The 47,173-nt window shown below is 40.4% G+C and carries 37 protein-coding genes and 1 pseudogene (1 of these 38 running past the window's edge); 19 read left to right on the top strand and 19 right to left on the bottom strand.

Features of this window, described 5'->3' with window-relative positions; genetic code table 11:
- Positions 1 to 457: 457 nt before the first annotated feature.
- Positions 458 to 1,621 carry an iron-containing alcohol dehydrogenase gene (locus ACHUET_RS11545; RefSeq protein WP_394212962.1) on the top strand — a complete coding sequence of 388 codons (1,164 nt, stop codon included), beginning with the start codon at positions 458 to 460 and terminating at the stop codon, positions 1,619 to 1,621.
- A 49-nt stretch (positions 1,622 to 1,670) separates the two neighbouring features.
- Complete coding sequence (locus ACHUET_RS11540) at positions 1,671 to 2,570, top strand: SMP-30/gluconolactonase/LRE family protein (protein ID WP_394212960.1); 900 nt, start codon at positions 1,671 to 1,673, stop codon at positions 2,568 to 2,570.
- A 119-nt stretch (positions 2,571 to 2,689) separates the two neighbouring features.
- Here ACHUET_RS11540 and ACHUET_RS11535 read toward each other — a convergent pair whose 3' ends face one another.
- The 7 genes from ACHUET_RS11535 to ACHUET_RS11505 form a co-directional block, all read right to left on the bottom strand.
- On the bottom strand, positions 2,690 to 3,514 hold the full coding sequence (locus ACHUET_RS11535; protein ID WP_394212958.1) for a M48 family metallopeptidase: 825 nt from the start codon (positions 3,512 to 3,514) through the stop codon (positions 2,690 to 2,692).
- Positions 3,515 to 3,542: 28 nt separating this feature from the next.
- Positions 3,543 to 6,845, bottom strand: a complete 3,303-nt coding sequence (locus tag ACHUET_RS11530; protein ID WP_394212956.1) for a type I restriction endonuclease subunit R — start codon at positions 6,843 to 6,845, stop codon at positions 3,543 to 3,545.
- Between the two features lie 71 nt (positions 6,846 to 6,916).
- Entirely contained in the window at positions 6,917 to 7,909 is a 993-nt protein-coding gene (locus ACHUET_RS11525) for a restriction endonuclease (protein ID WP_394212954.1), read from the bottom strand.
- 191 nt (positions 7,910 to 8,100) lie between these two features.
- A complete protein-coding gene (locus ACHUET_RS11520; RefSeq protein ID WP_394212952.1) occupies positions 8,101 to 8,781 on the bottom strand; it encodes a hypothetical protein in 681 nt (226 codons plus the stop codon).
- A 350-nt stretch (positions 8,782 to 9,131) separates the two neighbouring features.
- Entirely contained in the window at positions 9,132 to 9,776 is a 645-nt protein-coding gene (locus tag ACHUET_RS11515) for a hypothetical protein (RefSeq protein ID WP_394212951.1), read from the bottom strand.
- A 120-nt stretch (positions 9,777 to 9,896) separates the two neighbouring features.
- Positions 9,897 to 11,183, bottom strand: a complete 1,287-nt coding sequence (locus tag ACHUET_RS11510) for a restriction endonuclease subunit S (RefSeq protein WP_394212949.1) — start codon at positions 11,181 to 11,183, stop codon at positions 9,897 to 9,899.
- On the bottom strand, positions 11,173 to 12,708 hold the full coding sequence (locus ACHUET_RS11505; protein WP_394212947.1) for a type I restriction-modification system subunit M: 1,536 nt from the start codon (positions 12,706 to 12,708) through the stop codon (positions 11,173 to 11,175). Before ACHUET_RS11505 ends, ACHUET_RS11510 begins: the two co-directional genes overlap by 11 nt.
- Positions 12,709 to 13,565: 857 nt before the next feature.
- Here ACHUET_RS11505 and ACHUET_RS11500 point away from each other — a divergent pair.
- The 4 genes from ACHUET_RS11500 (at position 13,566) to ACHUET_RS11485 (ending at position 21,741) form a co-directional block, all read left to right on the top strand.
- Positions 13,566 to 14,954 (top strand): GntP family permease, encoded by a 1,389-nt coding sequence (locus ACHUET_RS11500; RefSeq protein WP_394212945.1) that lies wholly within the window; start codon positions 13,566 to 13,568, stop codon positions 14,952 to 14,954.
- A gap of 460 nt (positions 14,955 to 15,414) precedes the next feature.
- The gene (locus tag ACHUET_RS11495; RefSeq protein WP_394212943.1) at positions 15,415 to 15,921 is read left to right on the top strand and encodes a hypothetical protein; all 507 of its coding nucleotides are present in this window, start codon (positions 15,415 to 15,417) and stop codon (positions 15,919 to 15,921) included.
- The gene (locus ACHUET_RS11490) at positions 15,918 to 18,404 is read left to right on the top strand and encodes a hypothetical protein (RefSeq protein ID WP_394212941.1); all 2,487 of its coding nucleotides are present in this window, start codon (positions 15,918 to 15,920) and stop codon (positions 18,402 to 18,404) included. The genes ACHUET_RS11495 and ACHUET_RS11490 overlap by 4 nt, the downstream gene beginning before the upstream one ends.
- Positions 18,391 to 21,741, top strand: a complete 3,351-nt coding sequence (locus ACHUET_RS11485; RefSeq protein WP_394212939.1) for a tyrosine-type recombinase/integrase — start codon at positions 18,391 to 18,393, stop codon at positions 21,739 to 21,741. The genes ACHUET_RS11490 and ACHUET_RS11485 overlap by 14 nt, the downstream gene beginning before the upstream one ends.
- A gap of 341 nt (positions 21,742 to 22,082) precedes the next feature.
- On the opposite strand, the gene ACHUET_RS11480 is transcribed toward ACHUET_RS11485, so the two are convergent.
- Both ACHUET_RS11480 and ACHUET_RS11475 read right to left on the bottom strand, forming a co-directional pair.
- Positions 22,083 to 22,265 carry a hypothetical protein gene (locus ACHUET_RS11480; protein WP_394212969.1) on the bottom strand — a complete coding sequence of 61 codons (183 nt, stop codon included), beginning with the start codon at positions 22,263 to 22,265 and terminating at the stop codon, positions 22,083 to 22,085.
- A gap of 199 nt (positions 22,266 to 22,464) precedes the next feature.
- Positions 22,465 to 23,817 (bottom strand): MBL fold metallo-hydrolase, encoded by a 1,353-nt coding sequence (locus ACHUET_RS11475; RefSeq protein WP_394212937.1) that lies wholly within the window; start codon positions 23,815 to 23,817, stop codon positions 22,465 to 22,467.
- Between the two features lie 606 nt (positions 23,818 to 24,423).
- Here ACHUET_RS11475 and ACHUET_RS11470 point away from each other — a divergent pair.
- A complete protein-coding gene (locus tag ACHUET_RS11470) occupies positions 24,424 to 25,497 on the top strand; it encodes a disulfide isomerase DsbC N-terminal domain-containing protein (protein ID WP_394212936.1) in 1,074 nt (357 codons plus the stop codon).
- A 38-nt stretch (positions 25,498 to 25,535) separates the two neighbouring features.
- Here ACHUET_RS11470 and ACHUET_RS11465 read toward each other — a convergent pair.
- From ACHUET_RS11465 to ACHUET_RS11450, 4 genes and pseudogenes are all read right to left on the bottom strand, one after another.
- Positions 25,536 to 26,029, bottom strand: a pseudogene (locus ACHUET_RS11465) (transposase); the annotation flags it as partial.
- Positions 26,030 to 26,390: 361 nt separating this feature from the next.
- On the bottom strand, positions 26,391 to 27,140 hold the full coding sequence (locus ACHUET_RS11460) for an MBL fold metallo-hydrolase (protein WP_394212934.1): 750 nt from the start codon (positions 27,138 to 27,140) through the stop codon (positions 26,391 to 26,393).
- Positions 27,141 to 27,238: 98 nt separating this feature from the next.
- Complete coding sequence (locus ACHUET_RS11455) at positions 27,239 to 27,784, bottom strand: rhodanese-like domain-containing protein (protein WP_394212932.1); 546 nt, start codon at positions 27,782 to 27,784, stop codon at positions 27,239 to 27,241.
- Positions 27,785 to 27,953: 169 nt separating this feature from the next.
- Complete coding sequence (locus tag ACHUET_RS11450) at positions 27,954 to 28,646, bottom strand: peroxiredoxin (protein WP_394212930.1); 693 nt, start codon at positions 28,644 to 28,646, stop codon at positions 27,954 to 27,956.
- Between the two features lie 244 nt (positions 28,647 to 28,890).
- On the opposite strand from ACHUET_RS11450, the gene ACHUET_RS11445 reads away from it, so the two are divergent.
- From ACHUET_RS11445 to ACHUET_RS11410, 8 genes are all read left to right on the top strand, one after another.
- The gene (locus tag ACHUET_RS11445) at positions 28,891 to 29,355 is read left to right on the top strand and encodes a DsrE family protein (protein WP_394212928.1); all 465 of its coding nucleotides are present in this window, start codon (positions 28,891 to 28,893) and stop codon (positions 29,353 to 29,355) included.
- Between the two features lie 312 nt (positions 29,356 to 29,667).
- Positions 29,668 to 30,906: an NAD(P)/FAD-dependent oxidoreductase gene (locus ACHUET_RS11440; protein ID WP_394212926.1), complete on the top strand. Its 1,239-nt coding sequence runs from the start codon at positions 29,668 to 29,670 to the stop codon at positions 30,904 to 30,906.
- 110 nt (positions 30,907 to 31,016) lie between these two features.
- Entirely contained in the window at positions 31,017 to 31,364 is a 348-nt protein-coding gene (locus ACHUET_RS11435; protein ID WP_394212925.1) for a hypothetical protein, read from the top strand.
- A 769-nt stretch (positions 31,365 to 32,133) separates the two neighbouring features.
- Positions 32,134 to 33,642: a cytochrome ubiquinol oxidase subunit I gene (locus ACHUET_RS11430; RefSeq protein ID WP_394212923.1), complete on the top strand. Its 1,509-nt coding sequence runs from the start codon at positions 32,134 to 32,136 to the stop codon at positions 33,640 to 33,642.
- The gene (gene cydB, locus ACHUET_RS11425) at positions 33,642 to 34,658 is read left to right on the top strand and encodes a cytochrome d ubiquinol oxidase subunit II (RefSeq protein WP_394212921.1); all 1,017 of its coding nucleotides are present in this window, start codon (positions 33,642 to 33,644) and stop codon (positions 34,656 to 34,658) included. Before ACHUET_RS11430 ends, cydB begins: the two co-directional genes overlap by 1 nt.
- Positions 34,659 to 34,756: 98 nt before the next feature.
- The gene (locus tag ACHUET_RS11420; protein WP_394212919.1) at positions 34,757 to 34,873 is read left to right on the top strand and encodes a DUF2474 domain-containing protein; all 117 of its coding nucleotides are present in this window, start codon (positions 34,757 to 34,759) and stop codon (positions 34,871 to 34,873) included.
- A gap of 45 nt (positions 34,874 to 34,918) precedes the next feature.
- Complete coding sequence (locus ACHUET_RS11415) at positions 34,919 to 35,302, top strand: rhodanese-like domain-containing protein (RefSeq protein WP_394212917.1); 384 nt, start codon at positions 34,919 to 34,921, stop codon at positions 35,300 to 35,302.
- Positions 35,303 to 36,047: 745 nt separating this feature from the next.
- Positions 36,048 to 36,995: a c-type cytochrome gene (locus ACHUET_RS11410; protein WP_394212915.1), complete on the top strand. Its 948-nt coding sequence runs from the start codon at positions 36,048 to 36,050 to the stop codon at positions 36,993 to 36,995.
- Positions 36,996 to 37,319: 324 nt separating this feature from the next.
- On the opposite strand, the gene ACHUET_RS11405 is transcribed toward ACHUET_RS11410, so the two are convergent.
- Positions 37,320 to 37,466: a hypothetical protein gene (locus tag ACHUET_RS11405; protein ID WP_394212914.1), complete on the bottom strand. Its 147-nt coding sequence runs from the start codon at positions 37,464 to 37,466 to the stop codon at positions 37,320 to 37,322.
- A gap of 280 nt (positions 37,467 to 37,746) precedes the next feature.
- Here ACHUET_RS11405 and ACHUET_RS11400 point away from each other — a divergent pair, with 280 nt between their 5' ends.
- The 3 genes from ACHUET_RS11400 to ACHUET_RS11390 all read left to right on the top strand — a co-directional run bounded on the left by ACHUET_RS11400 (position 37,747) and on the right by ACHUET_RS11390 (position 40,931).
- Entirely contained in the window at positions 37,747 to 38,352 is a 606-nt protein-coding gene (locus ACHUET_RS11400) for a hypothetical protein (protein ID WP_394212912.1), read from the top strand.
- Between the two features lie 245 nt (positions 38,353 to 38,597).
- The gene (locus ACHUET_RS11395; RefSeq protein ID WP_394212910.1) at positions 38,598 to 39,326 is read left to right on the top strand and encodes a sulfite exporter TauE/SafE family protein; all 729 of its coding nucleotides are present in this window, start codon (positions 38,598 to 38,600) and stop codon (positions 39,324 to 39,326) included.
- 120 nt (positions 39,327 to 39,446) lie between these two features.
- Positions 39,447 to 40,931 (top strand): PepSY-associated TM helix domain-containing protein, encoded by a 1,485-nt coding sequence (locus tag ACHUET_RS11390; protein ID WP_394212908.1) that lies wholly within the window; start codon positions 39,447 to 39,449, stop codon positions 40,929 to 40,931.
- Positions 40,932 to 41,321: 390 nt separating this feature from the next.
- Here ACHUET_RS11390 and ACHUET_RS11385 read toward each other — a convergent pair whose 3' ends face one another.
- Entirely contained in the window at positions 41,322 to 42,446 is a 1,125-nt protein-coding gene (locus ACHUET_RS11385; protein ID WP_394212906.1) for a Fic family protein, read from the bottom strand.
- A gap of 554 nt (positions 42,447 to 43,000) precedes the next feature.
- Between ACHUET_RS11385 and ACHUET_RS11380 the strand changes: the two genes are divergently transcribed.
- A complete protein-coding gene (locus tag ACHUET_RS11380) occupies positions 43,001 to 43,192 on the top strand; it encodes a hypothetical protein (RefSeq protein WP_394212905.1) in 192 nt (63 codons plus the stop codon).
- 60 nt (positions 43,193 to 43,252) lie between these two features.
- Here the strand turns inward: ACHUET_RS11380 and ACHUET_RS11375 are convergent, their stop codons facing one another.
- The 4 genes in view from ACHUET_RS11375 to ACHUET_RS11360 are tightly spaced (at most 59 nt apart) and all read right to left on the bottom strand, a layout consistent with a single transcriptional unit that may run on beyond the window.
- Positions 43,253 to 44,002, bottom strand: a complete 750-nt coding sequence (locus ACHUET_RS11375; protein WP_394212903.1) for a MauE/DoxX family redox-associated membrane protein — start codon at positions 44,000 to 44,002, stop codon at positions 43,253 to 43,255.
- 59 nt (positions 44,003 to 44,061) lie between these two features.
- On the bottom strand, positions 44,062 to 44,547 hold the full coding sequence (locus ACHUET_RS11370; RefSeq protein ID WP_394212901.1) for a DUF305 domain-containing protein: 486 nt from the start codon (positions 44,545 to 44,547) through the stop codon (positions 44,062 to 44,064).
- 27 nt (positions 44,548 to 44,574) lie between these two features.
- On the bottom strand, positions 44,575 to 45,717 hold the full coding sequence (locus tag ACHUET_RS11365) for a copper resistance protein B (RefSeq protein WP_394212899.1): 1,143 nt from the start codon (positions 45,715 to 45,717) through the stop codon (positions 44,575 to 44,577).
- A 25-nt stretch (positions 45,718 to 45,742) separates the two neighbouring features.
- Positions 45,743 to 47,173 carry the 3' portion of a copper resistance system multicopper oxidase gene (locus ACHUET_RS11360; protein ID WP_394212897.1) on the bottom strand. 276 nt of this gene lie beyond the right edge of the window, so 1,431 of the gene's 1,707 nt are visible here — the last part of the coding sequence; the start codon falls outside the window, past its right edge; the stop codon is at positions 45,743 to 45,745.

The following is a 47,173-nucleotide window of genomic DNA, read 5'->3' as shown; positions in this document are numbered from 1 at the left end:
TTAAAGTATTCGATCTGGTGTTCTTTTATGTCAATTATGGCTACGTCTGATGCCAGCATACTTTTTAGAACACCACCTAAATAATTAGGTCAATATATACTTAACGTACAACTGAAATTAGCAACTAAAGTGATAGCTGTCAAATCATTTAATGACTATTCTCTAATGTTTATGATAATGTAATACCTTACAAACATCGGCTAGTTAAGCATGCTGATAAATTCAGATATTGCTTGCTTTTATGGTACCTAGAATTTTTTAATACGTTTTTTTGCAGCTCACTGCACACTGCTCTTGTAAAAATGTATTGAAAGTAAAAATGTTAATAAGGTAAGTAGTTACCTAATACGCTTGAAAAGCATTGACGCCTTATAAGAGTCTAATCAATACAAAAGCACTCTTACTTTTGCATCGTTTGTTCTCAACAAGTGAGTATATATATACAAGGAAGAATAAAATGACAGGGATTGAACTTTATACTAATGGTCATATTGTCAGCGAAGCTGACAGCATGCGCCAAAAGCTAGGTGTTTTAGCAAAACAATATTCTGCAACATCAGCCATCATTATTACAGATGCTGGTATCTCCGAACTAGGCTATGTCGATATCGCCCAGCAATCCTTACAGGAAGCCGGTGTTAATGTCGTTGTGTTCGATAGTGTCGTTGCAGACCCGCCCATTGAAATTGTTGAAAGCGCTATTGATCGTGCAAGAGACAATCAATGTGACTTGATCATTGGCTTAGGTGGCGGAAGCTCTATTGATACAGCGAAGATTGTCGCTTTGTATCCAAATGACTTTCAGTCCGTTAACGATATTTTAGATAGAGATATTAGTGGTTTCAAAAAGCTGCCGCTATTTGCCATACCGACTACTGCTGGTACGGGCGCAGAGTCTACCTTTGTCTCCGTGATTACCTCAAAAGATGGCAGTAAAAAAGCCATTTATACTCCTAAAATCCTACCTGACGTCGCCATTTTAGATGCAACATTAACACTAAAATTACCCCGTCATATCACTGCAGCAACTGCGCTTGATGCCATGGTGCATTGTATTGAAGCCTATACCAGTCGCACTAAAAAGAATCCTATTTCAGATGCACTAGCCCTAAAAGGCTTACAGATGCTTTGGAATAATTTTGAAAAAGTGTTAAACCAAGGTGACGATATTGATGCTCGTGCCGATATGCTGTTAGGTTCCACACTGGCAGGCATCGCCTTCGTCAATGCCTCTGTAGCCGCTGTTCACGGGCTCTCCTACCCTCTTAGTATTAACTTCCACATTCCACATGGACATGCTAATGCACTCGTCATGTGTGGTGTTTTCACATTTAACTTATCAGAAGCTGCTCCTCTATACGCAGAGCTTGCTCGTGCTGTCATGCCTACTCAGACAGCTGGAATGACAGATTTAGACGCAGCGACTTCATTTATTAGTCAACTAAAAATGTTTTTGGAAAACAGTGGTCTTAAATACCGTTTGAGTGAATTGGATATTACAAAGAACGATATTCCTGCCTTAGCCGACATAGTTATCAATACCTATGCACGACTAATCGCGACCAATCCCAAAGATATGACTTTAGAGGAAGTCACTGCAATATATGAAGAAATAGCCTGATAAGAAATATTGTTTAAATAATTTTGTCTATCAATCAAGGAAGATGATTATGTCGAAATATAAAATAGAAGTTGCTGTTGATGGCTTTCACTATTTAGAAGGACCTCGCTGGTATCAAAATGCGCTATGGTTTGTCGATTTCTATACTCAAGGCGTTTATCGAGTTAACAATGAAGGAGTAACAGAGAAAATCATCCATGTTGAACAGCAACCTTCCGGTTTAGGATGGTTGCCTGATGGGCGCTTGCTGGTTGTGTCGATGAAAGACCGCAAAGTCTTACGACTAGAAAATGATGGTAACTTGGTCGTTCACGCTGATATTTGGGAGCATTGCGGTGGTCATGCAAATGACATGGTGGTTTCAGCCAATGGTAATGCTTATGTCGGCAACTTTGGTTTTGATTTGATGGGTGGCGCTGACCATGAAAACACAGGGCTTGTGTTGGTTAAGCCTGATGGAAGCTCACAGGTTGTCGCTGAAGGATTGGCATTTCCAAATGGGATGGTTATCTCTGCAGATCAGAAAACATTGATCGTTAACGAGCTATTTGGTAATAAAGTCACGCAGTTTGATATCAAGGAGGATGGTAGCCTCGGAGAAAAGCGTGACTTTGCTAATTTTGGAGAATTAGGTGATGAGCCAAATCTTGGTCTACGTATAGAAAATGCTAGCATATTACCTGATGGTTTGACCTTGGATGCCGAGGGTGCTGTGTGGATCGCAGATACCATAAATCAGCGAGCGGTACGCATAGCAGAGGGTGGTGAAATTTTAGAAACTATCGATACTGCACCTGATGGTATCTTTGCGGTTACTCTTGGTGGACAAGATGGTAAGACACTATTTATGTGCGCGGCTCCAGACTGGGATGAGGCCTCTCGCAAGGCAGAAACTAAAGGACGTATGTTAGCTGTGCAAGTTAAGGTGGGGCATGCAGGTACGCCATAGTTAAAAAGCATCTCAGAACTGGACTTAAAATAACCCATCTGATATGGGTTATTTTAGTTGATAGCTAGCTACTTTTTTGAAGGTGGTTTTCATGCTAATTATGATAAAGGTGTTATGACTCACTCATTCAAATATAGCTCAGCCATCCCATCAAGCCTAGCCTTTACCTCTTTCCAGTTTGGCATTACTTGCGTTAGTAGCCGCCAGAAATGCTCACTGTGGTTGTGTTCAGCTATATGACACAGCTCATGCAATATCACGTAATCAATGCATTCTTTAGGTGCTTTTACTAAGTGCGGATTGAGTATTAGATTACCTTTCACTGAACAGCTGCCCCACTGCTTCTTCATAACTAACAGTCTGAAAGCTGGCGTACCAGTTACCCACGCTGCTTTAGGTAATACCACCTCTAGGCGTTCTATAAAGATAAGCTTGGCTTTATTTTTATACCATTCATCAATTAGGCTTTTGACGATAGCAGTTCGTTCTTCAATATTTAATGTAGAATCGCTTTGAGACAATTCTATATTTAACTTACCGCGACTAAGCTTCACAGTGCTATGTATTACATTGGCAGTTTCTATATTGGTTATCGCTTTTAACACGTAACGACGACCCAGATAAAACTGGGTTTCGCCGCTAACATAACGTTTGGGTAATACATGATCTTGTTGCTTGGCAAAGTCCTGTAGGCTTTGCCATATCCAGCGCGCACGCTTCATCATCGCACCATAAATCATCTCATCGGTAGCATCGACAGGTGCGGTGGCAACCACACGCTGATCAGGATGTACTTTGATAACCACTTTTCGAGGCTTGGTCTTTTTAGCAATCAGCTTGTCGCTTTCAGGCTTATTTATCTTTTCTTTATCAGTTGCTTCTTTACGCACTATTTCATAATCAATCTTATCTTGACCATAATAAAACACACCATTCTCAGTCATTGCCTACTACCCTATTGCTGCTCTTAGGCTACTTGTCTCTGGAAAGTCCAAGGCGGGTAATCTTTAGTACTTCCTCGATGAGCTGTTGTGCTTTATCGATACCCAAATCCATAAATAACATCGGTAGCAATTTGACACTAATAGCATTTTCGATCTCTGCTGGATTGATAGAGTACTCAGCTGCCGCTGTCTTGACGATCTTATCAATCTCAAAGGCGTAAGCGACTAGCTTGTCGTTATCTAGCTCTTTATCTATCAAGAAATCAGCATCGAATAAATGCTTAAACAAACCAAAGTACGCCTGAGCATGTTTGTTCAATTTACCACTATCATCGACAAACTCATTTGGTACATCGGCGACATCACGGTCTTTGACGGCTTGCTCAAAGTCAGCAAACATCATGTACTGCTTTACTGGTGCATCAAACATGGCTTTAGCATCAGCAATCGCTTGCTTGAGCAATTTAGAAAAATACTCTTGGGCATAAGGATCATCAGCCAGATCCTGCTCAATCATCTTAGTGACACGACCAGTGATTTTATCCGTTTGGTTGCGCGCTTCATCATCGCTTAATTCTTCAGGCTTAACATCCTTACCTAAGTTACCAACTAAGTAAGCACCTTTTGCCTCACGAACCTCAAGTCCAGCGATATGCTTATCAAGTAAGCTACGAATATCTGCTTCATACTCATCATAATCGATGGTTTCATCAGCATCCTCGCGCACTTGCTTACGTAGATTGATAAAGGCTTTTAGATCGGCTTTGTAGCGATCACGCTTGCTATCAAATGATTTGTCTTCAAAGAAAGACGCCGATTGCAACGCAATTTTCATGGCGTTAGAAAATGCGGCTAAAGCTGCATAAAAGTCATCACGCTCTTTGAGCTTGGTATCGACTACTCTACCATCAATGTCCTGCATCTTTGGTGCAAGCACCTGTCTTAACGCTTGCCCATCTTGTTTATTTTTCACCGATGAGAATATCGCCCACAGCTCGCTATGTAGTCTAGGTAACTGCTTGTACTCAGTATCCATCGCGTTATATAGACCTTTGAGGTCATCGATATCAAAGCCACCTTGCGTACGTTCTGCTAAGTCTTGGTATTTTTCAATGGTGATATCCAGCTCTTTTAAGATGCCGCGATAATCAATCAAATAACCAAAGCGTTTTTTCTCATGCAAGCGGTTTACCCGTGCAATCGCCTGAATCAGGTTGTGCTGCTTTAAGGGCTTATCGATATACAGTACGGTGTTTTTTGGCTCATCAAAGCCCGTTAGTAGCTTATCGACAACGATCATAATGTCAGGACCATCATCCTGACTAAAAGCTTCTATAATAGCTTTGGTATATGCCTTTTCATCACCGCCATACTCTTTGGCGACATTATCTTGCCACCAATTCTGGACGATGTCTTTTGACTCTCCATCGACAGTATCATGCCCTTCACGAGTATCAGGTGGTGACATAGCGACCACTGAGGTCACTTTGCCAATCTTATCTAACGCCATTTTATAGCGGATAGCTGAGGCTTTAGAGTCACAGGCCAGTTGACCTTTAAGATGCTGCTGTTTAAAGTTTTGGAAGTGATCAGAGATATCATGAGCGATCAGCTCAATACGACCCTCAACCTGATAAATTTGACCTTTTTGGGAGAACTTACGTTTGAGGTCAGTTTTTTGATCATCGGTAAGCTTTTGGGTGATACGGTCAAACCAAGCATCGATGGCTTGGTCATTGGTATTGAGCTCAGGGATACGCTCTTCATATAAGAGTGGCGTGACGGTTTTGTCTTTGACCGCTTGCTGCATGGTATAAGAGTGAATGATGCTACCGAATTTATTCTCAGTCTTGTCATCCTTAAGCAATGGCGTACCCGTAAAGGCAATAAAAGCAGCGTTTGGCAAGGCTTGCGCCATACGGATATTATTCTCACCATTTTGGCTACGGTGACCTTCATCAACCATGACGATGATGTTTGGGCTATCGTTATAGCATTCATCATACTTAACGGCTGAGCCGAACTTATTAATAATGGAGAAAATAACGCGTTCATTACCATGCCCGATTTGCTGCGCTAAGCGGCGACCAGAGGTTGCCATGGCATCAGTTTTATCTCGATCGGATAATACACCACCAGAAGCAAAGGTTTGACTAAGCTGAGTTTCTAGATCGACACGATCGGTGACAACAATGACGCGGCACTTCGCGAGCTCCTCTAACCAAATAAGCGCCTTGGAGAAGAACACCATGGTGAAAGATTTACCACTGCCTGTGGTATGCCAGATCACACCACCCTCACGACTACCCTTTTCGTCGAAAGTGCTAATACGTTCAATCAAAGCTTTGATACCAAAGACTTGCTGATAACGGGCGATAATTTTGCCCACCTTTTTATCAAACAAGGTAAACATACGCGTCATCTCAAGCAGACGCTGTGGCTGCAAAAGGCTGATGATTAAGCGGTCTTGGTCAGTGACGACTAGATCACCGCCAGCAATCAATGATTTATATTCCTCTTTAATAGAGGTAGGACGATCACCAAACAAGTTCTCAACTTGCTTAGGACTGAGTGCTTGGTTCTTTAAACGATGAAACTCAGGCTCAGAAATTTCTTCTTCAACCCATTTTGCCCAAAACTTCTCAGGCGTACCGCAAGTGGCATACAGACCGTCATTACCGTTAACCGCGAGTAATAACTGGCTATAGGCAAATAGGTTTGGAATAAATTTTGGCTTTTGATTGCGAATATGCTGGGACACCGCTTGAGCATTGGTCGACTGTCCCTCTCTACTCGAATCAGGGCGCTTGGCTTCGATCACTGCCAGCGGTAGACCGTTCACGAAGCAAACGATATCAGGAATGACATTACCTGTGCCCTCAGTATTCTGTACTACCATCTCTTCAGTAACGTGAAAGCTATTATTATCAATATTATTCCAATCTATCAGAGCGACGGTCTGCGAGGTTTTCTTACCATAGATGAACTCAGTCACGGTCACGCCATAGAGCATAGCGTTATAAAGTTTCTCATTGGCGAGCTGCAAGCCTAAGTTCATCGCTGGGTTTAGCTCATGCATGATCTTATCAATGGCGCTGTCTGATACAGGATGCGCCTGACCTTCAAATGTAAAGGTTTGCTTGGCTAAAAACGCACGCATGATGGGCAGTAATACCACTTGGTCAGTGGCTTTGTTTGTAGCCACTTTTGAGCGCATGGCGTTGCATCGACTGGGTAGAATAAACTCGTAGCCCAGTGTAGTGAGTAAAGTTAAAGCAGGAATTTTTGAGCTGAATTCTTCGGCAAAATTGATGCTAGGGCTGGTATCCATACGGTAGCTCGTTATTTATAAGCATTAATAGCTATGCATGAAATGAATTTCATGCATATTTTGAATTTACATCATAGTAGCGTAGGCAAGCTCGATATCCCAAGTGATGAGAGACTGTCATCTGATAACAGATTAAGGTTATCGTATATCCAGTTGACGAAATCAGCTCCTGCTAATACAGTAACATTGTGCAAATCTGCAAAATCATTATTTTTAAAGTCGGCAGTGGTAATCAGAACTTTGTCGATTTGGGAGTAATCATCTTCATTGACCTCATACTCTGCAACTTGCTTTATACCATGATTCCCTGTTGTACCATCATGGTGCTTAACTTGAATAAAAATGCCTTCCTTCTTTTCTGAGAATTCTGAAAAACGTGTCGCAATGACATCGACATCTTGTATGCCCGATTTCTCATTTTTCGCAGGTATACGTGCAGTGTAGTTTTTAGCTTCTAAAATTTCCTTAATAAGGTGTTCAAGACCAATGCCACCAGACTGAAGGTTTATATCTTTATTACTGCGCAGTCTAGATAGTAAATCAACTTTAAAATTCTCAGTGTTTTGCTGTATTTTAAGTTCTTGTTCATTGTTCCATGTATATAGCTTGTCGTTCTTAATCGATTCTATGTGCTTATATAACTCATCCGAAAACTCATTCAAATCACAAACAGTCATGCGTATTTTAAGTCTGTTTTGCAGGGCAGTTGATAAGTTACCTCTAGGGATAAAGTAACCATCCTTATGCTTTAGATATCTGACAGATATTCTATTCTCCCCATACTGAATGCCTTCGGTAACAGGTTGATAACTTTTCTCACCAACTATTTCCGCAACAGCAACTGCTCCAGAAAAAGGAACAATTACATAGTCACCTTGCTTAAGATTAAAATAGCGTTTTATTTGATTGGTTTGTCGTCCTCTACCGATACCTTTGAACCCTTGGTCAATTAAATCTTTGACAGTCTCAAATTGAGAAAAATTAACACTCGCCCAACCATAGCCAATCTGATTATTTTTAATAAGCTTGGGACTTCTGACCATCACAAAGTTGACTTGAGTCATTTACCAATTTCCTTTTAGGTGAGATATAAAAACCAACCATGTTCTATATGTATATTGATATTCAACGATCAATCTACGCTTACTCTCTAATAACTGCTAGGCTACAAGCGCTAATAGCCAGTATGATGAGTAACGCTTAGGCGGGTTGATGCTAGGATCAGTCATACCATTATTGCGTAAGAAGTGTAGAGCTAGTCACGACATTTTTTATAATTTGATGAACTGTCATCCCAATCGGCTTTAATACTCACACTCTTATCAGATAGATATTTATAATTTATTGTGTGTATGACTGGGTCAGCTTCATAATAAAAAGCGCCTATGACATTCAATTCATTCGAAGATATAGGATCTACTTTGATAACGTCGAATCGTTGAGTGCCATTTGAAGAACCTTTGCTATCACTTAAAAATGCTGGCTCACGAATTGCTTTAGGGAGATCGCAGTCTCCCCAAGAGCCTTGGTACTTTTTAGGAACAATACTAGATTTTTTCGAATAGACGTAAGAACCGTTAAACGCCCTTTCAGTAGAAGTGCAATTGCTTAAGTTCTTTAACTGAATTTCATTGGGTGAAAAGCTCGCTTCAACTCGGCAACCTAAGTTTGATTGATAGTCTAGATAACCACTCTCTGGTACTTTAAAAACAACAGTGCTATTGTCTTGGATGGGTTTAGCTTTACTAGCAGTGACAAAGCTAGAGTCGCCAATCATATTAGCAAGGAACAGCTCGTAGTGTTTAGCACCCTCATATTCAAAACTGCTTAGGTGTACTCTTTTATTGGTGCCGCTGACATAGACACCTTCTACTACAGGAGCAGCCATAGCCGTTGAAGATAGTATAAAAAATAGGACTAAAGCTCGTTTTAACATTAAGTGACGCCTTTTTAGATTCGATTTTTTGGATAGTAGTTTAATGATAAAAGGCAACAAAAAACCGCCAAGGTTACGCGTTGCCCGAAGGATAGTAAGCGTGGCGGTTATATTGAGTATGCTTTACATGCGGGCTAATAAGGAAACTGTCTTTAAAAACACTATCACCCTCTATTGAAAGTGCTTTTATCTAAAGAGACTTACTATTGCTCTTAAAATTAGTAAACCAATAGAAAGCACAACTACTAAACCTGATCCAGTAATGACCAACACAATCAACGCGCCCATAAAAAACCCTTTTCTTTAGTCCGAACATAGAATAGATGATCTAGTAGAGAAGAAACATTCTATCAAGCACGATAATTTGGGTTCGTTTGAGTCCAGCCTGTATCTCTGTCCACGCTAGTATCACCGTCACCATCTACCCAAATAACATCTCCATTTGGTAAGACTCTTTCATGAGGTGAAACGTCATGTACATTGTAGTTTTCAATTTGAGTACTGTCGGCGACTGTAGAGCTGTCCGCTGCTGCTAAGCTTTCTGCTCCAGAAGTGTCAACGCCATCTACTGCATCTACTACACCAATGGCGATGGTAGAGACAGCCACAACTTTTGCTAAGCTTCTACCTGACGTTTTCACTTTATCCCAGTCACGCTCAAGCAAACCATCTGCGGTATCAATGGTATCTCCTACAATTTGACCAGCAGCCACTAATAGTTGATTGCCCACGGCTTTTGTTGTTTTTCCTAAGTCTGAAAAGCCTTTGTCACATCGAGCACTATCACTGTCAAAAGCGCCAATACCTACCTCAGCTATACCATCAGCTACATTGCCAAGGATATTTCCCGTATTTCTCATTGAGCCATCAACGGACTCTCCAATTTCTTGAATAAAGTCATTGTTTACGAATTTTCCTGCGGCTTTAACGCTACCGCCAAGCACAAAACCCGCGCCCTCTCCTAAACCCTTCCCTAGATTTTTTAAAAAAGACATGTCGTATTAATCAAATTATGTTTAATAAATGATAATAACAACAACTCACATTTTTTACTAGAGTATATTTGACATTAATAATGTAGTAATAAATTAAGCGGTTAGTAGTATCTATAACGCTTAAGTTCTATCGTTTATCACCACCCGCTTCTTACCCGTCAACAACACCTGCATCAACGCCTTTTTCTCTTGCTCTAAATCGGCAAGCTGTTGTTCCAGCAATTCGATTTCTTTAACGGCATTGGTTAATACAGATACAATTTTCTTCTGTTCATCTAAACTTGGAAGAGGTACTTCTGCTTTGACAAAATCTTTCAAATTTAAGTTCTGACGACCGTCTCCCGTAGACATCGAAACACACCAGTTTATGAAATACTCAGAGTTAAAGTACCAGCTTAAAAAATGTGGATTCAACCTTTCGGTATCAGGTCTAGTATTGAGAGTTGCAAACCCAATGCAGCCATCTAATTCTCTATCTATCACAGCTGAAACACCAACCTCGCCTGTATGAACTGTTACAACATCTCCTTCTCTCAGCTTACGATTTTCATGCTTAGTCGCAAATTCTTCGCATAGACTTAGCATTCTTTCTTTAGTAATGTGGTTGGGTTTTATGTCTGAGTTTCTGATTAAGGGTATACCCTCATCAACATAAGATTTAGTCATAGTAGTAACTAAACCAATAAAAGTCTTACCTAGATTTTTTAAGATTTCTTTTTCCCACTCACCCTCAAACCGTTTACCCTCATCATCAAGCAAACGCTTTTTACCCGTCAGCAATTGCTGCATCAACGCTTTTTTCTGCTGGGTACTATTGTCAATCAAACGCTCGGTGATGCTAATCGCTTTATCCCAAGTCGATAGAATTTTGGCGATTTTTTGTTGTTCTGGGAGAGGTGGTAGAGGAAGTACTAGGTCGCTAATATCACCTAGGTTAATCCTAGGTAACAAGCTAACAATTAACCTCAGAAACTGTTTTTTTGCCAATGAATTATTCAATATATAAGTATAGTAATATTTATCAGCAATTTGTTCATTTAAGATAATCTTTGCAATAGCTGCATTACTATTACAAACCCCTTTTTCTCCAGTGTATACAACTGCTTTACCTAGAGCTGATCCTATTTTGGAAAAAAGGATAGTATCTTTTTCAACATAAGACTTATTTAATAACTTATGGACTTCTTCGGAAATATAGTAAGTATTTGTCCAGTCAATTGAACCCTCGTTAATCATCTCTGACTTCAAAAAAGGTACGCCATCACTTAAGAACGTAATTAATTTCGTAGTAGAGAAACTTCCAAAGTCACGAATTGGCTTACCGTAAACATCTTTGAAGTTAATATAGGACCAGTCTTCTGGGATTTTACCTACTAGCTTATTAGCAAGAACAGAGTTATTGTCCATAACCCAACTCCTTTAAAAACCCTGCCATCTCAGTCTCTAGCGTATCCAATTCAGCTTTTAATTCGAGCCGTTCAGTACGCACCGCATCCAGATCAATCTCCGTCTCTTCCTCAAAGGTATCGACATAGCGTGGAATGTTTAGGTTAAAGTCGTTTTCTGCTATTTCATCAAAGCTCGCTAGATACGCATATTTATCAACGCTTTCCCGCGCTTTATAAGTCTCAATGATCTTAGCAATATTGTCTTCAGTCAGTTGGTTTTGATTTTTACCGGATTTAAACTCATTACTGGCATCGATAAACAGTACCGTGTCATCAGTTTTGTTCTTTTTAAATAGCAGAATAGCGGCTGGAATCCCCGTCCCAAAGAACAGCTTTTCGGGTAAGCCAATTACCGTATCGAGTAAGTTTTCTTCGATAAGTTGCTGACGGATTTTACCTTCACTTGACGCACGGAATAGCACGCCATGCGGCACGACCACACCCATACGGCCAGTCGCAGGCTTGAGCGTTTCAATCATATGACTGATAAAGGCATAGTCGCCCTTAGTCTTAGGCGGTACACCGCGATGGAAGCGACCATAGGCATCGCTGCTGGCATCTTCATGACCCCATTTATCTAGTGAAAACGGTGGATTGGCGGTCACCACATCGAACTGCAATAAGCGCTTGCCGTCTTTATCGAGTAGCAGCGGATTACGGATGGTATCGCCCCACTCGATACGGTGGTTGTCCTCACCGTGTAGGAACATATTCATCTTGGCCAGTGCCCATGTCGAGCCAATGGCTTCTTGGCCGTATAGCGCATACTTCTTGGAATTTGAGTTTTTGCGTACCATCGCCCCGCACTTAATGAGTAGCGACCCTGAACCACAAGCAGGATCACAGATTTCATCACCTTCGACAGGCTCAAGAATAGTCGCCAGTAAATTCGATACTTCTGGTGGCGTATAGAATTCACCAGCCGTTGCCCCACTACTAGCTGCAAAGTGCTTAATCAAAAACTCGTACGCATTACCAATAACATCGAGGCTACCAACACGCTCAACGCTTAGGTTCAGAATCTCTTTGCCAAAGTCTTCTAATAAATGGCGTAGAAGCTCATTCTTTTGTTTTTCTTGACCCAGTTTATCAGTGTTAAAACTGATGTCTTGGAAGACGTTTTTGAGCTTAGTACCGTTGGCTTCCTCGATCGCATGTAGCGCTTCATCAATACGTTGACCGTTGCCTGGCTGATGACGCTGCTCGTATAGATCCCAAAAGCTTGCGCCTTCAGGCAATACAAAACGCTGCTTGGACATCATGGCATGGATCAGTTCGGGGTTGTCGCCAAACTGCTCGACCAGCTTGTTGTATTCATCTCTATAGACGTCTGATAAATACTTTAGGAACAGCATGGTTAAGATAAAGTCTTTATAGGTATCGGCGCTAATGACCCCGCGAAACGTGTCACAGGCATTCCAGACGGCTTTATTGATGTCGTCTTGATTGATTTGGGTAATATGACTAGCAGTACTGTCGGGCATTTGTTATTCCTTAACGCGCTGGAAAATTGCTGGTTATTATAGTGGTGTAATGATAGCAGGGTATATAGTCGATATCTTAAAATGATGGGCTTTTAGTTATTAGAATTTATCAAAGTAGCGGCATTGGAAGTACCAAGCTATCGCCTTGGTTGTTCTTACTCATAGCACACTCATCACTGCATCATTAGTTTACCGAATTTGTCTCTACAATCTCTTCAATATAGTACCGTCTTATTTTTCAGAGTAAACCACTGAGACTATCTAATGACTACTAAGGTTTAATAGTTGATATTTGTTTATATCTCTGTTAGATTTTAACTCGATACATAATGTATCGTTTTATATATAACTGTATTTAAACAATGGCAAACCTTTCAGTGTTTGCACATCACATTGTTATAGCAGTTGTATTAATCGTATTTCATTCATGCTAAGGATAGCTATTATGAACAACCATTCAGTCAGTTCACTCTTATAAGCCAAAACTCTTCAGGTACCGATCAAATAGTATTAACTTGAGCTATAAAGCCATAGTTATGTGTGTTTGATGCTATGAGTACGCCTTGATATCGAGAATAATTCGAGTCGTATATATCGCTGTGAATACGCTAGGCATTAACCCTAATGCTCTATCTACGAAATGATTAGATATCAGTGATCCTTTACGCTATGGCATAAGGTGCTTTTATTTATTCGATATTCATGACGATATTTCACCGTCTAAATATCAACTACTGAGAAGATCCTAGAAATTTTTATCACGTAATAACCAGACTAAATTCTGTTTATCAGAAGCATTATCTTATTCACAAAGTATAATTTTACAGCGTATTTTTCCATGGAAGGGAATTTAAACTATGAGTATTTTTGCAATTTTTTTGTCTTTGTCACTCTTAATATATTTTGCTTATAGGGGAGTTAGCGTATTAGTTTTAGCGCCCCTACTCGCTATCTTAGCTGTTGTTTTAAGTGGTGATAGCAGTCAAACCATGGGGATTTATACTGAAGTATTTATGCAGGGGCTTGGTGGCTTTGCTGTGAAATATTTCCCGCTATTTATCTTAGGTGCGATTTTTGGCAAGTTGATGGAAGACTCTGGTTACGCCTATAGCATCGCACGCAACATCGTGGATAAACTGGGAGACAAACATGCTTTGTTAGCCGTCGTCTTAGCATGTTCAATCTTGACTTATGGAGGTGTATCAGCCTTTGTCGTCACTTTCGCAATATATCCCATTGCTGCCGCCTTATTTAAGCAGACGAACATACCTAAAAGACTGATACCTGGAGCCATCTGCATCGGTGCCCTAACCTTAACCATGACGGCATTGCCAGGCTCACCTGCCATTCATAATGTCATACCGATGCCTTATTTTGAGACCGATGCATTTGCAGCTCCTGGTTTAGGCATTATTGCCTCGATAGTCATGCTAGGCGGAGGTATGTTGTGGATGAATCGCCAAACGCGTATTGCAAGTGCAAATAATGAAGGTTATGGAAATCATACGTTAAATGAAAAAGAGCCTTACTCAGGTATCGACATACCCAATTTTTGGCTCGCATTATCGCCTATTCTCATTGTGATAATAGGCAACTATGCTTTTTCAAAAATTATAATACCGTTATGGAACAACAGTTACTTAGCTGACGAAAAGTTTGGTGGCGTAGCCTTGAGCTCAGTTATTGGTATATGGGCCATTATTTTATCGTTGTTTTTAGCTTGTGTGTTTGTTATTGCTTCGAGTTTCAAAAGAATAGATAATGTGGCAGAAAGTTTAAACAAAGGTGCTACCGGATCTTTACTGCCTATTTTTAATACAGCTTCAGAAGTGGGCTATGGCTCCGTGATTGCAACTCTTGCAGGTTTCGCTATTATCAAACAGTCTCTTATGGGAATTGCGCCTGGCAACCCTCTCATATCAGAAGCCATTATGGTTAACGTTTTAGCAGGTATTACTGGGTCAGCTTCAGGTGGTTTGGGTATAGCGTTAGAAATCATGGGTGCAAGCTATATGCAATTGGCAGAACAATATAATATTGACCCTGAATTAATGCATCGTATTGCTTCTTTGGCTTCCGGCGGTTTGGATTCATTACCACATAATGGGGCAATAATAACAATGCTAACTATTTGTGGTTTGACTCATAGAGAGTCTTATAAAGATATATTTGCGACTGCTGTGGTCATTCCTTTAATTGCTCTTGTCCTAGTGATTATACTCGGTACCCTATTCGGATCTTTTTAGAAAGATGCGATTTCCTGTCTATGTAGCTATGGACGTTTGCCATACGTCTTAGCTACAACTGCTTTTTCCGATAAAGCTCTATCAATAAGCACTATCACTTGATAGCTGGCAAATAGCATCACAAAAATCAAAGCTACATGGTGTCTTAAAGCCATATAAAACACTTTTCTTACCAGTTTAGTAAAACCTCCTAGCTTTTTTATCTCATCATAAACGTCCTCTATATTCTTCAACGTTAAGACTTTCGGTCTATAAATAGAATTGTCATCAATTTTGTCTATAGAGGCTTAAAAATACAGCAAGACGTCATTCACTGTCGCTTAGTTTAAGTCTTTGCCCTAAAACCTCATAAATTGGCTTTCAATTATTAGTTGGTCCTCGTAAAGTATTAGTGGAGGTCATCTGAAGGATATATGTAAAGAGTAGTTCATCTACAAGACACTGAATAATTGAGGAAGATATGGATAGGATATCAATAGCTAAGCTTCAAAAAAACACAGTGACGATACATCCAGATATCGTTAGTTTGTTCGATATTTACGTTAATCATATTCGACCTTCAATGGATAGCCATAATATAGAAATGGAGCAAAACCGAGTCTTCTTCAGACCTACATTATTTATTAAAGAAAAGACAGTATGGTCGATGGTCAATAATTTCGAACTCCACTTCTTAAAACCGTTTGAAATAGATCAGAAAACAGCCAGAAAGGATGTGAGTATAGGTAGTATAAGTGAAGATCAGTTGGTGTTTGGCATACCTTTTTATGAATTGGTTGACATCATCGCACGGTATAAAAAGAGCTTAGATATAAAACTTATCTATAGTTGCTTAAATGAGATTTTAACTGCGAGTATCAATCAAGAGTTATTCAACAAGAATACCTTTCCCATCACTACGTTTTGTCAACTCATAAACATCAATGAGCAAACCTATCATAGACGTCCTTCTGAGAGTGTTTTATGATGGAAAATACTGAAAGTATTGATGAACAGTTAGAATGGCTTAGTACTCAAGCAATGACAGATATCGTTAATACACTTAACGATGATGAAACATTTACATATCCAGAAGAAGTTTTAGCTGCCATATCTGCCATAGTGATTGCAGTAAATGATAGCTATGTATATCCGGATGGCTCTGTTCAAAATTTGTTCGAGCGTATCGTACAGATATTACAGAAGCAACCAGTGGCTCGCCGCTATATGGAGACTAGCAAATCAGCACTGGCACAAAAGCCGCTGATGATGCAGCTACTCATTCTCATGCAGAACCCTATAAACAGAGTCCCCCATGATTTTCTAAGAAGAAACCTGATTTGGCTAGCTATAGCAATGCACACCAGCGTACTGCTGATGCCGAATGGTATAAAAAAGCACACTGATAATATATTAATGCAGTTTAAACAAGCTCAGTTTTCAAGCTCTATAAGACGAACGTGGATTTGGCGTGAACTACCCGACTTGTCTCAGATGACCATAAGTGTGGAGTACATATCTACCATTCTCAATAATCTATTAGAGCAGAAAAAAAGTGAGCTTGAAGCATTAACTAACAACCCTATTAGTGACTCAGTCAAAGCAAAAAACGAAGAATCTATAGCAAAGGCTAAGCTTGGCCAAATAGATAAAATAACGATTGCCTACCAGCACGCATACAATTTACAGGTAGCAAAACCTAAGCGTAAAAAACCACCAAAAAACAACAGTATCAAGCCTATAAAATTATCCGATGATACTCCGATATATTTGGCTGGTTCCAATCCATTGACTCATAACTGGGGTAGTACACATAGCGATAATAACTGGAGCAGTACACCGGATGATATCGAGCATAATACTACTGCTGTAGATCTGGAGTTTTTGGACGCCCATACCGAAACTCACGAAGGGTTAACAACGAGTTTCGAAGAGTATGTCGATCACAATGAAGCACCTTATATTAGCTACGACAACTATCCTGACCCTCTCATACAACAGTCTATACCACTACAAAATATTGATTTGTCACTGCAGCAAAACTATATGTCTCAGCGCAATCTTGCGCTCAATTCTAATACACGACTGCTCCCTCTTGTTGGTTACCAATCACTGTTTGCTGCACTACACCAAGACGCCAAGTCTTTACCAGAAGCAGAAACATATAAAGTCTGCGCTGGTATTCTATTACTCTCAATGCTCACTGGTCTTCCATTTAAATCGTTGCTCATATCAGGTTATATCGGACATCCTAGTATTTTTGGTATATACGATAAAAGAGCTTACATCAAACATAGCCTTGGTATTACTAAACGCCCTATTAGTCAGACATTAACAAAGCAAGATTACGAAAACCACTCTGATGACATCAAAATCCCACTACCCTTATGGCTAATTGATAACCTGATTGCTTGCAAATTGCCTGTGAAAGCGGACTTTATAGCTTATCTCGCTGACTTACGTGGTAGCCTTGGTCTATCTTACCTTTCAGTCAATCGAATAGAAACGGCTTTACACGTCGTACTCTCTCGCTATACGCCAAATTGCCATGCACATATCGCCGATATTATTTGCCGCACGGCCGCGCCTCATGCTCCAGCAATGTACTACAGCAGCCATACCAGTGAGGAACTCCTTGCACACTATAAATCAGCATTGAGCGTATTTAATAGTCATAGTGACTTTGACTTAACTTATATCACCCCTTGGCATAAATATACGGTGGGCTCAGCATTTGCGCTGAAGATTGGAACAGTTTGCGACATCTTAAATGAGATGAAGTACTGGACCGATCAAAGTTCAAACGATGAGGAGCACTTTAATAGAACCAGTCTCTTTGTATGGTTTGTCTTTTGCCTTTTAACTGGCGTGCGACCAAATAATGGTCTTGGAAAAATGTGCGATATCGATCTCGATATGGGCTGGCTTGTTATCAATGATAAACCCGTTAAAAAAGTGCAAACTGATCGGCTAATTCCATTATGCCCTACTATTGTACGCCTTCTAATAGAATATAGAGACTATTTGAGTGACTATGAAACTAGACATCCATCAAACCAGAAAATCAGCGAAACTATTAAGAATATTGGCTTAGGTAACGATGAAGCACTATTAAAGCTCTTATCTGCAAGTATAAATCACTTAAAAGATATTAAGCGCGGTGATGCCTATCATATGACTAAAGATATTATTGATGCCAATCCTTATTGGACAAGGCACTTCGTACGTACGCAGCTTGAGAAACGTGGCGTTCAGCTTCCACTCATTAACACTATTATTGGTCATGAAAAGTCTCGACAAGAAGTATTGGGACGTTTCTCATCGTGCAGTAAAGCAGATATCAGGCGTGTTGCACCTATATTTGAGCAGATGGCTGAGTATTTAGGGTTAAATATTATAGAAATTAAAAGCTATTCTAAACTCAGTCGTATACAGAGAAGACATATAGGGGTAGAACATGCTAATAGATAATATCCATCTGCCAAAAATTACTGATGGTTTAGCAAAGTTTGATGGTAGAAAAAAACGCTACGTGCCTTATCCATCTATACTCAAAGACAGTGACACGGTAAGGATACGTGAGATACAGCTACTCGCCGATTTACAGACCGAATGGGAACTCTTGCTTGAAATACATCCTGGCAACGTTAGGTTCGTCCAATCTTTTAATAAACATTACAAGCAAGTGCTTTGGCCAGATATTCGCACCTTTTTAGCTATACCGAGTCCTGTAGGTTTTTCTGATAGCTTATGGTTGCCAGCAAGCCAGATGCTAGGTCAATTTCAGCGTGACTTTACTAAAAAGCTAAAACCATTGTCTGAAGAAGGGTTCGATAAGTTTCAAGCTATCGTTCAGGATAAAGTTTCTCAAGCTTATAAAACCTCCAAGACACTAAAACGAGCATGGCAAACCGTCAGTCAGTTTATCGATTATCAAAATCAATGTTACATGCTTGCTGAGCATCACTATCCTAAGATAATCGCGCCACAGCCTATAAAGTTTAACCCATTAATTACTGATAAAAGCTGGGTTAAAAACGGTAAAGTGCTAGTCAAAATTGTTCGCGCAGTAGAGCATAATTGGGAGCAAACAGCCGATTATAGCCAAGATCAGATTATAGGCTGGCTGATATTCTCAGGAATTGTGTATGGCGGTATCAATGAGGTGCAAATGCTACAAGGGTGGCTTACCTCATTGCTCGCCAAAGAGTATCAGCCATTTATCAAAGAAAGGATAATGGTCTCGCCGCGCTTTGTGCAAAAGCGCTTTGGTAACGAGCGCGAAGAAGGTAGTGACAAGCTTTATAACACCAAGCAAATCGTTGTAGATATGGTCAGTCAGTGTTGGTTGATGAATTACCATAAAAGCAGCAGTCCAGCAGAGACCACACATATCATTGCCAAGCTGTCAGAAGATAAGATCAAACAATACTTGACCATGGTTTTGTCTGATTTGATCAAGCCTTTAAATATTGACTTGCTTCCCTTTCTAAGGTTTTTACGTTACGCCAGTTATTACTGGGAGGGTCTCGATGACGCTGATATTGATCATGCCTCAGTTGGGGTACTGCGAGGTATGCATAACACTGCAGGACTGAGTACGCCGGACTTTTATCGGTTTTTGAATCAGAAATATCAGCATACAAATGAACCTTATGATCTAGAACATATTTTAACGCTGTCTATCAGCAAAAACTCTACTAATCAAAAAGAAAAAACTAACATTTCCACCAAAAAGATAGAGGTTAGAAAGTCTGATTTGATTGTAAATCTCACTAAAGACTTCAAAATGGATGAAAAACAGAAAAAGCAAAAAACTAGTAAAAAGCCGCCTACCCTTATCGAAAGAGTACAAAAGCGTTATAAGCAATACGATGATTTAAGTGAAAAGATTTTATTAGATTGGGTACTCAGTTTGCTAAGCCGAGAAGCACCACCGAACAACGTAACTATTTTGAAATATATTAAAACCATAGGCTATGAGTGGTTGTATTTTACAACAGCGCAGCCGCTTGATATTTGGTCAGAGGAAGAGTTTGAAGAGCTCTATGAAGATATTTTAGAATACAAAGCTGTCGTACGAAACAATACTGACATTGGATATTCTGCCAATTTATTAAAGAGTATGCACAATTTTGCTAAGAGCAAATACAACCTTCCCTCCGTGAACTTTCAACACGCCAAAAATGGTCGGCGTGTACGTGCGGAGCTGATATCACCGCAAGTGTACCAAGCCATTATTACGCAGATACTGGGTTCTGTAGATATATTGGAGCGGGAGATGTTCGCGCTTTTATTTATCTTAGTCTATCGTACTGGGATGCGCAAAAAAGAGCTGTTAGGACTTAAGTATAATGACATCGAAGGTCTAAAGGCAGCCACACCCTCAGTGGTGATCAGGCCCAATAGCTATCGTCCAACTAAGACTCAAAGTAGTATTCGCCGCGTTCCCTTATTTGCCCTATTAAAGCCTAATGAACTGAGTTTTTTTATTAACTTTGTGCAAAGTAATATCGGCGGCAATTCAAGCAAATTTATCTTTACCTTATCATCAGAGCAACGCCCTATTGATGACCATGTTCCGTTAAAGTTACTCAAACGAATCTTAAAAGACATATCGGTAGATGATAATGTAGCAGAGCATACCTTTCATGGGTTTAGGCATACGGCAGTGAGTAACCTATCTCTGGTGCTAGTAGGCCATTCAGATCTCGTAGAAGCCCTTACCGATTATGACGAAAGCGACGTACTCCGCATCAAACAAGGCATACTCGGAGAGCATATCAATGCACAAGATCGCTGGTATGCTCTCTCAGGTATTATGGGCCACTTATCGCCTGAGCGGAGCTTTGAGTATTACAACCATTTTGCCACACTGATGGCGACCTATACGCTTAGTAAAGCAGATATAACATTGCCAGAGCGGACGCTGTATAACGTAACAGGTTTTACGAACAAAAAGCTTAAGGAGAATAATGCGACTGTTCGTAATAGTAGCGTCAGCATACCTAGTATTCGTACACTCTTATTTAAAAATATTATAGAAGGAAAACGCAAGTCACCTAAATTTACGATCGAAAGCCGTGATAAGCAATTTCTCTTGAGTACCAATACGCCAGCTAATAATGAGCTGTTTGGTCGTTATGGTTTAAACCGAGTTCAACTGCTACTACAGACCTATGATAAAGAGATACCTTTAAGTAAAGCAGCCCAGTTAGCAAATATTTCTATTCACGATGCGAACATTTTAATAAAACGTGCCAACGAAGTTGCCGCTATCACTACCAAACGCGGCAAACCTCGCTTTGTTAAGTTATCAGATTCAAATACCCCTGTAATGAGTCCACTGAACATTCAATACCAAAGTGATTTAAGATTGCTATCGCTTTTGTTAAGTAATGCCTATCGTCTACGAGAAAAGTCAGGGGCTGACTGGACTTGGTTGATTGAGATATGTCGTGAAAAACTGTCTGTTAGCAGAGCATACCTACCATTTAGAACAGAAGATGAGAAGAAGTTGCAGCGTTTCATTGATATTGCTGGGAAACTGCTACCTTTGAAGCGTTGGCTAGTGAGTAGCAACGAAACTTTATTGATGAAAACTATGTCATCTACTGACTATCAAGATATTAAGCAGCAATCTAATGATTCGAAAAATGCTCTCCATATCGGTATTGCTAGTCAAGACCATAGAGAGCAAACGAATAAATGGCAATACTCACCGCTACTACGGTTTTTTGTACATATGATGCTGATTACAGATGAAAAGCTATCTATCAAACATAATGAATTATCTAATAGTATTTAAATACCATTCATGGAAAAACCCTTGAACAGATTGTTGCCTTAGAAAGTTTGAGATGGGAGTATTTATTTGAGCTGGCAACTCTACCTGTGAAAAAGGAGTTAGTTGTTAATGTCATGTCAAAGATTGATTATGAGCATGATCAGATTGAAGGCATTTGGTTGAGAAACGATGGAGTCATTAGCTTATCGAATAATGATGACTTTAGTATCATTGATGAAAATAAGAATGTAGAACAGAGATACTTAGATATTAATAAAACAATCGAAGATACTAATAGTCTTTATATTATCGAACCTAAATCATGTGAATAAAAAATAGCTAAGCTGGTAGTTTTCAGAATATCAAAGCAACCCAAAATCTTTTGCGACAAGGATAGCACTTGTCCATACAGGTTGATAAAACGCTGCCAGTAGCAAACCAACGACTGCCGCATTGATGATTCCTAGATACTTTGGAAAATCGCTAATTGTTATAGCAAACAATGATGGTTCGATTAACTCGTTTTGCTTGGAAGTATAGCGCACATTACTGTTTCGAATAAGGTGTAATGTATTGCCGTTAGTTCGTCCAAGAATATACCAAGTCGACTCTAAATAAAAAATAGCGCCCAAAATAGGCGCTATTTTTTATCACTCTGAATAATGATTTTCAACGATGGTATAGATAGAGTTCGTTGGCAAAATAGCTTCTTGCCCTCATATATCTCGAATACCATCCGCTATCTTAATCATGCGTGGCTTGCCATGCACCCATTGAACCTAGGTAGATATCAATGTGCTCAAAACCACGACTGGCAAGCCACCCTGCCGCTATCGTCGCTCGTGCACCGCTGGCGCACATCAACGTATAGTGGCGACTTGAGTCAAGCTCGTGCCAACGCTCGTTGAGATGTCCGACATAGATGTGCTGTGACCCTTCAATTGCATTGGCATTTCGTTCATCAATATCGCGCACATCGAGCAATGTCCAATTCTCAGCTTCGGTTAGACGGTCTTCAACCTCAGACGTATTGATCATAGGGGTTTGTTGCATCTGCTCACCTTTAGCAGCAGCAGGAACGACACCGACATAGCCACCTACGACATTGTCGAGGGCAATTCGTACCAGATGCGCCATCGCAGTAGCAAGCTGCTCTTCATCAGACGCAATCAATGCCAAACTTTGCCCTTCTTCAATAAACCACCCAGCAAATGCAGGAAGCATATTTACAGGTAGACTCATAGACCCATGCAGGTGACCTGAGGCATAGGCCATTGGTTCACGAATATCGATAAGATGATCGGCACCGCAGCTATTAAGTTGATCGAGCGAAAGATTACGAGGGCGCATAACGACTGGTGGGGCTTCACCACCTTCCATATTTAGTCGCTCCATTAACCTAAAGTAAGCTGGTTGGTAATGGTTTTCGCTCACTTTAAAATCAATAAAGTCATCACGGTCTGTGATCTGTAAACGCGGATTGTTCAACCTTTCGTGGCCGACGGTAGAAAACTCACGCTCTGCCATCCCTGAGCCACAGACTGACCCAGCACCGTGAGCAGGATAAATAATGGCTTGATCGCCAAGCGCTAAAATACCTTGTAGTGAATCATAAAGCAGGCCTGCCACTTCTTTGCGGCGATCAGGATAGAAGTCAGTACGCCCAACATCTCCCACAAATAACGCGTCGCCAGTAAAGACACCAACCGCTTTTTCTGGGTAGGCGGTATCAAACAGAGCATAGGCAAGATGATCGTCAGTATGGCCGGGCGTTTCTAATACGCGAATTTCAAGTTGACCAACGGTAAAGCAATCACCATTACGCGCCGTCTTAGCATAGACAATTGGTCGCTCTGGATTGGGGCCATGTAATACAGTGGCTCCTGTCATTTCTGCCAAAATTGGTGCACCAGAGACCAAGTCTTCATTACGATGAGTCTCAAAAATATGAGTGATCCGAAGTCCTGCTGCGCGTGCCTTTTCTACATATATCGCGCAGTCACGACGCGGGTCTATCACCGCAGCTTGACCACCAGAACCCACTAAATAAGAGAGGTGTGAAAGACCAGGTGTTTTAATCTTTTCCAAAAGCATCATTGTATCCTTATTATTATAATTTAAATCAGACGGCTACTTTCTATAGCGAGCTATCATTAATTAGCTCAATAGCAAAGAGCTATGTGAACTTTTTAAAAGTACCATATTATTTTAATGCTTATCAATATACGATAACATATATTAACCTAGTCGAACCCTTAAATACCTATGGCAATTTAGCAAGTACCATTTCATTATGATTCTCATCTGTCCCAAATTGCTTGTCTCTTAAAGGTAGGTAGTAGTTTTGCAAAAGCAAGTTATTGTCACTCTATCCATCCACCCTTTATGCTACAGTCTGAAAATCTTTATCAATATACTCTTTGGAATAATATTACATTGGCTAAAATCATATTTGTATATGTAATAACCCCAGTTCGGGATAAGCCAGTGCTTAAGTTGTTGATACTATTTGTATAATTATTATCTGACCTTATAAAGTCATGCTTTTGACAGTAGTTTATAGAGAAGCCTGTCTTCAAAGACTTAGCTGGTCTTCAAGAGTAATAGAAAATATCAATACTATCAGCAGCTTAATGAATCACTTATCCCGAACTGGGGTTATGTAATATTTAATTGGATCATGTTTTTATCAAACCAAATAGGATGGTCTTCGTGAAACTACCTTTGATTAAATTTGCCAGCTTAATCGGTATTGTATCTTTAACAACCACTGCCTGTGCTCAGCCTAATGAAGGGGCCACTAGCAACCGAACAACAAGTCAAAGTATAGAAAATGTAGAAGTGTCTGACACGATGACTCAGTCCTTGGACAGTTATTTGCGCCAAGTGCTCACGCAAGCAGGTATCAAAACGCAGATTACTTCTATTGCGCCCTCAAACTTGCCCAATATGTATCAGGTCAATTTGGCAGGACAAGCGCCATTACATATCACTAAAGACGGTAAATATGTTATTCAAGGCGAGCTGCAAAATAACCCAAGCAAGCAGGTAGTGACCAAAACATTGCCACGCAGTAATAAAGAGCAAATAGGTCAACCAGTCAGTACAGCCATCAAATCAGCAATGCTTGCCAACATGAGTGCGCTCAAAAATATGAGTACCAAAACACCACTTTTTTATACTGCTGTACCAGGTGTAATTTGGGGTGCTACTTTAGAGGGCGTACCATTTTTGCTCTCAGATGATGCGCAATATATTACCGATGGTGAGATATCTGTGATAGAAAATGGTCAGTTCGTGGGTCTGGATACAGAATTTGAGCAACGAAAAAACCAGTCGGTATTGGCGACATTGGACGATAAACAGCTGATTCGCTACCCCGCCACCAGTACCGAGAAAGCGGTGATATATGTGGCTGACGACGTCAATTGCCCGTATTGCCGTCGATTGCATCAGCAAATACCCATGCTTAATGCAAAAGGCGTGACAGTCAACGTGATCGGCTATCCGATCTATGAGCAGTCACCCGCGCAAATGCGCGGTATCTGGTGCCAAACTGATGCAAACAGTCGTCGGCAAGCGTTTGATAAAGCCATGTTGCAAGGTGAGATGAAGCCCGCCTCTGCCAGTTGTGAGGTCGATCACGTGACGCCAAATCGTGACAAAGCGGCAGGCCTCGCTGTAATAGCGACACCTGCTATTTATCGTGAAGATGGCGTGCTGTATCAAGCAAGTTTCGAGAGTCCTGAGTTTCTAGAGTTTTTAGGCGTAGAGTAATTAACTATAGTCGATTTATTTTAAAATCGAGACAGTGCGACTGATATGACTGACTGAGCACAGTGCTTGAAGATACACTCTCTACTATCGTAGCCCCTGTCTGCAATCACCGCTTTAGTCTGGTTGTTGATTGTGCTACGTATCAACGCCTTTGCCACCTTAGAGTCATGTACTTGCCCACCTGACAGCTCAACATGTATAGGGTTGCCACAAGCATCGACCACTAAGTGCAGTTTGCTGCTATTACCTGCAACGCTTTTACCAATGGCCTTATCAAGATGACTGGCTGCGCCTGTACTATGCTGATGAGCTTTTGCCATTTACCGGTTTTACGCCAGTAACGGTATTGATGATATATTCTAGACCAATGAACAAAATAAGAAGGTAAGTCTCGCCATGGACAGCCTACTCGTATGCGGTACAACATGCCTTCAACGGTACGTCTTAGATTGGGCTTGTTATATACGTTAATTTGTCGCAATATAATAAATAGCTTGTGCCAATGTTCATCGTTGAGCTTGGTGCGAGCCATAAGTGATGCCTTGTTTCTTTGTTGTGGTAAACATTACAGTAAGGCGTTGCTTATTTTTTCAATGTTTTCTAAATTCTATACAGCCCCTAATAAGTTTTTTAACAAATAGGAAAAATAAATCGCCCTGTGAGAATCATCCATAGGGCGATTTTTAGTTGTGTCAATAGATACTTGAAGCAGTACGATACCAACGATCTTTCAGTTGATCAGATTGTCGAACTCAACCTCCATGATAAGCATTAGCTTTTAGCTTAATCATTGATGTCGAATCAATTTATACAATAGAAGTATTTTATTTATGACATAAAGAACGGCAGAGCTTAAATAAAGTCTTTGTCTAATACCTTTTTAAAAAATCACATTACCCTTGAAGACTTTGAGCCATCTGACGACAGTATGCTGCTAGGTTATCAGGTAAGTCATTTGGACAGACACCGCACTGCTGATTGCCAGGTACTGCATGATCTATAAATTTGGGATATGGCAGATTTAAGTTATTCATAATAACTCTAAATTCTTCGAGAGTTGTATCACCACCAAGCCTTGGATTGCGCTTTTTTTCCTGAGCGATTGAAGAAACAAAGCGCTCTTTATAGTCATGCGCAGGATAGACTAGCGTCTCATCTGGTAAAGAGAATAACTTTTGGCGCACCGAGTGGTACAATGCATCGGAATCACCATGCTGAAAGTCAGTTCGGCCACACCCTTCAATGAGAAGAGCATCACCAGTAAATACGCGGTCATTGTACAAGTAAGCAAAATGTCCTGCCGTATGACCTGGTGTATGTAAAGGCTGCAAAGTAATACCATCGACCTCAAATGGGATACCTTCTTCTAGCCCAACATCCGCACATGCCAGTCGGTCGTAGGCAGGTGCAGCGATTTTACTACCAACGGCCCGCTTCATCTCTAAAGCTGCCGTGATGTGATCCGCATGAATATGTGTATCAACAGTGTAAGCCAGTTTCAGACCTAATTTATGTACCTCAGCTAAGTCGCGATCCATCGTTGCAATCACAGGATCGATTAGTACTGCCTGTCCTGTATTGATATCTCCGATGAGATAGGTATAAGTACTAGAGAGTGGCTCATATAGTTGTCGAAATATCATAATAAAACCTCGTTTAGTGATTTAATATTAACAGTAGTAGAAGTCATTCAAAATAAATGCCGTGCTAATAACCATCTATATATAGCACTTAACAAGGCTCAAGGCTTACTAATCTTGTTTGCATTAATCGTTGACGACCAAGGTAAACCAGCATTTTGCCAACCGTTCACTATGCGGAATCCCTCCATCTTACCCTCTTTTACTGCACCTCCTTGAAAACCATGATCGATATACTTCACATTTGAAAACCCTTGCGAAAGTAGATAATCTGCACTTGGTTTACCACGTTCTGAGCCAGAACGGCACATCGTCACAATGAGAGAATCCTTATCAAGTCCTTTAGCTTCTAGTGCCTTTTCAATCTCATTGACAAATTCTGGATTACTTTGCATAGCAAAGCTGCCTTTACTTTCATTGAACTGAGTGCGATTAGCTACCTTAAAAGGGATATTAATATCCACAGCATCCGTAAAGCCAACAAACATGATTTCTATAGGATCTCTTATATCAACAAATAACAACTCATCAGGATGCTCCTGCACAAAGCTCCATACCTCCTGTGGTGGCACAGATAACGCATCTTCCGCGCTGGCAGAAAAAATCATACCAAACATAAGGAATAACGACAAAATAATGGTTTTCATGCTCTCTCCATAGATACATACGAGTCTTTTATGCCAGCTGGTTGACGCTAAAACCCACTTTTGGCGGCATAAATATAGGTAATGGTATTTGAGAAAGCCAAGGCATATTAGTTAATTAATAAGGCTTAACTTTCTCAAAATTAATCGCTAATTCACAAATTCATATTTGTTACAGTGACTTCTTACTAAAATACCAATCCTTATACTCATAGCCTTCGTCAGCACGTCTTTCAGCTTCTGCAGCGGTACGAGGTGACGGCACAATGACCTGATCACCCACTTTCCAGTTTTCTGGAGTAGCAACTTTGTTGCCATCACTGGTTTGCAACGCATCAAGTAAACGCAAGAACTCATCAACGGAGCGGCCATTACTCATTGGGTAATAGACCATCGCTCTTAATATACCTTCAGGGTCAATGATAAAAGTGGCACGTACTGCTGAGGTATCACTGGCACCGGGCTGAATCATGCCATAGGACTTTGCAACCTGCATCGACAAATCAGCAATAATAGGAAAGGTAATCTCTACACCAAAATTTTCTTTGATGTTACGCATCCAAGCAATATGCGAATGCACACTATCAATAGATAATCCTAGCAATTCACAGTTTCTAGCACGAAAATCTTCAGCTTTATTAGCAAAGGCTATGAACTCCGTAGTACATACAGGCGTAAAATCTGCTGGATGAGAAAATAGTACTAACCATTTACCTTTGTAATCAGCTAATGATTTCATACCATCAGTGGTTAACGCATTAAAGTCTGGTGACGGTTGGTTGAGTTGAGGAAATTGAATGACGTTAGTTGGTTCCATGTCATCTTGGCATGAACAGTTTTCACGTGAATGTTGACGGTTTCTCATTTGTTTATCCTTAGTTAGATAGGTATTAAATCATTGCAATGGTGCAATACATTAAATATAGCATAGCAATATACTAAAAAATATTATATAGTTTAATATAACTATTAGTTTTTCTAAATGTACCTTGTAACTTATTATCTAATAGCATGTCTTAAACTCGTATGATTAAAATTACTATCCAGCGGCTGTTCGCCATATAAGCAAATATAGCAGCCGATAACTTCGTGAGAAACTGAGAGATATTATGAAACGGATCTTTATTCCTATCCTGACTGCAGTTGCCACTTTTTTGGCAGTTAGTTCTGCCTCTGCTGAAGAAACTCGTCATATCAAGATAGCAAAACCATCGTTATTAGTAATGGTCACATCGGATGATGCTCAGGTGCAGCTAATGTCAATGGTGCTCACTATGCAGTCAGCGAAGCAAGGAGCTAAAACCAACGTATTGCTCTGCGGTTCAGCTGGTGACATGGCACTACGTGATGCGCCTAGCAGTGTTACTACAGGGCAACCTCCAATGAATATGAGTGCACAAGGGTTAATGAAGACAGTGATGGAGAAAACCGAGACTACAGTCGAAGTCTGTGCCATTTATCTTCCGGGTAAAGGTCTTGATAAGTCTGCGCTAATTGATGGTGTTACCGTAGCAGACCCTGCAGCCATTGCTAAATTGATGGTTGATAAAGATACAAAAATAGCCAGTTTTTAATGCTGCTTTTAATGAAAAATCAGTAGCTTAACAGCTGATTAACTTAAGAGTTTCATAGAAAGGACAAAAAAATCACTCTTATGTCCTTGTTTTATATCAATATATTTTAATTAACTATTTTGAATGGTATAGAAGGACATAGGAGATCATTATGAAACGATATTCAAGTAATCAAACCAGTATATCGAATCAAGACGCTTTGGCAGCGTATCCCAATCCGCTGACGATAACAAACAACCAATAGTTTCAAGGTTATTCAATCGTCGTCAATTTATTGGTGCAGGCATTGCAACTGGAGCAGTTATAGGCAGCATGTCACTGAATGGCTGCGTAACGTCTCCCACAGCTCAAGAAAAAGTTAATATTGTTATTGTCGGTGCTGGTATTGCAGGATTGGCCGTTGCCAATAGGTTGAGTCGTCAACTTCCCAATGCCACCTTGACTATATTAGACAATCGACAAGCTCACTATTACCAACCTGGCTACACTTTGTTAGCCACAGGCGTCTGGAATAATACTGACAAGGTTGTAGATAGTAACGCCAACCTTCTTCCTGAAGGAATAAATTGGATACAAGAAAATGCTCGTGAATTTTCACCAGATAACAATCAGCTAATTACTGAGAGTGGCAGAAAAATTGGCTATGACTATCTAGTGGTAGCAACTGGCTTGAGGTTAGGTTTTGAGAAAATAAAAGGTCTTAATATTCAAGACTTAGGCACTGATGGCATTGGTAGTGTTTATCATAGTCCAGAAATTGCTATAAAAACATGGCAACAAATAGATGCCTTTCGTCAAAAAGGAGGGCGCGCTGTAATGACGCTAGCACATACTGACATGAAGTGTGCAGGTGCGCCATTGAAAATGACCTTTATGCTGCATGACAGACTCATACAAGCAGGTACACGACAAAATAGTGATATTCAATTTTTTAGTCCGCATCAGACGGTATTTAGCGTGCCTGTTGTAAACGAAAATATATTATCACGCTGGGCATCTTATGATCCACCAATTGGCGCAAACTTTGAGCAACGCTTAACTGGCATCGATAAAGCAGCAAAAGCTGCCTATTTCACGGATTCAGAGGGCAATCAAAATCGACAAGACTATGATTTTATTCATGTTGTACCACCCATGTTTGCAGTAGACAGTATACTAAACAGCCCCTTAGCCAATAAAAATGGTTGGCTTGACGTCGATAAATATACGCTACAACACAAGCGCTATGAAAATATTTTTGGGGTCGGTGATATTAATGGAACGCCAAAAGGTAAAACAGCCGCAACCGTTAAACTATCTGCACCCATAGTGACGAATAATCTTATTGAGGTGATACAAGGCAAGGTACCTAGTCAAAAATTTGATGGATATACCTCGTGTCCGTTGTTAATCAAAGAAGGTGAGGCGATGCTTGTTGAGTTCGATTATGAAAATAATTTAACCCCAAGTGTGCCTTTGGTTAACCCATTAAAAGAAAGCTATTTTGCATGGTTTCTAGAAGAAATGATGCTGAAACCTGCTTATATGGCTGTTGCCAAAGGTCGAGTTTAACCTCGTATAGTACAGATAGTCAGTATCTTCATAAGTTTCAATGAGCTGGCTACCGTTTATATAAGCGAGGACTTTTACTAAGTTTCGCTAACATTTGCAAAGGAGCTGTCATGTTACTTTTAAATCAAGCATTTATGATGTTGTGGGAAGCTATATTAGAAAATGCGATGCTGGTCGGTGCATTATTCCTATTATTATTGATCACATGGAGTTATTGGGGCATTGCAGGTAGGCATCAAAAGCTAGCATATCGTTTTACCAGTGTACTAGCAGCTATTGCGGCAGGAATTGGCTTTTTTACTTTGCCATTATTTTTTAATTCTAGTTTAGGAAGTCTTAATTATTGGGTAGATTGGGCCTTCCATTTGGCAATGGTAGCAGCATTGTTTGTTTATGCTTATGTGGTTATATTGCCACTGATAACCGGACTGTCTAGGTTAACCAAGCATAGCGCTTAATATCCATAAGAAAAAGTGCTAAATAATCTAAACTGGATTGTTTAACAATACTCATTACTCAATAGATTGGCTTGATACCATCATCTATAAAGTGAATCATTATTATAGATAATCATTAAGATCCGCCTATGTGAAAAAATTCTCGTTTTTAGGTATAACTTCCTTCGCTTGTTTGATCTCTTTAATACACTGCCCCTATCTTCGTGCTTACACATTTTCAGGTATGGTTTTATCTATATGCTTTTTATCCCATTATTTCAGATCTTCAAGCCTGCAGACAGTGGTTGCAGGCTTTGACGCTATCGCTCAGATGGCTAACCATGTGAATGTAAAGAAGTAATCGTCTAACGTTTTAATCAGCATATGAACGACACGTTCTTTTGTCTAAAGCATAGTAACTGACTGACTAAATATAATTAATATATATTTTTGTATACTATACAATAGTATATCGTGTATTATTACTACAGATTTATTTAAATATATTATTGATAATAATCGGCAAGAACAGTTGAATATTAATTATCTTTTTGATCTTTATTTCATAATATTTTTTATATCATCGACAATTATCTAACGACTACCATATATAGCAATCTCTTCGTATAACAGATAGATGGCTGTTAATTTTTAACAGCTTATATTGATAATTTTAGCCAAATAACCATTAGCTATTACCCGTAATATTTTTTACTTTTATGGACGAACAGTTGCTTAAACATATCATGGAAGGTTGCGCCACTCAGTTAATAAACAAAGGTAACCATTTATGTTCGCTGCATTTGTGATCGATCAGATGGATGCGTTGATGCTCGCACGTATCCAATTTGCTTTTGTCATTTCATGGCATATTGTTTTCCCCGCTTTTTCTATCGGACTTGCCAGTTTTTTAACGGTACTAGAGTTTCGTTGGCTTAGAACGGGTAACCCTATCTATGCTGAAGTCTATAAGCATTGGGTCAAGATCTTTGCTGTAGTCTTTGGTCTTGGTGTCGTATCAGGCGTTGTAATGTCCTATCAGTTCGGCACTAACTGGGCTGTGTTCTCAGATAAAGCCGGTAACGTCATAGGTCCATTATTAGCTTATGAAGTATTGACGGCGTTTTTCTTAGAAGCGTCCTTCTTAGGTATCATGCTCTTTGGTTGGGGCCGCGTTAGCAAACGTATGCACTTTGCCTCAACTGCGATTGTCGCTATTGGTACACTGATATCAGCTACTTGGATTTTGTCGGCTAATAGCTTTATGCAAACGCCACAAGGTTTTATGATAGGCGCTGATGGTCTTCTCTATCCTACCAATTGGCTTGAGATTATATTTAACCCCTCCTTCCCCTACCGTTTTGCACATATGGTAACGGCGGCCTACCTAACGACTGCTTTTGTCATCGGCGGCGTTGGCGCTTATTATATTCAATCCAAAAAACACACTGAAAATCGCAAGCACGGTCAAGTCATGCTCGGTATGGCGATGATTATGGCTATCTTTGTTGCGCCAGCTCAAGTGTTGATCGGTGATGAGCATGGTCTAAACACTTTAGAGCATCAGCCGGCTAAAGTTGCCGCAATGGAAGGTATTTGGGAAGATGAGCGCGGTGCAGCTTTGCGTCTATTCGCTATCCCAGATCAAGAAAATCAGACTAATAAGTATGAAGTAAGTATTCCCTATGTCTCAGGGTTAATTCTGACTCATTCACTAGATGGTGAGGTCAAAGGACTTAAAAACTGGGCGCCAGAAGATCAACCACCTGTCGCCATTGTATTCTGGGCATTCCGAATTATGGTTGCTATTGGTACATTGATGGTACTTGTCGGCCTATTCAGTATCTATAAATACTTCAAAAAACAACATTACAACCCTGAAAGCAAATGGTTTCACCGGGCATGGATGGTCATGACCCCGATGGGTTTTATTGCAGTGCTTTCAGGTTGGTTCGTTACTGAAGTAGGACGCCAGCCTTGGACTGTATATGGTGTCATTCGTACCGCTGAGAGTATTTCACCAGTAGCTGCTCAACAAGTCGCCACTACCTTGATTGGCTTTATCGTACTATATATCTTTGTCTTTGGCGCGGGTAGCTTCTACATTTTAAAATTGATTGCTAAAGGCCCACAACCTTATGAAGATCCTGCGGAAGATAATTTCTATGAGCACTCTGTGACTGAAGGTCAGGGTCGTACATTAAGTGGAGATAGTAACCCTACTGAAAATCTCAAACGTGATAATACAGAGGACTTGGATACGCCTGCAAATGATAAAGATGATAAGGGGTTACGCTAATGTTTAACTTTGGTGATGTATTAGATTTACCTCTAATTTGGGGCGGTTTAGTTGCCTTATCTGTCTTCATATACGTTTTGCTTGATGGTTTTGATTTGGGCTGTGGTATTTTATTTCCTTTTGCTGGCTCTGACAAAAATCGTAGCCGCATCATGAACTCTATCGCTCCATTTTGGGACGGCAACGAGACGTGGCTCGTACTTGGTGGTGGCGGTTTATTTGCTGCATTCCCTGTCGCTTATGGCATTGTTATGAGTGGCTTGTACCTACCAGTTATCTTCATGCTATTCGGTTTAATTATGCGCGGTGTCGCGTTTGAGTTTCGATTTAAATCTTCGACACGTCGTCATGTATGGGACAGTTTCTTCTTTGTGGGCTCGGTGTTAGCGACTTTTTGTCAAGGGCTAATGTTGGGTGCTTTAATACAAGGTCTAGAAGCCAGTAATCGTTTATATAGTGGTGGTCCATTCGACTGGTTAACACCTTTCTCCATCATCTGCGGCTTTGCGATGATTATTGGTTATGCCTTACTTGGCTCTACCTGGCTAATCATTAAAACTGAACACAAACTACAGGTATGGGCGCGTAAAGTTTCTGAGTGGCTGCTTTTTGCTTTAGTCGCAGCGATGATAGTGGTAACGGTTTTTATGTATCTCTCAGATATCGTAGCCATCGAAAGCTGGTTCAGTTTACCAGGTATCCTCTACCTAGCTCCGATGCCAATCATTGTGGTATTGCTCTTCTTTTTGATGCGTAAAGACTTGACAGGTGAGCGAGAGTACCGTCCCTTTCTACTAACGGTCGTGTTATTTTTGATGGGTTATATCGGTGTTTGTTTTGCTATTTTCCCTTATATTGTTCCCTATCAGATGACTGTTTATGAAGCGGCGGCGGCGGATACGTCGTTATCCTTTATGCTTGTTGGTGCGGTCATCATGCTACCGATTATCCTAAGTTATACTGCTTTTGCCTATTACACCTTTAAGGGAAAAACAGATCATGAGCATATGTATTAATAATAGATAATCATGACTATCAATAGCTGACAGTTGCTGTAAGTCATTATAGCAACTAAGCCTAACAAGCTGATTAATACGCTAACTAGGAAGTCATTATGAAAAATTTCAGTAAAAAACAAACACAATGGGCATGGTTCATTGGATTGTATATAGCAGGGTTTTTGACTATTTTTATTATTGCGCAATTAATCAAGCTGGCCATGGGCTTGTAATTACTTTAAACATATGACTGAACTCACCTATTCCAAGGCATTAATATGAAAACTTCACATGACTTGGTTAGCGCTGCGAAAGCGCAAATTACTGAAATACCTGTAGCACAGGCTCAAGTTGCTTGTCATAAAGCAGATATCATTATTGATGTCAGAGAGCCTGCTGAATATGCTGCGGGCCATATCAAAGGCGCAATATCAGTACCTCGTGGCATACTGGAATTTAGAATTTCTGACTTACCAGCTATCAAGGGTGCTGATACTGAAATCCTACTATATTGTCAAAGCAGTGGGCGCGCGGCGCTAGCAGCTCAGTCACTAGCAGAACTTGGATATACGCAAGTAGCCTCAATCGCTGGCGGTTATGAGGCATGCCTTGAAACGGACATACCAATAACTATGGCAAATGAAGGTATTGATTTCTATTAATTCATTTGGACAGATACCGCGTGGCTGACTGCTGGAGACTGTATGGTAAATGAATTTAGTATAGAGCAAGTTTATATGATTCATGATTACTCTAAAATTTTCGAGTTTTGTGCCCCCCCCCACTGAGCCTTGGATTACGATTTTTTTCTGAGTAATTGAAGAGACAAGGTGCTTTTTATAGTCGTGCGCAGAATAGGCTCTCAGCGCATCTGGTAAAGAGAATGGCTTACAGCGTACAGAATTATAAAAGTTATCGGCATTACTGTGCTAAAAGTCAATTCGACCATACCATTCAATAAGTAGAATATCACTCTTGAATATACGCCCCTTAAAGAGAAAAACGAATTTTCTTGCAATATTTCCCAAAATATGCAGTGCGCGCAAGATAATATCAGCAGCTTTTAAGAACAAGTACTTAACCTAGCAGAACATCTTTAATCTCTTCTTATTATTCATCATGTATAGCATGTAGTCTTGATATAGTCGTTGCGCTCGTTTTACTATACATAGAGTTAATGCAGCTTATCCTAGAATAATTGTATCGATTAATGATGCGCCCTAAAATTTAACGCAACATTTATATATCAAAGCCGTTTATATTTGATAGAATTATATTTCTGAGATGTTACGCAGTTTTTAACTGACTAACTTATCCCAAAAATTAGGCATAATATTATCAGTATGTTCTGTAATTTAACATATAGATATAAAATCGGATATTATATTTTATAATAAGGATATTCCAGTGAAGAAATTATTCAAAGTTAATTATTCTACTTATTTGGTTGCTACCGCTTTAACTATTAGTGCAGTAAGCATAACAGCATGTAGTGAAACAGAGGTTAAAGCGGTTGACAGGGTGGAAGAAGCTGAAGCTTTAGCACGAGTTGAATCACTTGAATCACAAGCTGCAGCACTTAAGGAGGATATGGCCTCAAATTCAAGTGCCAAACTGACTGTCAGCATGCCCGACGAGTCCACTATTCCAGATGACGAGTTTGGCGCAGCTGTGCGTCGCGGCTTGCAAATTGCTAATCATACTTATAAAGAGTTGCCCGACAATGTTGGCAACCAATTAAATTGTACTAGCTGTCATTTAGGTAATGGCTCAGAAGCTTACGCTGCTCCTTGGAACGGTATGCCAGGTATCTATCCTATTTACCGTAGTCGTGGTGGTCGTGTCAACTCAATTCAAGAGCGTATTAACGGGTGTTTCGAACGCTCAATGAACGGCAAAGCGCTTGACCTAGGTTCAGATGATATGAATGCAATGGTGTCTTATATGAGCTGGCTATCACAAGATTTGCCATACGGTGTCTCACCCGAAGGTCGCGGCTTTGTAAAAATAGATAAAAATTTGGAGCCTAACACAGATAATGGTAAAAAATTATTCGCTGAAAAATGTAGTGTTTGCCATGGTGAAAATGGCGAAGGTCAGTATAATGATGATGGTTCTTACGTTTATCCAGCAGTAGCTGGAGAAAAGTCCTTTAACGATGGCGCAGGTATGGCACGAACATACACAGCAGCTGCTTTTATCAAAGGTAAGATGCCTTTTGGACAAGGTAACTCTCTTAGCGACCAAGAAGCAGTCGATATTGCTAGTTACTTTACTCACTTACCACGCCCTGTGAAAGCTAACAAAGACAAGGACTGGCCCAATGGAGATGCGCCTAAAGACGTACGTCGATAATAAGGTTCAAACCGAAGTATTATTTTTAGATGACTAGAGTTTTTCATCATCTCTATAAATTGAGGTATATTCGAATCCAAATAAATTAGATACAAGGCTATCCATTTGTTCAATAAAAAGTTGTTTTTCTTGCGTCCTGTGACTACGCCGGCAGAGGCTGCGAAAAACAACTTTTCATCTCACTTTAACGTCTTTGTATAGGATTGACTATATTCATCTCAAACATAGTATTAGAGCGAATTCTCAGCTTTAGAGATAGTTATCCTGCTCTTGGCTTTGAGCTTGTACGCATGTAGGAATAGTTTAATCTATATGCTTCTTATGTTATGAACGCAAGGTTTCAAGCGTGTAACCAATCTTAGATGTAATGGCTTGGATGGCTGAACAGTCGGATGGATAGGCGCCTACCGCTTCAATCAGCATACGGATAGCGCGTTCTTTAACCTCAGAAGTGTAGTTTCGTGTTTTCATTGTCGTATTCTCTCAAAATATTAAGGCTCCAACAATCTCGCGGCGGTTCAATACTCTAAATTGAATTTTTTTCGACTTCTACCCTACTTTTAAATATTCGCAAAGCTTATCTTGATAACTGACAAGACACAGTGGATATAAAGTGACAGACACTTAATTTTATATCCTTTGTAAATATCTGATTAACTGTCATAAAATAGCGTTCTTAGTATTAATGTTAAAATATTTTGCTAAAAGAAATCATTTCTATTTACGAATGTTACCTGTGTAAGAATATCTGGTGACAGATGACAAAATTATGCTTATTAAGTGGCGAACGCTCACTCTACGACACTCATCACCAGTAACATTATGGTTTGGCATGCTACTTGCGTACGTTGCCTGGATCATGCATGTCTCAGTGTTGCTGACTCCTTTATGGGATGATAATGCCCATTTAGGTCACGGCATTTGTATTCAGCTTGCACCTGTTGTATCAACCGCTAAGCAGTATGAGCAAGTACAGGATGATATTACTCATACCGCCCACAATATGCCTGGTGATAGCGCAGCTTATCATCTGCACCATCATACCGTTTCGAATTCCTTATCATCGACTTCAACAGCTAACTCAACAGTAAATACCCACAAAGAACTGTCGTCAAAACAATTACATAACAAGCATCACGCTGAAAGCTCTGATCCAGATACTGTAAAACATTCTAGCTGTGATATTTGTCTTTCTATGATGGCGGTGCTTACACCAGAAGTGTTTGCACACACTAACTCTGCTTTGTTTGAGTTGCCCGCCGTATTAGTCGCGTTTTTATATTACTCAACCACTCACTATCCTAGTCATTTTTTACGACCTCTCACCCGCGCTCCTCCTCAAGCCATATTTAAATAATCTTAAACATTCATAGTTCAATACTTTATTAGTGCATTGATAACTTGCTATCAATCAATAAGCTTACTTATTGCTTTGATTGATTGGCTTGTACTCGTTTGCTCAAAATATTGGGCTTGAAATGCTATTTATTTATATCAGTACCTATTCAGTAAGCATCTCATCTAAGCTCGTAAGTGGCTTGGATTGTATGTTGTTGCAAAAAACTGAATAACTGATTCAATTATGTTTTAGGAGTCATTTTTATGACGATGGCATTGTTAACAGCAGCGTTGTTAATGGGATTTTTTGGTTCACCGCATTGCTTGGGTATGTGTGGTGGGATTGTCGCAGCATTTGGGCTGTCTATGAAAGACGTTAGCCCAGCAAAAAAGCGCGGTCTTATCGCCATATATCATATCGGTCGATTACTCAGCTATGCACTATTAGGACTGATTGCAGGTTTGATTGGTACGGCTGTATTAGCCCCACTGATGATGGGTAATAGTACGCCTCGCATCTTACTCGGGCTGGTTTTGGTGTTTGTCGGACTGACGATGCTCGGCCTACCTTTTTTAAATAAGCTTGAGCGACTTGGTATGCGCTTATGGCAAGCACTCGCACCCCTACGTACAAAAGTATTTCCCTTAAATACAGTTCCTCGGGCATTGGCAGCGGGTTTGCTCTGGGGATTTTTACCATGCGGTCTTGTGTATGGTGCGTTACTCATTGCCGTTGTTGGGCATGACCCATTAACAGGCGCTGTTCTGATGTTTGCTTTCGGTCTTGGGACGATTCCTATGCTGGTGGCTACTCATGAAACCGTCAATTGGGTACGCCATCATATTGGGCGTCTACGTCTACGGCAATTGAATGGCGCGATTATGATGATATCGGGGCTGGCCGTTATCGCTGTACCAATGGTCATGGCAAATATGCATGGGCAAATGAATCATGAGCAAATGAATCACGAGCAAATGAATCACGAGCACTGAAAACTAAACAGTCTGACTCTGCTTCTAGCGCTTGTCATCATTTAGATAGCGAGACTTAAAATGATGCGTGTCGCTTTAAAAGCAGAGCCATATAGCCAATTATTATTTAAGGATCTACTAATGAGTAGACAAAGTCAGAAACCAAAAAATTCTCAGCATTACTTTACTGTATGGCGTTGGCACTTTTATTCAGGGATTTTTATTGCCCCTTTTTTAATCATTCTTGCTTGTACTGCACTTGGCATGTTGCTGATGTCTAATGCGACTGGCCGAGACAACGATCGCTTGACCATTATCCCACAGTCCACGGTACAAATGCCTGTTTCAACTCAAGCCAAAACTGCGCTTGAGAGTGTTCCTGATAGTACGCTTGTTAAATACATTGCGCCCCGAGAATCAAACACAGTTGCGCTCTTCCAGGTAAAATCAGAGAGTCAAGATAACATGGTGGCTATTGATCCTTATACTGCGGATATCGTCAAAAGCATACCGACACAAAGTAATTTGTATCACACTTTTGATGCCATTCATGGAGAACTGCTTTTAGGAACGGTCGGGGATTATATCCAAGAAACCACGGCGGCGTTGACCATCCTAATGATCTTAACAGGTTGGTATTTGTGGTGGCAAAAACGCAAATCGGTCAAAGCCATGCTAGTCCCTGATGGGGATACGAGCTTGAAACAAAAACGCTCGTTCTTTCGTACGATTCACGCCACATTAGGAAGTTGGATATCGATTGTCTTACTGTTTTTTTGTATTTCTGGTATGGCATGGGCAGGTATTTGGGGTGGCAAAGTGGTACAGGCATGGAGTCAATTTCCTGCGGGCAAATGGGGCGTAGCTCCTGTACCTACTTCAATCGATCCCGATGATCCTCATGCGGGTATGGACATGAGCGAAGCAACCCCTCATGTTCATGGCTCAAGCAGCACGCCAACACATGGTAGCGTCTTAAATACAGGGAAAACTAAGGAAGTGCCTTGGGTACTTGAGCTAACACCCATGCCAATTTCTGGCACGACCAAAGGTAAGGATGGTATTGCACCCAACATACCTATCAATATAGATACAGTGGATAAGTATGCCCATGAAATAGGGTTTACGGGCCGTTATCACCTAAACGTGCCACAAGATAGCACAGGCGTTTGGACGCTCAGCCAAGATTCCATGAGCTATGATATGCACAGTCCCACAGCTGACCGTACTGTACATATCGACCGTTACTCGGGTAAAGTATTGGCAGATATTCGCTATGATGACTACAACGCGTTTGGGAAGTTTATGGCAGCAGGTATTGCCCTACATATGGGAACGCTTGGGTGGTGGAGCATACTCGCTAACGTACTGTTTTGCCTAGCAGTCATCGGTATCTGCATCAGTGGTTATGTGATGTGGTGGCAACGTAGGCCTAATACTCAGGAGGTTATCGGGTTAAACCCACCAGCACGCGGTATTAAGAGATCGATACCAACATGGTTAGCGATTATTCTTATTGTCGTAGCAATAATCTTTCCCACAGCAATCATCGCCATCATCGTTATAGCGTTGTTAGATTTTTTGGTTATTTCGCGTTTTTCTGTTTTAGAGAAATTATTGAAATAAAGTTTTATCGAAAGTAAAGTTATAATAATTGCGATAGTTTAAACTATCGCAGTTATTATAATAGCTTTGATTTTATAAGAAGTGTATTAAATAAAATAACTATCTATATGAATACTTAGCAGACTGTCGTTACCATCAAATCTGTAAGATGAAACTTAGGGAGTCAAGTCCATAAATATTAACTTGGAAGACTATCGTTTTGAAAAAATTCTGATTTGCTGTTTACTTCCATCCAAATATGAAAATATCAAAAAAATGTTAATTAATAGACTACTTAAAATATTCTATTGTAAAAAAAACCGCTCATATTAGATCATTGAGTTGATCGTATTCATTACAGCTTATTCGAATACTTTATTTCTGTCATAACAGACTTGATCAATATAATTTTTAAGATAAAACCAACTCATAATTCGTACTACGCCCTGATGCTACAGACTTTTGCATCATACCCTTCTCTATCAAATCATTAATATCGCGTAGTGCCGTGTCTATAGAGCATTTAGTAATGGTCGCCCATTTTTTAGTGGTAAGCTTGCCATAAAAATCAGTCAGCAAAGCGTTCAGCATTTTCACTTGCCTATCATTCAAAGCATGCTGTCGATGCACCTGCCAAAAACTTGATTTACTGATAATTTTATCTGTGGTTTCTTGAGCCGCAACGAGTGATTGCTCTAGCGTTTGTAAAAACCACATCAACCAATCCGTGATATCTTTATCACCTTTTTGTGTACGTTCTAGTATTTTGTAATAGTCATTACGCTGTTTAAGAATTTGCGCTGACATACTATAAAATCGCTGGGCACTGTTATCACTTTGCGCGAGCATTCGCTCTGTGAGTGCTCGTGTTAGTCGTCCATTTCCATCGTCAAATGGATGCAAAGTTACAAACCATAAATGAGCGATACCTGCTTTTATGACCAAATCTATATCTTCTTGCTTATTTGGCGAAGTGTTAAACCACAATAAAAATTTGTCTAACTCATCTGGCAATCTATCCGCACTCGGAGCGATAAAATGAATCCGCTCGCGACCATACCCACCAGACACTACTTGCATTGGCCCTTTACTATCATCACGGATACTGCCTGCTTGAACGCGATAAAGCCCACTATATCCATCTGGAAATAATGCTCGATGCCATCCGAGTAAGTCACCTAATAATAGTGGCTTTTGATAGTGATAGGTGGCACTTAGCATCATCTCTACCACTGCATCGATCTCACGAGTAGTCGTTGGCATACTGGCATTATCTAACCCTAAATGCCGCGCAACTGAAGAACGAACTTGCTCACTATTTAGCGTCTCACCTTCTATCTCAGAAGTTTTTATAACCTCTAAAGTCACCGCATCTAACTGTGCCTCAACGTTCAGATCAAACCCTAGTGTTAGCAGCTTTCCTAGTAAACGGCCTTGTAATATCCGCACACGACTGACGAGTGGCAATAGCTTTTTGTCCGACCATTGCCATTCAGTCCAATTTGAATGCTCATGGATATAAGTAATATGCTTCATATGTTCCTCAGAAATATGCAGAGATTAGAACAGTAATCTCCTTATATTATGCAGAGAATAAGCAATAGAAACAATACCTAGAAATTTTAAAACCAGAAAATCAATCGAACCATTAAAGAGGGATTTTTAATCAAAGCACTTGGTTTTTTGTTCTGAGTGTTGATTGAGTGGAGGTAAAAGTACTATAAAACTATAGTGCCCAAATACGAGTTAAATTTTATAGTACGGTAATTTACTTCTGATTTTTTTACTTATTTAATATCTGTAGGTCAATAAAATCAATGTATGTAAGATAATATCATTTTTTACGTGTTCGTCGACCTACCTTGACATGGTAGAGGTCAGCAGTTCGAATCTGCTTATGCCTACCAAATTTAGAAAGCCCCGATCTCACGATTGGGGCTTTTTTTTGTTCGTAAAATATGGGCTGTAGCGGAAAATAATTGCCTACATCGACTCATAGTCATGATTAAGAATTGCAGCGGTTCATTGGTATTGCTGAGAAGCTGTTACCTTTGAAGCGTTAGCTGGTGAGTAGCAATGAAGATCTATTGATGAAAACTATGTCATCTACTGACTATCAAGATATTAAGCAGCAATCTAATGAGTCGAAAAATGCTCTTCATATCGGTATTGCTAGTCAAGACCATAGAGAACAAACGAATAAATGGCAATACGCGCCGCTACTACGGTTTTTTGTACATATGATGCTGATTACAGATGAGAAACTATCTATTGTGAATTAATTTTTCTAAATTATTCACAGATTTTTTTAGATTCAAGTCTAAGGCCAATCATCATAAGAACTAGAATGTGCTTGAAAATTTCATGAGCATATATATGCCCATACCGACCATCATGATGTTTTCGGTCAAAGATACAAAACCAAGCGGTACATTTGAGTTACCACCAACGCAGGCACATTTTAACTCACGCTTGTCTATATAGACGGCCTTAAATACTGAGAGGCCATTGATACCGCCTATAAATATAGCAACCACAGACGCTACTACACTTAGCCATGCGACACCTGCTAACATGGCAATACCTACAAACGCCTCAGCAAAAGGATAAACGTAGGCGTAACGGACCATCTTACGTGCTAATAAATCATATCCCAAAAATTGATTGGTAAAGCTCTCCAAGTCTTGCAACTTTTGAATAGCAAGCACGATCATGGATAAGGCAACAAACCAGATGATAGTTTGTACCGAAAACAATGTGCTGCTAAAACCCCAAGTGAGTGAAATACTAGCGAGTGCTGTGGTTGCGAATATCGCGATCACTGGCGTGTAGCTCATCTCATTACTTTCAGAAACCTCTTTGCCAAAAAACGCTTGCAAATCGTCATACCCGCCTATGCGCTCGCCATCGATAAAAATCTGCGGCGTAGTTTTAACATTGAACTTGTCTTTAAGTGCTTGAGTTTCAGCATTATTCGTCAAATGCTTGTCTTCGACCTGATAACCATTACGCTCTAAAAGATCGAGTGCTTTTAAACCAAATGGACAAACATGATCAGGTTTGACCATGCGATAAACCACGGCTGTTCTCATAATACACACTCCTATCTAATTTCTAACCTCTAGATTTCATCTTTTAAACTCTTTATGCTTTATTCCAGCTCATCAATCAACTGCTTCATTTCATCAATTTCACGCTTTTGTGCTTTTATAATGTCGTCAGCAAGCTTACGTACACGCGGGTCTTCGATATCAGCCCGGGTACTGGTCAAAATAGCGATAGAATGATGCGGTATCATGGCCTGCATCCAATCGACTTGATCGACAGTTGCTTGTGATCTAACACCCCAAATACCAACAGCAAACATCAACACGCTCAGACCATAGATCATCAAATTGACCTTGGTCTTCTTATACATATTAGTCATAAATGCCAACATGATCACTGACATACCGGCACCCATGTAGAGCGCCATATAAGCTCGGGTTTCACTAAAATAAATATGATCCCATTCATAAGTGTTGAAATACATCATGATGTACATCACAATCGTAGACGTTAGAATCATCAGGGTGAACTTTACATACGGGTTCATGCCCTGTTGATGATTCATGTTTTTCTGATCTGAAGCATTCATAGTATATCTCCTATTATTTTAATGATATTAGAACCAGAATTTGACCCCCGTTGTCAAACTACTGCTATCAATTGATTCATTATGTTGACGTCGTTGACCACGAGCACTACCAAGTGCCGTCTCATAACTCACACCAACGTAAGGCGCTAATTGACGGCTTAGTGTCTCATAAGTCAGCCTCACTTCAGCCTCTAATTCATTAAAGCCTTTAGTAATATGGTTGTCGCTATCCTCTTTGCTAAATGCCGTTAGTTCTACTTCTGGTATCACAACCCAATGCTGATTCAAACGCCACTCATATTCTGCGCCGAGGTCCAATCGGACTTGTCCATCAGAGTACAGATAAGCCATTGCATCGGTTTCAATAAAATAAGGTGCTGTGCCCTCAATACCCGCCATAATAGCAGGCTTATCGTTCTCGGTATCGTAGGCTACCCCTGCCAAACCATTCCAGAAGATACTTAGTGGCTTCCAATAAGACAACGAGGTCAGACTATCAATTTCTTTATCACCCTTGGTCTGAACACTACCTTCGCTGCGTAAAGAAAGGCGGCGCTCATCTAGGCCATACCAAGCACCAACCTCATAATTAATCTGATCGTCATCAAACTGATAACCTAAATCATCTACAGAAACGCCCCATAATGGCATATCACCCATCATCATAGGCTTACCATAACGTCCATAGGGAACGCCGTTTGAGTAGTCAGGACTGCGAGCATCAGCTGGAGCTTGACCACCTTGCATACCTGACATATCCATGCTGCTGTGATCCATACCGGACATATCCATACTGCTGTGATCCATGCCAGACATATCCATACCGCTGTGATCCATATCAGACATATCCATACCGCTGTGGTCCATATCAGACATATCCATACTGCTATGATCCATATCAGACATATCCATACTGCTATGATCCATGCCAGACATATCCATGCTGCTGTGGTCCATACCTGACATGTCCATACTGCTGTGGTCCATACCTGACATGTCCATACTGCTATGATCCATGTCAGACATATCCATGCTGCTGTGGTCCATACCTGACATGTCCATACTGCTATGATCCATAATGGGCATCTCAGCAGCATTTGCTAAAGGTAACGTTAATAACATCAAAGATGACATGCCAATAAACGGTAGACTTACTTTATAAATTTTCATAATAAGGCTCATATTCGAAGGTTTATTAAACGACGGCCATTTCTCTGAACATACCGGCTTCCATGTGATACAGCAGATGACAATGCCATGCCCATCGTCCAGCTTCTCCTGTCACATCGAAGCTAATCTTTTGCGCTGGCTGTACCATAATAGTATGCTTGCGCACCTGAAACTCGCCGTTAGGCATACGTAAATCACTCCACATCCCATGTAGATGCATCGGATGATTCATCATCGTGTCATTAACCAAGGTAATACGTACGCGCTCACCCGGCTTAATATTCACTGGTGTCGCGTCACTAAATTTGACCCCATCGAACGCCCAAATATAGCGCTCCATGTTACCGGTTAAATGTAGTTCTATCTCTCGGGTAGGTTTGCGCTGCTCCGCAAATATTGCCTCATCGACAGAGCGCAGCTGACTATAATTCAATACCTCTCTATTAATATTGCGCAGGTTGATACCGGGATCATCAAGGTTCATACGTGGACTGTCCACACGCATATCACTCTTAAAATCGTATTCTGTTTTGGCATGACGGGCTTTATAACCATCAGCACCCATAGCGCCCATCATATCTGCCATTGTGAGCCATTCAACTTTGTCCATAGCAGGTATCGCAGCACGAGCGCCTTCTTTGGTTGCAAGTGTTGCTGCAACATAGCCTGAACGGTCTATGTTTTGGGCAAATATGGTATGGGCATCTTTGGTCGGGGTAACGATGACATCATAAGTCTCAGCCACACCAATACGAAAATCATCAATCGCAACTGGTGCGACATCGATACCATCGGTTGCCACCACAGTCATTTTGAGACCGGGTATGCGTACATCAAAGATAGTTTGCGCTGAGGCATTGATGAAGCGTAATTTAACGCGCTGTCCTGCTTTAACGATTTGTGCCCAATTAGCTGCCGTTGTTTTGCCATTAATAAGGTAGGTAAAGGTAGTCTCACCCGACAAGTCAGTAAAATCGGTTGGCATCATGCGCATCTGATTCCACATTTTGCGCTTATCAAACGCGGTTTTCATATCCGTTTCGGCAATATCAGACAACAGCTTCTTGAAGTCTGGCAGATGATAGTTGTCAAAGTCTGCGCGCTGTTTGAGCAGCTTCAGTAGATTATACGGATTACGGCTGGTCCAATCACTGAGCACGATCACGTGGTCTTCTTCGATAGGATGACGCTCGCGACCTTTGGGTTCAATCACCATAGCACCCAGCATGCCAGTTTGTTCTTGGAAACCACTGTGTGAGTGATACCAATAGGTGCCTGACTGCATGAGCTTAAACTTATAAGTAAAGGTGCTGTGCGCAGGAATGCCCTCAAAGCTAATTCCAGGTACACCGTCCATTTCAAACGGCACCAGCAACCCATGCCAATGAATAGAAGTTGACTCATCCATCTGGTTATGAACACGTATCACCACCGTATCACCTTCACGCATCTTTAG

Origin of the sequence: Psychrobacter piscatorii (assembly GCF_043641605.1) — a bacterium.
In the GTDB taxonomy this organism is placed as follows: domain Bacteria; phylum Pseudomonadota; class Gammaproteobacteria; order Pseudomonadales; family Moraxellaceae; genus Psychrobacter; species Psychrobacter piscatorii_C.
The sequence above is the reverse complement of the archived record's forward strand: the minus strand, read 5'-3'. Positions and strand labels throughout refer to the sequence as shown.

Bases quoted from the DNA above. Each gene is read 5' to 3' on its own strand.
- ACHUET_RS11545 (WP_394212962.1), top strand. From the start codon at position 458: ATGACAGGGATTGAACTTTATACTAATGGTCATATTGTCAGCGAAGCT.
- ACHUET_RS11540 (WP_394212960.1), top strand. From the start codon at position 1,671: ATGTCGAAATATAAAATAGAAGTTGCTGTTGATGGCTTTCACTATTTA.
- ACHUET_RS11535 (WP_394212958.1), bottom strand. From the start codon at position 3,514: ATGACTGAGAATGGTGTGTTTTATTATGGTCAAGATAAGATTGATTAT.
- ACHUET_RS11530 (WP_394212956.1), bottom strand. From the start codon at position 6,845: ATGGATACCAGCCCTAGCATCAATTTTGCCGAAGAATTCAGCTCAAAA.
- ACHUET_RS11525 (WP_394212954.1), bottom strand. From the start codon at position 7,909: ATGACTCAAGTCAACTTTGTGATGGTCAGAAGTCCCAAGCTTATTAAA.
- ACHUET_RS11520 (WP_394212952.1), bottom strand. From the start codon at position 8,781: ATGTTAAAACGAGCTTTAGTCCTATTTTTTATACTATCTTCAACGGCT.
- ACHUET_RS11515 (WP_394212951.1), bottom strand. From the start codon at position 9,776: ATGTCTTTTTTAAAAAATCTAGGGAAGGGTTTAGGAGAGGGCGCGGGT.
- ACHUET_RS11510 (WP_394212949.1), bottom strand. From the start codon at position 11,183: ATGGACAATAACTCTGTTCTTGCTAATAAGCTAGTAGGTAAAATCCCA.
- ACHUET_RS11505 (WP_394212947.1), bottom strand. From the start codon at position 12,708: ATGCCCGACAGTACTGCTAGTCATATTACCCAAATCAATCAAGACGAC.
- ACHUET_RS11500 (WP_394212945.1), top strand. From the start codon at position 13,566: ATGAGTATTTTTGCAATTTTTTTGTCTTTGTCACTCTTAATATATTTT.
- ACHUET_RS11495 (WP_394212943.1), top strand. From the start codon at position 15,415: ATGGATAGGATATCAATAGCTAAGCTTCAAAAAAACACAGTGACGATA.
- ACHUET_RS11490 (WP_394212941.1), top strand. From the start codon at position 15,918: ATGATGGAAAATACTGAAAGTATTGATGAACAGTTAGAATGGCTTAGT.
- ACHUET_RS11485 (WP_394212939.1), top strand. From the start codon at position 18,391: ATGCTAATAGATAATATCCATCTGCCAAAAATTACTGATGGTTTAGCA.
- ACHUET_RS11475 (WP_394212937.1), bottom strand. From the start codon at position 23,817: ATGATGCTTTTGGAAAAGATTAAAACACCTGGTCTTTCACACCTCTCT.
- ACHUET_RS11470 (WP_394212936.1), top strand. From the start codon at position 24,424: ATGGTCTTCGTGAAACTACCTTTGATTAAATTTGCCAGCTTAATCGGT.
- ACHUET_RS11460 (WP_394212934.1), bottom strand. From the start codon at position 27,140: ATGATATTTCGACAACTATATGAGCCACTCTCTAGTACTTATACCTAT.
- ACHUET_RS11455 (WP_394212932.1), bottom strand. From the start codon at position 27,784: ATGAAAACCATTATTTTGTCGTTATTCCTTATGTTTGGTATGATTTTT.
- ACHUET_RS11450 (WP_394212930.1), bottom strand. From the start codon at position 28,646: ATGAGAAACCGTCAACATTCACGTGAAAACTGTTCATGCCAAGATGAC.
- ACHUET_RS11445 (WP_394212928.1), top strand. From the start codon at position 28,891: ATGAAACGGATCTTTATTCCTATCCTGACTGCAGTTGCCACTTTTTTG.
- ACHUET_RS11440 (WP_394212926.1), top strand. From the start codon at position 29,668: ATGTCACTGAATGGCTGCGTAACGTCTCCCACAGCTCAAGAAAAAGTT.
- ACHUET_RS11435 (WP_394212925.1), top strand. From the start codon at position 31,017: ATGTTACTTTTAAATCAAGCATTTATGATGTTGTGGGAAGCTATATTA.
- ACHUET_RS11430 (WP_394212923.1), top strand. From the start codon at position 32,134: ATGTTCGCTGCATTTGTGATCGATCAGATGGATGCGTTGATGCTCGCA.
- cydB (WP_394212921.1), top strand. From the start codon at position 33,642: ATGTTTAACTTTGGTGATGTATTAGATTTACCTCTAATTTGGGGCGGT.
- ACHUET_RS11420 (WP_394212919.1), top strand. From the start codon at position 34,757: ATGAAAAATTTCAGTAAAAAACAAACACAATGGGCATGGTTCATTGGA.
- ACHUET_RS11415 (WP_394212917.1), top strand. From the start codon at position 34,919: ATGAAAACTTCACATGACTTGGTTAGCGCTGCGAAAGCGCAAATTACT.
- ACHUET_RS11405 (WP_394212914.1), bottom strand. From the start codon at position 37,466: ATGAAAACACGAAACTACACTTCTGAGGTTAAAGAACGCGCTATCCGT.
- ACHUET_RS11395 (WP_394212910.1), top strand. From the start codon at position 38,598: ATGACGATGGCATTGTTAACAGCAGCGTTGTTAATGGGATTTTTTGGT.
- ACHUET_RS11390 (WP_394212908.1), top strand. From the start codon at position 39,447: ATGAGTAGACAAAGTCAGAAACCAAAAAATTCTCAGCATTACTTTACT.
- ACHUET_RS11385 (WP_394212906.1), bottom strand. From the start codon at position 42,446: ATGAAGCATATTACTTATATCCATGAGCATTCAAATTGGACTGAATGG.
- ACHUET_RS11380 (WP_394212905.1), top strand. From the start codon at position 43,001: ATGAAAACTATGTCATCTACTGACTATCAAGATATTAAGCAGCAATCT.
- ACHUET_RS11375 (WP_394212903.1), bottom strand. From the start codon at position 44,002: ATGAGAACAGCCGTGGTTTATCGCATGGTCAAACCTGATCATGTTTGT.
- ACHUET_RS11370 (WP_394212901.1), bottom strand. From the start codon at position 44,547: ATGAATGCTTCAGATCAGAAAAACATGAATCATCAACAGGGCATGAAC.
- ACHUET_RS11365 (WP_394212899.1), bottom strand. From the start codon at position 45,717: ATGAAAATTTATAAAGTAAGTCTACCGTTTATTGGCATGTCATCTTTG.